This window comes from Bradyrhizobium sp. WSM4874 (assembly GCF_055811835.1).
The window spans coordinates 1-55,171 of the sequence record NZ_JBVVPR010000047.1; the positions used below are offsets into that span (position 1 = coordinate 1).

The window sequence follows — 55,171 nt, forward strand, 5'->3', positions numbered from 1 at the left end:
GTGCCTCTTCCTGATCCAGCTATCGCATACGCTTGCCTGTCCGCTCCCGCTCAATTCGGCTTCTTAACGGACGACTAAGTAGTTGGCGCGCCAACCCGCGACGTTAAGCGACTTTTTAGGAATCGGGCGCATCATCTGCACCGTGACGAACCCGCCAAAGGCTTGATTGCCTGCGGCGGGATTTTTTGCGTTCAACGAATGGAGGTCTCACCCCATGCTGACAGTCGAAGAGTTCTGCCGGCGGTATCGTATCCACCGGGCCACGTTTTACCGGCGATGCGCGGAAGGCAAAGGGCCGCGCGTCGTGAAGATCGGGAAGTGTACCCGCATCAGCGAAGCCGCCGCAGCAGATTGGCTGGCGGCACATGAGTCTATTCCGGCATGAGCAACAACGAGGTCAACCAAGCTTGCGAGCACGCTTACACGTTGCTCCGGGAGCACGTCGAGCGGTACCGGACGGAAATCGTGGTGGAGCCGACGGCGTGGCGAACGCGCTGCAAGGAACTGGTCGAAAATCTGGATTGGCTCGAATTCTGCCGCAGCCATCCGTTGCCTTGGTCGGCAAAGACGTTGCCGCCCAAATATCCCCCGCCGCCGCCAATCGTGCGCTGACAAAACGAAAAGAGCCCAACGCGGTGGCACGCGCCGGGCTCTGCATTCACATGACCGCGCCGTTGGAGGGCGCAATCGATGCACAACACATACAGCACTACCGTCAATTTCGCAACGTTCTTCGATTACGCCCAGCAACACCGGCTGGCGTTGTTTCCACTTCGGGCCGACACAAAAACGCCGGCGTGCGAGAACGGCTTCTACGACGCGACCACGAGCGCGGCAGACTGGCACACCTGGCGAGCGCAGGGACATCAGCTCGGGATTAGCGCCTGCTTGTCCGGTCTCGTCCTGATTGACGTCGACGCCCACGGCGATCGCGATCAGGCATGGGCGCAGTTCGCCGCGTGGTGCGCGGAGATCGGCATAGAACTTCCCGTGCCCTACGGCCACTCGCCAAATGGCGGCTGGCATTTTGCTTTCCAGTGCCCGACCGATTTCGATCCGCACAAACACCGCGGCCACGAATCCATTAAGGTTTCTCACTTCCGCACGCTGAGGTCCGGGGAGGAAGATCGGGAGCGCATTTCAATCCGCAATCGCGCTTACAACGTCGCGCCCGGCTCGCAATTCGGTGGTCGTCCGTATCTACTTGCGGCCGATGCGCCCCCGCCCAACGCCTACAGCGAAAAGACAGCGCCGCTGTTCGCCGTTCTGAAAAGATCCGAAGCCGGCTTAGTCACCGGGCCGGTGCCCAATGCAGTCGGGGGCGTGTCGCACGACGGCATTCGTTACGACCAGCTCTGCTGGTGGATCGGCAAAAAGGTCGAGCGCTGGACGAGCGGCGCGGAGACGCTCGGCAACGACGAATGGATCTCGATCGGCAAGCGGATCAAGTTGAGCTTCCCCGGTGAAGACGGTCTAAAGGCCTTCCTGGCGATGTCTTGGGAAGAACAGCACGACACGGTCACCCGTCGGTGGTGGAATCCTGCCGACTTCAAGACCGAAGGCGAGAACCTTGAGACGTTGCCCGCTCTGTTGAAGCGCGACACGACGTGGATGTTCGGGAGTGCGTTCGGATGCCCGCAGCCGCCGAGCTGTCCTGTTTCGTTTCCCATTCCCGCGGAAATTATCGAACGGCACAAACGGGAACGCGAGCAATACCAAGCATCACTTCTCGGGCCGCTCCCCAATCATCCGGAGCTGCCGATTGATCAGGCGAACGCCCTAAATGATTATTGGGCGCATCTGCCGTCGGGCAGAATGATTTATGAGCGCACCGGCGAGCTATTCAACTCCGCAAGCGTCGACAAGCACATCGGCCGCGTCAAGGACGCCATGAAAACCGAAGGGCCGGGAGCACTCGCGAGCACATGGCTTTCGCAGCATCGGTTTGTGAAGTCGATGGGTTGGGCGCCGGGAGAACCAAAGATCATCGAGGACCGGGTTCTAACGAATGACGGGTGGATCTGCAGCCGCGGTGACCGGACGTTCAATCGTTACGTCCCGCCGCACGTCGAGCACATCGAGGGCGACGTTTCGAAATGGCTGCACCATATCGAGGCAATCTATCCGGGGGAAGCGGATCACATTGTCATGTGGCTGGCTCACCGCGTGCAGCGGCCTGGCGAGAAGGTGAATCATGCCCTCGTTTTCATCGGTTCGCAGGGCATCGGCAAAGACACCATCCTAAAGCCGGCCATCACCGCGATTGGTCCGCAGAACTTCAAGCAGATCACCGCAAAGACGTTCTTCAATTCGGAATGGAACGACTATTTGCAGTCGGTCATCCTCCGGATCAACGAAGCGCACGACCTCGGCGGCGAGTCCCGATACGGGTTCTATGACGCCACCAAGGACGTGATTACCAACCCTCCGGAAGCCCACCGGATCAACACCAAGCATGTCCCGCAGTATGCGGCTGCGAACGTCTGCGGCGTGGTCATGACGTCGAATCATCTCGACGCGCTGTACCTGGCGCCGGACGACCGCCGGCATTTCGTTTGCGTCTCGACCCGAACTCAGGAGGATTTTACGCCGGCCTATTGGGACGACATCAATGCTTGGTTCGAGAATGGCGGGAACGAGGCCGTTGCGCACTACCTAGCCAATCTGGACCTTGCCGCGTTCAATGCGAAGGCGCCCCCGCCGAAAACGGCAGCATGGCACATGGTCGTCGCGGCCGGCGTAGCCCCCGAGAGCGGCGACCTGACCGACGTGATCGAAAGCATGGGCAAGCCCGAAGCGCTGACGCTTCAGATGGTCAAGGCGCGCACACCCGGTGACAGTCAACTGCGGTTGCTGTTCGAAGACGCTAAGCTTCGCCGGGCGATCCCGAAGCGGCTGGCGGAATGCGGCTATGTGGCCGTCACGAACCCCGAGGCGCGCGATAGTGGCGGCCGCTGGCGCATGCCTGGTTGCAAAACAACGATCTATGCCCGGCAGGAGCTGACGGAGGCCGGCCGCTTGGCTGCTGCTCGGTTGCTGAGTGCGACTGCAGAAGTCCCGCCGCCGATACCGCTGAGACAATAAGGCTGGGCGGGTTGGGCGCGGTGGGCACGGTTTTTTATGTTGTCAGAATCTGAGTTCACTAATGTGTAGACAGGGAAGAAACATACAAAATAGAGCACAAGAGAAACCGCGCCCACCGCGCCCAACTGCCCGGGGTACGGCGTCAGTGGAGAATGCTTGTCCGAACCAGGCTGTGGCTTGCTGAAAACTATTCCTTGACCCAATAGACGCGCACAGTTTTCGGCTTTGGGTCAGGGGCATTCGTGCCGAAATACCAGTCCCAGTTCTTGCCACCATCGTATGAGAGGATCGGCTTGCCCGTGTTGGTATCACGCCCATACTTTGGGGCGCCCTCGCCCGCGACTAACTCACCGTCGGTGTTGTAAACTTTCACGTGCGCCTTCCAAGTGCAGTCCTTGTTGCCCAGCGGGGAATGCATGAAGTCGCAATCGGTAGGTTTGTCGTCGGTTTTGACCTTGTCAAATCCCACGCCGTATTGAGTGGCGTACCAAAGTGAATTGCTCCAGCTATTATTGGAGAACAGAAAGAATGACACTGCCCCTATAGCCAACAGGGATATCGTCCCCCAACCATCATCAGACTCGGCCATGCTAAATCCCCCCGCCCAAAGTAGCACAGTGTCGAAGCTCCCTTCAACGCAACGACGTTGTTGAATCCGCGCGCTCTTTCGCACCGAATCGCAGCGCCCTCGCTCGCTGAAATTGTGGCGCTCTAGTTCTACTGACTAGTGCTCCGTTACGTTGTGTTACGCGAATTGCAGCACTTTAGGTGATTCACGGATTCTTTGGTATACTGGGGTAAACATCGGGGTATCGAAACGCGAATCCGCGCGGCCAAATCGCAGGTGAGTTGAGTAATGGGCAAGACCGGCCCGAAGTGTAGCGTCTGCAATTCCAAGCACCGCCACCAAATCGAAATTGGGCTTGCGCACGGCATCGCGCATAACGCCCTCGCCCGCCGCTTCAACCTCAGCGCCGATGCGGTCGGCCGGCACGCTGCCAACCACGTTAGCCCCGCAATGCGCGCCGCAATCCTAACCGCGCAGAAACCCACCGACATCGACCTAGACGCGCTACAGGCGAGCGAGCAGGAAAGCTTGCTGTCCCAGCTCGTGCACCAGCGCGCCCGCCTGCAACAGCATGTGTCCACTGCGATCGACTTTGGCGACATCAAAGCGGCCATCAGTGCCGAAGGCGCCATCACCGCAAACCTGGCCCTGGTCGGCAAGCTCTTGGGCATGATCGTGCAGCGCCACGACGTGCGGTCGACGTCGCTTCTGATCAGCGCCGACTACCTGGCCGTGCGCCAGGCGATCGTGAACGCAGTACGTCCCTTCCCCGCCGCAGCACAGGCCATTGGAGCCGCCCTGCACAGGTTGGAGACCGATGCGGCCGCCTCGATCACGCAGCGCGCCGGCAAGCCGCCACTGCTCATCGAGGCCAAGCCTGTCGTACCGCCCTGCCCGGTGCCGCCCCCATGCTGATGGCCGCCGACATGGCGCGCGCGCTGGATCCCGCGTTGCTTGCACAGGACGCGGACATTGATCTCGACCCGTGGCAGGCCGACTTCGTCCGCTCCAATGCGCCCCAGGTCGCTATGCTCATTCCCCGGCAGCACGGGAAAACGGAGGCGGCCGTGATGAAGGCGCTGTCCGTTGCCACCGCCGAGCCCGACAGCCTGGTGCTGATTGTGTCGCCGGCGCAGCGGCTGTCCGACGAGTTCGTGCGCCGGGCGCGCTCCGCCTACGGCCGTGTCGAGAATGCCCCAGCGCTGATCGGCGACGCAGCACGCCGCATCGAGCTTGAGAACAAAAGCCGCATCCTGGCGCTCCCCGGTGACAATGACGGCGACACGCTCCGCGGCCTGGCCAACGTGCGCCTGGCGATTATCGACGAAACGTCCCGGTGCTCTGACGCGCTGATTACCGCGGTCCGGCCCATGCTCGCGACCAACACCCGCGGCCAGCTCGTCTATTTGTCGACCCCCAAAGGCAAGCGTGGCGTCTTTTACGAGACGTGGACCAGCAACGATCCAGACTGGCACCGCATCCACGTCGAACTCGGATCCTGCGATCGCATCACGCCCGAATTCCTCGCGCGCGAGCGCAAGAACCTTGGAGAGACGAAGTTCCGTGAAGAGTACCTTTGCGAATTCCTCGACTCCGACATCGCTGCGTTCAATTCGAGCTTGGTGGAAATGATGTTTGACCCGCAAGTGAGGCCGTTATGGAAATGACTACGATGGTCGACCCGTCCGGCTGGCGCCGCACCGACGTGCGCGCGCGCGACGAATGGATCGTGGGTCTCGACGTTGGCCAGTCCATCGACCCGAGCGCCATCTGTGCGCTCAATTACAAGGTCATCCCTGGCGACCACGTGCGCGACGATAAGAACCGTGTGCTGCGCCAGACCAAGGGTGAACGGTTTTTAGTTCGGCATTTAGAGCGGTTGCCACTCGGGATGCCGTATCCGCAGCAAATTGAGCACGTGGCGAATCTGTTGGGGCGTGAACCCCTGGTCGGCGCAACGTTCGCGCTGGACTTCACCGGTTGCGGCCGCCCCGTCGCGGATCAGTTCGAACGGGCCGGTTTGCGGCCGCAAAAAGTTCTGATCACCGCCGGCAACGAAGTGACCATGAACGGCGGCAACACGCACCATGTGCCGAAAGGATTTCTCGTCTCTGGCCTGGAATCGCGCATGCACAGTGGCGAACTCAAGATCGCCGCTGATCTCATGGAGTCGGCGGCGCTTAAGGACGAACTGCGAGACTTCGGCCGCAAGGTGTCGGAAAGCGGCCGTGTCACCTACAATGCGCGATCGGGCGCGCATGACGACCTGATCCTGGCGATCTGCATCGCGCTGTTCATTGCTACGAACAGGCCGACGACTAGCCGGCAGCCGTTTCTGATCTAGAGACAGTACACGGTGCAAACAGGCTCATTTGCGCGGCTCCAAATGAACCCATGAGCAAGCGTCTATGAGCGAATTGGCCGTACCACGAGTCTTTTTCCCGTGAACTTCGGTATGAGAATTGTTGTTTTCGAGGGGCTTGTGGAGAACCGGGAGACCGAGTTGCCTAGCGCTTCCCGCCTCAAATCGTGCGAGCGAATAGCCCGCGTATCCCTTAAGTGAAAACTGCCAGTCGAACCCGCTTTGAGCAAGGATGTGCTCGCAGTCGGCTGACAACTCCGGATCCTTGAATGCGGCCGTTGACGGCCTACGCAAGCCCAGGTTTTCGTCGTCGACGACCTGATCCGGTCGAACACGGCGAAGCAGACCGTGCTCATTCGCGATCGATCCGTCGTCAACGTCGGCCATTTTCGGTTGGTTCTGCTACCGTTTGGTCAGTAGATCGAACGGCTTTCGCAGCGCTTCGTAATCGTCCGGAGCAGTCAATTCCAACTCCATGGGATTTTCATCGGGCGCGCGATGATCCCTGAACCATAGCTCGCACTGATAGGGTCCGGTGATATGAAGCTCGAGGTCGACGCCTTTTTGATGCCACTCCAATTGCACCCCGCCCGCCGTTGAAGGCACAACCTGCGGAATCGGAGTACGAGGGCGCATGAAGTCGTTCAGTACGGAGAGCGCGAACAATCCAGCATCCCATCCGATAGGAGGAGCATTGTAAGTGTCCCAGCCGCGCTGAAGCTTGGCATAGCTCAATAATTGCTTCTGCACTTCGGTTTGCCACTTGCGTTCTGGCTGCGCGTCAAACGCCTGCGCAAACTTCGGGAAGTTGGATGCACGATGAGACGTGGCGCCAATGTCGTCGTCGTGGAGAATAGCGCGAGCGCTAGAGCTAGCCATCGATTCTTCCCCAAAATTGGTGCATCTCACGAGTGGTTATAGATGCAAATGTATTCACTACTTCTGCTCTTGCTATGTCCAAAAAATCGAAAGCATCGGAAATACCCTCGCCCATCGGTTTCCCGCGCACCGTGATCTCAAGCCTGACGATCGGCTCCAACGTGTTCTGAGTGAATGCAGGTTGGAAAGTTGTGTACGTACGACCCGCTGCCTTTCCTTCGTGCCCAAAAATGCTCACGAGTTGCACATTCGAATGTTCCAGTCTTTGCGTGGCAGGCAACGTGAGATCTTCCGACCAAATGTTCGAAATCTTGTTCAACTGGTTGTGGGGGTTGGACCCGTCCGGCAACCTGATGATGTTGATATAGGTCACTTCGCACTGATTCGGGATAACCTCTCCCAATTCTTTAGAATGAAGCCAGCCCCGAAACTCTTCCATATCCACCCTGAAGGCATCCCGGACTGCTTCGTACCTTGGGTAAACGCGGCTGCCATCTGGCGCCTGCCGCCAATTTCGAAGCAGCCGATCCTGTTGCACCTGCAAGAGATCTGCTTCTCCGTTCTCGAACCAGTATCTCGGCATGGGCGGCGTCATGAACGCCTCCAGCTGAAAGCCGATGGCCGGCGCCGTTCGAGCGCCACCAAACGTCTCGAAGACCGGCTGCAGGGCGGGCTGCTCAGAGACGATGGAAAACCTGGGTTGAACCCTTTCCCAGAACATCCCGACGTGAGCGCTTTTCATCCGCTGCAGAGAAGCGAATTGAATCGAGAGGACCACCTCGTCGATCGGCGGTTTTTGGAAACTTGGCAGCTTGCGCATGTGCCCTAGCGGAAAAGCGATATCGTGACCCGATACTAGGCCACCGGAAAGCAAAAGAAACGGTGAACGACCGCTTAGTCGAAAGTTACCCCATCCGTTACCCTGAAGGAAAACCGGATGCCCTAAAATCCGGCTAAGTATTGGTCGGAGCGAGAGGATTTGAACCTCCGACCCCTAGTCTCCCAGACTAGTGCGCTAACCGGGCTGCGCCACGCTCCGAACGTCGTTCCATTAGCTAGGATCGCCGGTTTGCGCAAGGCGAGCTCACACCATTTTGGTGCCTCTACCGAAAGGCCCGGAACTGGCCCCAAGCCGAGGAGATCCGGCGTCAGGCGTCCTTCAGCGCCTGATCCAGCATCTCGCGGCAGGCGATGAGCTCGGCGAGCACCCGTCCGAGGCGCTCCCGGTCGATGGCGCTGGGGCCGGCGGGCGCTGAGGGGGTGCCGCCCTTGCGGAAGGTGGTGAGGATTTCCTCGTCGTCGGTCTCGGAGAAGCGGAAGTCGATGCCCTCCTCCTCCTCACCCTGGTAGTCGTCATCGTCGCTGTCGCGGGCGCCGCGGACACCGGTCTCCTCCTCGGGCTCCATCAGGCTGGCGCCGACGGCGTCCTCGATGGCGCCGAACGAGACCGCGGCCGCGCTGTCGGCGAGGCCCTGCACCGATTTGACGCCGTGTTCTTTCAGGATCCGCTGCACCCCGCGGATGGTGTAGCCCTCCCCGTAGAGCAGCCGGCGGATGCCCTTGAGCAGGTCGACGTCGTCGGGGCGGTAATAGCGGCGGCCGCCGCTGCGCTTCATCGGCTTGATCTGGGAGAATCGGGTCTCCCAGAACCGCAGCACGTGCTGCGGAATGTCGAGTTCCTGCGCTACTTCGCTGATGGTTCGGAACGCATCCGGCGCCTTGTCCAAATGCCAAATCCTTATCCGGAGGGCGGATTACGCCTCGGGTTGCGCCTTGCTGGCGTCGCCATTGGTGCGGTGCTGGGCGTTGATCCGCTGCTTCAGGATCGCGGACGGCTTGAACACCATGACCCGGCGCGGCGAGATCGGCACCTCGGTGCCCGTCTTGGGGTTGCGACCGATGCGCTGACCCTTCTTGCGGACCATGAAGGAGCCGAACGAGGACAGTTTCACCGTCTCGCCTTTCTCAAGGCAATCGGTGATCTCCTTCAGCACGAGTTCCACGAAGGCAGACGATTCCGTGCGCGACAGCCCCACCTTCTGGTAGACGGCTTCGCACAGATCGACACGCGTTACGGTTTTACTTTGATCGGTCATCGCCCTGCCCCACATCACGGCGAACAATTGTTGTCTGAAATTATGAGCTTACGATACGGCGGTCAACAGCGCTCATCAATGCAGGCGCATCGATAATCCGATCTGATTCGGGCAAAATTTTATCGACTGTGGCTTACCAGCGCACCAGCGCGGAGCCCCAGGTGAAGCCGCCGCCCATGGCTTCGAGCAGAACCAGGTCGCCACGCTTGATGCGGCCGTCCTTGCGCGCCACCGACAGCGCCAGCGGGATCGAGGCCGCCGAGGTGTTGCCGTGAAGGTCCACCGTCAGCACCACCTTCTCCGGCGCGATATGGAGCTTGTGCGCGGACGCGTCGATGATTCGCTTGTTGGCCTGGTGCGGCACGAACCAGTCGATGCTATCGGCATTGAGCCCGGTCGCCTTGAAGGCGTCGACGATCACGTCGGTGATCATGCCGACCGCGTGCTTGAAGACCTCGCGGCCCTCCATGCGCAGATGGCCGACAGTCTGGGTCGAGGACGGGCCGCCGTCGACGAACAGCTTCGCCTTGTGGCGGCCGTCGGAGCGCAGATGCGTGGTCACGATCCCGCGGTCGGTCGCGGCATTGCCCGGCTGCTCCTGCGCCTCCAGCACCACCGCGCCGGCGCCGTCGCCGAACAGCACGCAGGTGCCGCGATCGGTCCAGTCGAGGATGCGCGAGAAGGTTTCCGCCCCGATCACCAGCGCGCGCTTGAAGGCGCCCGTGCGCAGGAAATTATCGGCGGTGGCGAGCCCGAACACGAAGCCCGAGCACACCGCCTGAAGGTCGAAGGCGGCGCCATGGTTGATGCCGAGTCCGTGCTGCACGGCGACCGCGCTCGCGGGGAAGGTGTTGTCAGGCGTCGAGGTCGCGAGCACGATCAGGTCGATCGACTGCGCGTCCACGCCGGCATCGGCGAGCGCAGCCTGCGCGGCCTTGAGCGCCAGATGCGAGGTGAACTCGCCCTCGGCTGCGATATGCCGCTCGCGAATGCCGGTGCGCTGCACGATCCACTCGTCGGACGTGTCAATGCGCGCCGCCAATTGGGCGTTGGTCACCACCTGCTCCGGCAAATAAGAGCCGCAGCCCAGCACGACCGAACGAATTTGAGTCACGAAACAGCCTCCTGCGCGGCCTGCACGGAATTGAGTGCACCACCTTCGCGGTTGAGCATCTGATTGATCTTGTTGAGGAGATCGAATTTGACCATCTCATAGCCAACATCGATCGCATAGGCAAAGCCTTCGGAGCTGATTCCGCCATGGCTCTTGACCACGATCCCGTTCAACCCCAGCAACACGCCGCCGTTGGATTTGTTCGGATCCATCTTGTTGCGCAGGGCCTGAAAGGCGTTGCGCGCAAAGAGATAGCCGAGCTTTGACAGCCAGCCCCGCTTCATCTCGTTGCGGAGCAATTCCGCCATCTGCCGCGCGGTTCCCTCCGCGGCCTTCAAAGCGATGTTGCCGGCGTAGCCTTCGGTCACGATGACGTCCGCGACCCCCTTGCCGATGCCGTCGCCCTCGACGAAGCCGACATAGTCGAGCTCGGGCAGGTTCCTGGCGCGCAGGATTTCGCCGGCCTCGCGAATCTCCTCGTGCCCCTTGATCTCCTCGACCCCGATATTGAGCAGGCCGACCGTGGGACGCGTCTTGTTGAACAACACGCTGGCCATCGCTGCGCCCATGATGGCGAGCGACACCAGATGGTGCGTATCGCCGCCGATGCTGGCGCCGAGGTCGAGAACGACGGAATCGCCGCGCCTGGTCGGCCACATGCCGGCGATGGCGGGACGGTCGATGCCCGGCAGCGTGCGCAGGTGGAAGCGCGACATCGCCATCAGCGCGCCGGTATTCCCGGCGGACACCGCAACATCCGCCTCGCCCTTTTTCACCGCATCGATGGCAAGCCACATCGAGGAGGTCCTGCGGCCGCGTCGCAGCGCCTGGCTCGGCTTGTCCTCCCCGCTGACCGCGACATCGGTATGGATGATCTTCGACGCGGCCTTCAGCGCGGGGTGGCGGTCGAGCTCGGGCTCGATCTTGGCGCGGTCCCCGATCAGCAGGAATTCGATCTCGCGATGCCTCTGGAGCGAGATGGCGGCGCCTGGAATGACCACGGCGGCGCCGGCGTCGCCCCCCATGGCGTCAAGCGCGATGCGAACCTTGCTTGGCATAAAAGTCCTGGAAACCTGGTCTGGTGCGGTCTTGAACGAGCGGGGCCGCAAATGGGTTCGCCACGAACATGGCGGTCGGTCAAGCGCCACGCCGCACCCGGACCGGGGCGCGACAATAGCGTTTTGTTACCCCGAAACAACCTCTTGCCCCCAGCCTTTTGCATTCTGGAACATCGGGCTGCGGACGGACTAATTCACAAGAAATACATGAAACTCAAATAGATAATTTGACCCTTCAAACCATCATCGCAAACACCTCACGCCCCGTAGCAAAGCGGTCCTCCGGGGAAGACGGCGCCTATTTGTCCTTCTTTCTGTCCTGGAGTGCCTTCAGGACCGCAAAGGGATGGTCCTCCGGATCGGGGGCGATGACCTCGGGCTCAAACACTACCCCCGGCTTCCGCGGATAGGGATCGACCGCCAGGAACAGAGCGTCGGTGGCGAGCCGGCCGAGGTCGATGATCCCATTGACGATCGCCTCCGGCGGGTCGGCGACCTGCTCCTGATCGTCCTTGCCCTCCTCCATCAGGTCGGCCAGGCGGCGGACCTCGGCCTCGGGGGCAAATATCAGGTCCACCTCCTCGTCGATCTCGCTCTCCATGGGGTCAAGCGTGACCACACAGGTCTGGCCGATCCTGGCGCGGACGTGCCCCGTGACCTGGATCCGGTCGCCGCTTTTCGGCACGATATCGAAATCGGCCTGGACCGAGACAACCTCGCGCAAACCTGCCGTCTCGGCCATGGCTTGCCGCTCGGCGGCCGAGGCCTCGAGCTTGCGATGCAGGCCGGTGTCCGGGATCTGTGCAACGATGACGGGCACCCGCCAGGGATCGGGCCCGGATGCTGGTATCGGTCGGCTCATGGCGTGACATCCTCAGGGAGCGCTGGGGGAAACTTGAAGGACGCACCCAGCAGTGCGGCCTCGCCGGTGCGGCCGAGGTCGGCCTCGGCAGCCCTGGCATAGGCCGCGAGCCGCTGCGCCTGGTCCATGCCGGCCCCATTCAAGATATTCTTGCAGATTGCCGATGCCAGCGCCTCGCCGCCGCTTTCCATGGCCTGATCGTAAGCCTGGACCCGGCCGTAAAACGCCTCGCCGAAGGCCCGCATCCGCTTCGGCACGGTCTGGTCGCCTATCCCCATCTCGCGCAGATTGTCGTCCATGTCCTCGCAGAAGCGGTCGAACAGCGCCTGCGACAGCTCGGTGGCGCTCTGGACCGTGCGCAGGCGGCGCAGCAACAGCCAGAGGTGCAGCAGCAACAGATCGAAACGCCCGTTAACGGTATCCGGCACGCCCAAGTCGCGGTAAAATATGGGTTCTCGCGCCTGCGTCACGATCATGCCATAGATGGCTTCAATGGTGCCCGGCGAGGCTAGGCGGGGTTTCCTGAAGTGATTGAACGGCCAAAGCATTGTGGTTTCCGCAAGCGGGCGCGCGCGTGTTGCATTCAGAGCCTCCGCCCGGTACTTCAGCGCCTCGCGCGACGCAAGGGGACGGAATCAGTTCCGCTATGACGATAACGAACCAGACCAGCCTGCGTGCAAACAAGCGGCGCGGCCTTCAAGCACGTTGGCGCGGCTTGCGCCTGTTCGCGGCTGCGGCCCTGGTTGGTGCTGCGCTTGCGGGCTGCACCGGCGAGCAGTTCCAGAAGGGCTATATCCTGCCGCCCAACGCGCTCGAGCAGATCCCGATCGGTGCGAGCCAGGACCAGGTGCTGATCGTGATGGGCACCCCCTCCACGGTCGCAACCCTCGACGGCGAGGTGTTCTATTACATCTCGCAGCGCTCCGAGCGCATGGTCGCCTTCATGAACCAGAGGGTGGTCGACCAGCGCGTCATCGCGGTCTATTTCGACAAGAACCGACGCGTGCGCCGGCTTGCGAATTACGGCCTCCAGGACGGCAAGATCTTCGACTTCATCAGCCGGACCACTCCGACGTCGGGCCAGGAGATGAGCTACCTCACGCCGATCTTCAAGCTACTCAGCTTTAACTGAGCCTGCGGCTTCGTGCGGCTTGCCGTTGCGCATCCGCTTCCATACGCTCCTGCAAAACAAGATGCAGGGAGTGGATTCGTGCCCAATAAATTGCTGTCCCGCCGTCGCGTGCTCACCGGCGCTGCCGCCATCTCGGCCGCAGCGATCCTGCCGCGATCGAGCCTGGCGGACTGGAAGCCCACCGAAAACGTCCGCCTCGTCGTGCCGGCAGCCGCCGGCGGTTCGACCGACGTGATGGGTCGGCTTCTGGCCGCGCATCTGCAGACCGCCTGGGGCCAATCGGCCGTGGTGGAAAACCGCTCCGGCGGCGGCGGCACGATCGGCACCGCCGAGGTGGTCCGCGCCAAGCCGGACGGTCATACCATCCTGATCGGCAATCCCGGCCCGAACGCGATCGCCTACAGCATCTTCAAGAACCTCACCTACAAGCCGGACCAGCTCCAGCCGGTCTCCAACATGATCCGGATCCCGAACATCGTCTCGGCGCATCCCAAGACCGGCATCAAGTCGATCGCCGAGCTGGTCGCGTATCTCAAGGCCAATCCGGACAAGCTCAGCTACGCCTCCTCCGGCGTCGGCCAGAGCCCTCACCTCACCGGCGCCTGGTTCCTGCAGCTCACCGGGCTGAAGATGACGCATATCCCGTTCCGCGGCGCCGGTCCCGCGCTCCAGGCGGCGCTCGCAGGCGACATCCAGATCCTGTTCGACAATCTCTATCCGAGCCTGCCGCAGGTGCAGAACGGCACCCTCACCGGCCTTTGCGTCACCACGACGGAGCGCAGCGACCTCGCACCGAACCTGCCGACCATGCGCGAGAGCGCGCCGGAGCTTGCGGCTTTCGACGTCTCGTCGTGGTTCTCGGTGTTCCTGCCGAAGGGTGTGCAGCCCGCCGTTCTCGAAGCGCTCAACCTTCAAGTGAAGGCGATGCTCGAGCGCGACGACATCAAGAAGAACATCATGGCCATGGGCGCCCGTGCCGACTACGGTACGCCCGACCAGTTTGCCGCCTTCGTGGACGCCGAGACGAAGAAGTTCGCCGGCATCATCCAGAAGGAAGGGCTGCAGATGGACGTGCAGTAGGCGCTACTTCCGTCATTGCGAGCGACTTGTCCGCCATAGCTCGAAGAGCGACGGCGGAAGCGAAGCAATCCAGAATTCCTTAGTGGAACGACCCTGGATTGCGTCGTCGCGAGAGCTCCTCGCAATGACGTGGTGAGGGCGTCCAACCCACCAAACAAAAACCCCGCGGCTTTCGCCGCGGGGTTTTGTGTTTCGGGCCGACGCTCCTCAGTGCGCGAGCACCGCGAGCAGCAGCAGCGCCACGATGTTCGTAATCTTGATCATCGGGTTCACCGCGGGACCTGCCGTGTCCTTGTAGGGATCGCCGACCGTGTCGCCGGTCACGGCCGCCTTGTGGGCGTCACTGCCCTTGCCGCCGAAATGACCGTCCTCGATGTACTTCTTGGCGTTGTCCCAAGCGCCGCCGCCCGAGGTCATGGAGATCGCGACGAACAGGCCCGTCACGATCACGCCGAGCAGCATCGCGCCCACGGCCGAGAACGCCGCCGACTTGCCGGCCGCCCCGCCCCCCGCGATCGCATAGATCACGAAGTAGACGAAGATCGGTGACAGCACCGGAAGCAGCGAGGGGATGATCATTTCCTTGATCGCCGCCTTGGTCAAAAGGTCGACCGCCTTGCCGTAATCCGGCTTGTCGGTGCCTTGCATGATGCCCGGCTTCTCGCGGAATTGGCGGCGGACCTCCTCGACGATCGCGCTCGCCGCGCGGCCCACGGCGGTCATGCCCATCGCGCCGAACAGATACGGCAAGAGACCGCCGAACAACAGGCCCACCACGACGTAGGGGTTGTTGAGCGAGAAGTCCGGTTTGACGCCGGCGAAGTAGGCGTGGTGCGCGGAGTCCGCAATGAAGAACTTGAGATCCTCATTGTAGGCCGCGAACAGCACCAGGGCGCCGAGACCGGCGGAGCCGATCGCGTAGCCCTTGGTCACCGCCTTGGTGGTGTTGCCGACCGCATCGAGCGCGTCGGTCGACTTGCGAACCTCCTTCGGCAGGCCCGCCATCTCGGCAATGCCGCCCGCGTTGTCGGTCACTGGGCCGAACGCGTCGAGCGCGACGACCATGCCGGCGAGCGCAAGCATCGTGGCGGTCGCGATCGCGATGCCGAACAGGCCGGCGAGGCTGTGGGTGACCAGGATGCCGGCGATGATGACGATCGCGGGAAGCGCGGTCGATTCCATCGAGATGGCGAGGCCCTGGATCACGTTGGTGCCGTGGCCGGTCACCGAGGCCTGGGCGATCGACTTCACCGGACGATAGTCGGTGCCGGTGTAGTATTCGGTGATCCAGATGATCAGCGCGGTGACGGCGAGGCCGACCACGCCGCACTCGAACAGCGCCATGCCGGTATAATCGACGCCGGCGAGCTTGCCGAAGCCGATCAGGTAATAGATCACGCCGGCGATGCCGACCAGCGACAGGACGCCGGTTGCGATCAGACCCTTGTACAGCGCGCCCATGATCGACTGGCTCGGTCCCAGCTTCACGAAGAAGGTGCCGATGATCGAGGTGATGATGCAGATGCCGCCGATGGCGAGCGGCAACGTCATCATGTCGGCGAGGATCGGCGTCTTGGCGAAGAAGATCGCCGCCAGGACCATGGTGGCGACCGCGGTCACCGCATAGGTTTCGAACAGGTCGGCGGCCATGCCGGCGCAGTCGCCGACATTGTCGCCCACGTTGTCGGCGATGGTGGCCGGGTTGCGCGGATCGTCCTCGGGAATGCCGGCCTCGACCTTGCCGACGAGGTCGCCGCCGACGTCCGCACCCTTGGTGAAGATGCCGCCGCCGAGACGGGCGAAGATCGAGATCAGCGAGGCGCCGAAGCCGAGCGCCACCATGGCGTCGATGACGACCCGGCTGTCAGGCGCAAGCTTCAGCGAATGGACCAGGAAGCCGAAATAGAGGGTCACGCCGAGCAGCGCGAGACCCGCAACCAGCATGCCGGTGATCGCACCCGCCTTGAAGGCAAGCTCGAGACCACCTGCGAGCGACGTCGTCGCCGCCTGGGCGGTGCGCACATTGGCGCGGACCGAGACGTTCATGCCGATGAAGCCGGCCGCCCCCGACAGGATCGCGCCGATGGCAAAACCGATCGCGACATAGAGCCCAAGGAAATAGGCAAGCAGCACGAAGATGACGATGCCGACCATCCCGATCGTGGTGTACTGACGCCGCAGGTAGGCCTGTGCGCCTTCGCGCACCGCTGCCGCGATTTCCTGCATGCGCGGAGACCCCGCATCCGCGCTCAACACCGAAGACGTCGCCCAGATCGCGTAGACGACGGAAAGCACTCCGCAGAGCACAATCAACCATAATGCTGTCATGTGATTTTTTGCCTCAGATCCTTGATGAACGTACCCCCGGCGCCTTTTGTTTTTCCGTCGTGCGGTGCGGCGCCTTGATTTGAAAAAGGCCGCCCCTTGCCCGAAGGCGCGGCCCTAGTCGGTCACGACCTTGCCAAAATCAAATTGAGGGTGCAACGCCAGATGAGGCCGAAAAGGCCGATCTCGGCAGGTATTTAGGCTGGTCTGGGAGTCCCGACGCCGGTTTGGAGCATTTCCTAGAAGTGGCTGTAGGAGAGCCGCTTCAAGACCAGCTCCTGGCCCTGCCCGTCCAGGAAGCGCGGCCGCTCATGGCCCGCGACGATCGTGCCGATGGCCGTGACGGCAAGGCCTGCCGCCCGCCCCAAGGCAATCAGCGCGTCGCTTTGCGCCGGCGGAACGGTGCACAGCACCTCGTAATCGTCACCCCCGGCAAACAACGTTTCAAGGGAAACGACGTTGCCCGCGATCAGGCCGGCCGCAGCGGCCGAGAGCGGCACGCTCATCACGTCGATCGTGGCCGAGACGCCTGATGCCGCACAGAGCTTGGTCAGATCTCCGGCAAGGCCGTCGGAGACATCCATCGCAGCCGTCGCATGGTCACGCACGGCCTGCGCGAGAACATTGCGCGGCTGCGGCACGCGATAGCGCGAGATCAGCGTCTCGCGCGCGTGCGGATCGGAGGCCAGCGCATTCGCCACCGCGCCGCCCGTGAGCACATCGAGGCCAAGCGCGGCGTCGCCAATCGTCCCGGTGACCAGGATACGGTCGCCCGGCTTGGCGCCGGTGCGGCCGACCATCCGCCCCTGCGGTACGCGGCCAAAGGCGGTGATCGAGATCATCTGCGGCCCCGGCGTCGACACCGTATCGCCGCCGAGCAGCGGACAGGCGAAGGTTTTCGCATCCTCGCCGAGCGCGTTCGCGAACGGCCTGAGCCAGGCGTCTTCCTGGCTGCGCAGCGCCAGTGTCAGCACGAACCCGGCCGGCATGGCCCCCTTGGCAGCGAGATCGGACAGGTTCACCCGCAGCGCCTTGCGCGCGATGGTATCGGGCGGATCGCTGGCAAGATAATGCACGCCCTCCACCACCGCGTCGGTGGTGACGACGATGTCGCCGCCGAGTGCCTGCAGGATGGCGGCATCGTCCACCAGCCCCAGCGCGCCGGGATCAGTCGCCAGCGGCTTGAAATAGCGCGCGATGAGCGAGTCTTCGGGGGAGGGATTGTGCGGGCTGGTCATTAGCTCGATCCGTAATCTCCCCGCCGTCATTGCGAGCGAAGCGAAGCAATCCAGACTGCCTCCGGAGATACAGTCTGGATTGCTTCGTCGCTACGCTCCTCGCAATGACGATCCCATAACTACCCCCGCCCGAACTCGTCACCGCGAAACTGCCGGCCGATCTGGTCGAGCACCGCGTTGACCATGCCGGTCTCCTCGCGGTCGACGAAGGCATTGGCGACGTCGACATATTCGGAAACGACGACGCGGCCCGGCACGTCCTTGCGGTGTTCCAATTCGTAGGCCCCTGCCCGCAGCACCGCGCGCAGGATCGCTTCGATGCGCTTCAACGGCCAGCCCTTCGACAGCGCCTCGTCGATCAGCGGATCGAGCTTCTTCTGGTCGCGCACGACACCGGAGACGACATCGCGGAAGAACGCCGCTTCCGCCGGGAGATATGTGTCGCCCTCGACCTCGTTGCCGAGCCAGTGGCTCTCGAACTCCGCAAAAATGTCGTTGATGCCTGCTCCGCCGATATCCATCTGATACAGCGCCTGCACGGCTGCGAGCCGCGCCGCACCGCGCCGGTTCGCTTTCTTCTCCGTGCCGGCCGGCGGCTTCTTGTTGTTATCGGCCATGATCAAGCCCGCGCCAGCCGGCGCTTTATGCGCAGCATCGCAATCGCGGCCCGCGCGGCATCGCCGCCCTTGTTCAGCTCGCTGGCGCGCGCCCGCGCCCAGGCCTGCGCCTCGGTGTTGACGGTGAGGATGCCGTTGCCGAGCGGCAGCTTTCGCGCCACCGACAGATCCATCAGCGCGCGCGAAGATTCCTGCGAGACGATCTCGAAATGGATGGTGTCGCCACGGATCACGCAGCCGAGCGCGATCGCGGCGTCATAGGGCCTGCCATTGGCGGCCGCGGCATCAACCGCGATGGCGATCGCCGCAGGAATCTCCAGTGCGCCGGGAACCGTGATGACGTCGTGGGTCAGACCGGCCGCCTTCAGCTCGGCCACCGCGCCTTCGAGCATGGCGTCCTGGAGATCGTCATAAAACCGTGCCTCGACAATCAGCGCGCGTGCGCCGGAGATGTCGGTCTGGTCCTTCAGGGGTGCGCGCCGCGCGTCTGCCATCATAAGCCTACTGTGTCATTGCCGGACTTGACCCGGCAATCCCTGGGTCAGGACCTCTTAAGAGCATGGATGCGCGGGTCAAGCCCGCGCATGACGAAGTTTCATCACCGTCACTTCATTTCCGTCAGCCGCGCCGCGTAGCGGGCCATCAGATCGACCTCGATATTGACCTCGTTCCCCGCCTTCCAGCCGCCGATCGTCGTGACCGTCAGGGTGTGCGGAATGATCAGCACCGAAAAGGTCACGTCCTTCACCGTATTAACCGTCAGCGAGACGCCGTCGAGCGTGATCGAGCCCTTGGTCGCGATGAACCGCGCCAGCTCCCGGGTCGTGGAGAGCTCGAACCGCGCCATGTCGGGCAGGTCCTCGCGGCTGACGAGGGTCGCGATGCCGTCGGCATGGCCGGCGACGATATGCCCGCCAAGCTCGTCGCCGATCTTGAGCGCACGCTCGAGATTGAGCCTGGTGCCGACCCTCCAGTGCTTGGCCGTCGTCAGCGCCAGCGTCTCGGCCGCGGCATCGACGTCGAACCAGGTCCTTTGAGCAGAGTCTTTGCCGGCTTCGACGCCGGAAGCAACCACGGTCAGGCAGACGCCGTTGCAGGCGATCGAGGCGCCGTCCGCAATGGTGGTCTGGTCGTAGCGGCAGGCGATGCGCAGCCGGTGCAACTGGCCCTGCGCCGTCGGCGTGAAGCCGACGATCTCGCCGATATCGGTGACAATGCCGGTGAACATTACGCGCGCTCGTAGATGGTGAGAGTATCCTTGTCGAAGGTTTCGCTAGCATGAACCTTGTAGGCCTGCGACTGCGTGATTTTCGACAGGGGCAATGCAGCGAGCGCATCCACCCCGTCGGTGCCCACCGCCTCCGCGCCGCGGAACAGCCAGATCTCGTCAACGAGGTCGGCGGCGATAAAGGACGCCGCAACGCGGCTGCCGCCCTCGACCATCAGCCGCGTGATGCCCTTGGCGGCCAATGCATGCAGCACGGCCGCAAGATCGAGTCCCGAGGCGTTGCCGGGCGGCACGCGGATCACCTGCGCGCCGGCAGCACCGAGCCGCGTGGCGGCCGCGGCCTCCGCGAGCTCAGAACCCATGACCCACAGCGGAATCTCGCGCGCGGAGCCCACGAGCCTGCTCGCGCCGGGAATGCGCAGGCTCTGATCGAGCACCACGCGCACCGGCGAGCGCGCCGCCATGCCCGGCAGGCGGCAGTCGAGCTGCGGATCGTCCGCCAGCACCGTGCCGATGCCGACCAGGATGGCGTCGCTTTGCGCCCGCAGGAGATGCACTCGGTCGCGCGCTGCCTCGCCAGTGATCGCGACCGGCTTGCCTCCGGCCGCGCCGATCTTGCCGTCGGGCGAGACCGCGAGCTTCAGGATCACATGCGGGCGGTGATCCCTGATGCGGCGGAAATGCCCGGCGTGGTCGAAGGCGGCTTCGCGCGCGCACAGACCCACATCCACCATGATGCCGGCGGCGCGCAGGCGCGCATGGCCCTGACCGGCGACTTCCGGATTGGGATCCTCGATCGCGGCCACCACGCGCTTGATGCCGGCAGCGATCACTGCGTCGGCGCACGGTGGCGACTTGCCGAAATGCGAGCACGGCTCCAGCGTGACGTAGAGCGTGGCGCCGCGTGCGGCCTCGCCTGCGCGCCGCAGCGCTTCAGGCTCGCCATGCGGCCGTCCGCCCGGTTGGGTCCAGCCGCGGCCGACGATCATGCCGTCCTTGACGATGACGGCGCCGACGGCGGGATTGGGCCAGGTGCGTCCCTGCCCGCGCCTGCCGAGCGCCAGCGCAAGCTCCATGAAGCGCCGGTCGGCATCCCTGGACTCGCGCGCCTTTTGCGCGAATTGATCTTCCAGGATGCGGAAGATCATTTGCGGATCGCGGCGAGCCGCGCTTCCTCCTCACCGGAGAGCTCACCGAGCACGTCGGCGAAATCCTTGGCCTCGCGGAAATTGCGGTAGACCGAGGCGAAGCGGACATAGGCGACGTCGTCGAGCGTGCGCAGATGCTCCATCACGGTCTCGCCGATCACCTCCGAGGAGATTTCGGCCTCGCCCCCGGTCTCGAGCTCGCGCACGATGGTGGAGACCATCTTCTCCACCCGTTCCGGCTCGACCTGCCGCTTGCGCAAGCTGATCGAGACCGAGCGCATCAGCTTGTCGCGGTCGAACGGCACGCGCCGGCCGTTGCGCTTGATCACCGTGAGCTCGCGCAGCTGCACCCGCTCGAAGGTGGTGAAGCGGAAATTGCAGGCGACGCACACGCGCCGCCTGCGGATCACGGAAGAGTCCTCGGTCGGACGCGAGTCCTTCACCTGCGTATCGAGACTGTTGCAGTTCGGGCAGCGCATCCGTGGACCTTGATCGGTTTTCTTGAGCCTTACTGATAGATCGGGAAACGGTCGGTGAGCGCCTTGACCCGTTCCTTGATCGCGGCTTCCACCAGCGGCGCCTTGCCGTCGTCGGACTGCGCGATCGCGTTCAGCACCTCGGCGATCATGCCGCCGACCTGCTGGAATTCAGCGACACCAAAGCCGCGCGTGGTCGCAGCCGGGGTGCCGAGCCGGATCCCGGAGGTGACGAACGGCGACTCGGGATCGAAAGGAATGCCGTTCTTGTTGCAGGTGATGGCGGCGCGGACCAGCGCCTTCTCCGAAGCATTGCCCTTCAGGCCCTTCGGCCGGAGGTCAACGAGCATCAGATGGTTATCGGTGCCGCCGGAGACGATATCGAAGCCGTGGCTCTTCATCGTCTCGGCCAACGCCTTGGCGTTCTCGACGACGTTCTTCGCATAGACCTTGAAGTCCGGCCGCAGCGCCTCGGCGAAGGCGACCGCCTTCGCCGCGATCACATGCATCAGGGGGCCGCCCTGCAGGCCCGGGAAGATCGCCGAGTTAAATTTCTTGGTCAGCGCCTCGTCATTCCACAGCATCAGGCCGCCACGCGGACCGCGCAGCGATTTGTGGGTCGTGGTGGTGGTGATGTGGGCATACGGTACCGGCGAGGCATGCACGCCGCCGGCGACGAGACCGGCGAAATGCGCCATGTCGACCAGGAGGTACGCACCGACGCTGTCCGCGATCTCGCGGAAGCGCTTGAAGTCCCAGGCGCGCGAATAAGCCGAGCCGCCGGCCACGATCAGCTTCGGCTTGACCTCCGCGGCCTGCTTGGCGACGGCGTCCATGTCGATGATCTGGTCCTCGCGGCGCACGGTGTAGTGCGCGGCCTTGAACCATTTGCCGCTCATGTTGACGGGGGAGCCGTGGGTGAGATGGCCGCCGGCCGCAAGATCGAGGCCCATGAAGGTGTCGCCCGGCTGAAGCAGCGCCAGAAACACCGCCTGGTTCATCTGGCTGCCGGAGTTCGGCTGCACGTTGGCGAAGTTGGCGCCGAACAGCTTCTTGGCGCGATCGATCGCGAGGTTCTCCGCAACGTCGACCCACTCACAACCGCCGTAGTAGCGCGCGCCGGGATAGCCTTCGGCATATTTGTTGGTCATCACCGAACCCTGCGCTTCCAGCACGGCACGGCTGACGATGTTCTCGGAAGCGATCAGCTCGACCTCATGACGCTGGCGGCCGAGCTCGCCCTTGATGGCGGCTGCGATTTCCGGGTCAGCCTGCTCGAGCGAGGCGGTGAAAAACGAATCGGGCGCGGAGGCGGTTTTGGCGAAGGTCATCTTGCGAATATCTCCACCGCCGCAGCCTTTTGGCGGGCTACGGGCGGGTCTGGTGTGGCGATCGGAAGCGGCGAGCGCGATCTACCACATCGCCCGCAACAGGCCAAGGGTTTGCGGGTCGGGCCTGAGATTTATGCAAGATATGGTGGGGATCGAAGATTTTCGACACCGGGGCGGTTCTATGGAATCGCCCCCGTATTCGACCCTCAGGAATAAGGCCGCTTTGGGCCTCAAACTTCCGGCTGGACCCGCTGGCCGAGGCCAGCGGCCCCTCACAGGCCGGTATACCCCGCCTTCACGGGATCCACGCTGCCGTCGAGCTGCCGCAGATATGTCAGGCCGCAGACGGTCAACCTGTGGGTGTCCTTCTCGCCGGCTTCCATCAACGTATTGAGATAGTTGGTGACCTTTTCCCGCGCCTCCGCGCTCGCCGCAGACGTGCGGTTGGCGAGCAAATCGTAGGTATGCATGATCCGGTCGATGGCAGCTTCCATGGCACCCTCTGGTTCTTGCCGCGTTTGGGAGTTGAGATCAGGCAACTGCTTTGGCCTCGGACTGCGCCTCGAACCTGACGATGGCCTTGTTGGCCAGCCTGATCTTGTTGAATTCGCCGCGCTGGAGCAGCTTGATGACGATCTCGAGCAGACGTTCGTCGGTGACGAGGGTGTCCCGGATCGCGCCGGAGCGGCGAAGATAGTTCGCGGCGATGGCATAGGCCTCGCTCACGAGTTCCACGTTCATCACCCCCACGCCACGCTCGACCAGCATCGTCCGCCCTCCGATCGAAGGGGATAAGCACCGAACCGGGAACTCGTTCCCTGCGCCTGGGGATTTTTTTCGCAACCGCGAAATGGAAAAAACGCACCGGTCCGGACACAGCCGGGCCGGCGCGCTTGGGGAAGCTCAGGCACGTTCGGGAGGCTTGCCGGTCTTGTTGTGGGCCGGCTTGGCCAAATCCCGTCGAAAGAGCTCAGAGACGATACAGGATCTGGTCGGTCCAGAACCGCTCGAGGCGGTGCAGCGACTTGTTGAGGGTCGAGAACTCCTCGCCCGAGATGCCGCCGACCTGCTCGACCGTCTTGACGTGCTTCTGGTAGAGCGAGTCGACGATGCGACGAACTTCCTGGCCCTGCGGCGTCAGGCGGATGCGCACCGAGCGGCGATCGACGCGCGAGCGCTGATGATCGAGGAAGCCGAGCTCGACGAGCTTCTTCAGATTGTAGGAGACGTTGGAGCCGAGGTAATAACCGCGCGTGCGCAGTTCGCCCGCGGTCAGCTCCTTGTCGCCGATGTTGTAGAGCAGCAGCGCCTGCACCGAGTTGATGTCCGCACGGCCGCGGCGATCGAACTCGTCCTTGATGACGTCGAGCAGCCGGCGATGCAGCCGCTCCACCAGAGTCAAAGCTTCCAGATAGAGCGTCTGCACCGAACCCTGCTGGCCGGAGACGCGCTCTGCGGTATCTGCCGCAGTTGCGACGGCTTTCATCATGACACTTCCCCTGTTGTCGTTTTTATCGACACTCATTCGACGAAACTTGTGTCCCGTCTGATAGGTGCAACTTAAGGGGCTCGTTTGAAGATCGGCTTAAATAAGAGAATAAAGAGATCATGAATTTAAGACAGTGAATTGCGGATTAAGCCTGTGCCACAAGCACTTTTCGCAATAGTCTGTTGACTCTCGCAAGGTCCTGTTCACCCTCCGTCCGCCGCGATTGTCGCATTCCAGAACAACCCCGCCCCGTTTCGAAACGGCCGCGTAAGAGCTGTGGCGGAACACGCTGGTTAGCGAAAACTTACGTCGAATTTTACGCAACCAACCGTCAACCAAGCACGACATTCTCGTGTCCCGGACCAGCACAGCGAAGCGGAGCGCAGAGCCGGGACCCAGAAGGCCAGAGACGAGATCGCGGAGAAATGGGCCCCGGCTCTGCAACGCATCACGCCGCGCGTGCGGCGCGCTGCATTGCGTCCGGGGCACGAGAGTTTGCTATGGCGGCCGTTCGCGTGCGGCCATCCAGGCGAGCGCGAGATAGGCGGCCAGCATGAAGGCTTCGACGCCGACCACAATCAGGCTGCCGCCGTAGATGCCTGGGAACATCAGCTCGATCACCGCCATCGACACCACGGTCGTCAGCCACACCACGGCGCCCCAGGGCGTCGCCAGCCACAGCCCAACCGCGGCAACGAGTTCGATCACGGCGAAGTAGATGGTCGAGGCCTGCCAGGCCATCGACTGGTTCTCGAAGGCTTCGTCCTCGCCGCCGACGAAGCCCGTCACCTGCGCCCAATGATAAAGGCCCTTGAGGATCGAGAGCAGCGCCATCACCCGCAGGAACAGCACGAGCCGGCGCGTCCAGACATTGTCGTCGGACTCAGCCCGCTCCGACGAGATCGCCGCCACCGACATTGCACTGTCTCTGGCATTGTCTCGGATGGCGTCCCTGGCACTGTCGCGGGCCGCATCGCGGGTGGATATCTCGGACATGCCCCCTTCTGGCTGCTTTGCCCCGTAAAATCAATCGGCTGCGCCCAATCAGTTCATTGCCTTGCGGCAGCTCAAGCCGCGGTGACGGGAACCATGCGAGCTGGTATAAGAATAATTCCAGCCGGAGGAAGAGTGATGGCGATCAAATACGGACGTCCGATCGAATTGCGCGAGGTCTCGCGCCGGGATGGCACTGCGGCCTCCCCTGCCCTCGATCTGACCGTCCGCCCGCGCCGCAACCGCAAGGCCGAATGGGCCCGGCGCATGGTACGCGAGAACGTGCTCACGACGGACGATCTGATCTGGCCGCTGTTTCTGATCGACGGCAACAACAAGCGCGAGCAGATCGCCTCGATGCCGGGCGTCGAGCGTCTCAGCGTCGACCAGGCCGTGCGCGACGCCGAACGCGCGATGAAGCTCACCATCCCCTGCCTCGCGCTGTTTCCCTACACCGATCCGTCCCTGCGCGACGAGGAGGGCTCGGAAGCCACCAACCCGAACAATCTGGTCTGCCAGGCGGTGCGCGCGATCAAGAAGGAGTTTCCGGAGATCGGCATTCTCTGCGACGTCGCGCTCGATCCTTTCACCAGCCACGGCCATGACGGCCTGATCTCCGACGGCAAGATCCTGAATGACGAGACGGTCGCTGTGCTGGTGCGTCAGGCCCTGGTGCAGGCCGAAGCCGGCTGCGACATCATCGCGCCCTCCGACATGATGGACGGCCGCGTCGCCGCGATCCGCGAGGGCCTGGATCGTACCGGCCTGCTCGACGTGCAGATCATGGCCTATGCCGCAAAATACGCTTCCGCCTTCTACGGCCCGTTCCGCGATGCCATTGGCTCGGCCAAGACGCTCACCGGCGACAAGCGCACCTACCAGATGGACAGCGCCAACACCGACGAGGCGCTGCGCGAGGTCGAGCTCGACATCGCCGAGGGCGCCGACATGGTGATGGTCAAGCCCGGCATGCCCTATCTCGACGTCGTCCGCCGCGTGAAGGACACGTTCGCGATGCCGACCTTCGCCTACCAGGTGTCCGGCGAATACGCGATGATCGCCGCAGCCGCCAACAACGGCTGGCTCGACGGCGAGCGCGCCATGATGGAGAGCCTGCTCGCGTTCAAGCGCGCCGGCGCCGACGGTGTGCTGAGCTACTTTGCACCGAAGGCCGCGGAGAAGCTGCGGACGCAGGTGTAGGCCCCAATGTCGTCCCGGCGAAGGCCGGGACCCATACCGCGTGATCCAACGAGAGCGCGCAGTATTGGTACCGGGGAAGCGATCAACCCCTAAGTCTTCGCCAAACTGCTCTGCGTGGTTATGGGTCCCGGCCTTCGCCGGGACGACACTGTTGCTGTGGCGTCAGCTCCCTCTCCTCGCGGCTACCGCCGCCCCCGAATCGCCGGAATATTTCGGCTTGTTAATCCCGGCACCCTTGGCACGCGGACGGCCTATTCCCATGTGCTGCCACGGGAGTTTCCCCTCGGGAGGACGGTCATGTCGTATTCAGACTCGGGCAATGCCTGGCGCAGTGATGGTGCGGCTCACGCCTACGATCCCTATCTGCACCCGGAACTGTTCCGCGGCGTTGCGACGCGACGGGTGTTCGCCTTCCTGATCGACATGGTCGTGATCTCGGTGCCGGTGATCCTCGGCTACCTCTTCATTGCGGTGTTCGGCGTGGTCACGCTCGGCATCGGCTGGGCGCTGTTCTGGCTGGCCTGGCCTGCCTCCGTGATCTGGGCCATCGTCTATTACGGCGCCTGCATCGGCGGTCCGTCGTCCGCGACCATCGGAATGCGCGTGATGGATCTGGAGCTCCGCACCTGGTACGGCGCGCCCGGGTATTTCGTGCTGGGCGCCACCCACGCGGTGCTGTTCTGGGTGACGTTCTCGTTCCTGTCGCCCTTCGTGGTCCTGGTCGGCCTGTTCAACGGCCGCAGGCGCTTGCTGCACGATTTCGTGCTGGGAACGGTCGTGATCAACAATTCCGTTCGTGCGCCGGTGCCTCAAGGCGCCAGGACCTACTGATCAAAGGACCTACTGATCAACCAACCTGGATCAAGAACCTATCAACCTGGACCCGCTATGCTGTCCGACCTGACCTGCCGAGTAGACCGATTGACCGGGGGCTTTCGTAGCGCGATGCTGATGCACATTTTGGAGGCCCACGACGTCCCTTGACCCAGCACTCGCGCGATACCCCACAATTTTACCTCACGGCGCCCTCCCCCTGCCCCTATCTGCCGGGCCGGCACGAGCGCAAGGTGTTTACGCACCTCGTAGGTGAGCGCGCCGGTGATCTCAACGACCTCCTGACCCATGGCGGCTTCCGTCGTAGCCAATCGATCGCCTACCGTCCCGCCTGCGACCAGTGTCGCGCCTGCGTCTCGGTCCGGGTGATCGCCAACGAGTTCCGCCCCTCCCGCAACTTCCGCAAGGTGATCGCGCGCAACGCCGACATCATCGGCGAGCAGCGCAGCGCAGTGCCGACCTCCGAGCAATATTCGGTGTTCCGCGCCTATCTCGATTCCCGTCACCGCCACGGCGGCATGGCCGATATGACCGTGCTCGACTACGCCATGATGGTCGAGGACAGCCACGTCGAAACCCGCATCATCGAGTACCGCAAGCGCGGCCCCGACAGCGGCATCACCGGCCGGGGCGAAGAGCTGATCGCGGTCGCGCTGACCGACGTGCTCAGCGACGGCCTGTCGATGGTCTATTCGTTCTTCGAGCCCGGCGAAGTCAGCCGCTCGATGGGCACCTTCATGATCCTCGACCACATCGCCCGCGCCCGCCGGCAAGGGTTGCCTTACGTCTATCTCGGCTACTGGATCGAGGGCTCCAAGAAGATGGACTACAAGGCCCGCTTCCTGCCGCAGCAGCGCCTCGCGCCGTCAGGTTGGCTGCGCATCGACGCGCAAGGCGATGCGGCGTCCGAGCCGCAGGATTGATCGGCGCGCCGATCTAATAAGCCGGCAGTTCGTACTGCGAGATGGGACCAGCGCCGGAGGTTTTGCTTGTCGAGTATCTATGATCTGATCGCGCGGGGCATGGTCGAGCGCCAGCAGGTGCTCTGTTTCTATCAAGGGCACCCGCGTTCAGTTTGCCCCGCAATACTGGGCCATACCGATGGCGAGGAACGAACGCTCGCCTTCCAGTTTGGCGGCAGTTCCAGCAAAGGCTTGGCGCCCGGAGGGGCCTGGAAGTGCTTTAAGCTGGCGGAGATGACGAAGGTCGCGCTTCAGAGGGGGAAATGGCACGCGGGCTCGAGACATCGCAAGCGCCAACAATGCGTCAAGGTTGTCGATCTCGACGTCAATCCCCTCAGTCCTTACCGGCCGCGACGCCCGCTTGGCCAGAAGCCAAGTGCGTGATTGCGGCCTCAGCACTTGATGGGCAGGGGCGCGCAACAATCACGATCCGAACAGCGTATCCGCGAGCAGCTTCAGGTTCAAAACCACGATGATGCCGGCAACGATCCAAGCGATCGCCGCGACCCACGCCGGGATTACGAACTTGCCCATCTTGCGGCGGTCCGAGACGAACCGCACCAGCGGGATCACGGCGAAAGGCAGCTGCATCGACAGCACCACCTGGCTGAATACCAGGAGATCCGCCGTGCCGCGCTCGCCGTAGATCGCGGTGACGACGATCACGGGAACGATCGCGATGCCGCGCGTCAGCAACCGGCGCGCCCAGCTCGGCAGGCGTAAATCGAGAAAGCCTTCCATCACGATCTGGCCGGCGAGTGTCGCCGTCACCGTTGAATTCAGGCCCGAGGCGAGCAGCGCCACCGCGAACAGCGTCGAGGCGATGCCAAGACCGAGCAGCGGTGACAGCAGCTCGAAGGCCTGGCCGATCTCGGCGACGTCGGCATGGCCGCTCTTGTGGAAGGTTGCCGCCGCCACCACGAGGATCGCGGCATTGATGAACAGCGCCAGCATCAGGGCGATGGTCGAGTCCGTTGTCGCCCATTTGATCGCCTCGCGCCGGCCGGTGTCGTTGCGCTCATAGGCGCGCGTCTGCACGATCGAGGAATGCAGATAGAGATTATGCGGCATCACGGTTGCGCCGATGATGCCGATCGCGATATAGAGCATTTCGGGGTTGGTGAAGATCTCGGTCTTCGGCACAAATCCCCTCAGCATCTCGGCCACCGGCGGTGCGGCCGCGGCAAGCTGAACCGTGAAGCAGACAGCGATCACGACGAGCAGTGCGATGACGAAAGCTTCGAGGAAACGGAAGCCACGGTTCATCAGGATGAGCAGCAAAAAGGCATCCAGCGCAGCGATCAGCGCGCCGCCGATCAGGGGAATGCCGAACAAGAGTTTGAGCGCAATCGCCGTGCCGATGACCTCGGCGAGATCGCAGGCGATGATCGCCGCCTCGCAGGCGAGCCACAGCATGAAGTTCACCGCCGGCGAATAGGTCGCGCGGCAGGCCTGCGCGAGGTCACGGTCGGTGACGATGCCGAGCCGCGCCGCCAGCGATTGCAGCAGGATCGCCATCAAATTCGAGAGCAGGATGACGGAGAGCAGCGTGTAGCCGAACTTGGACCCACCGGCGAGGTCGGTCGCCCAATTGCCGGGGTCCATGTAGCCGACCGAGACCAGATAGCCCGGGCCGACGAAGGCGAGCAGGCGCCGCCACCACACCCCCGCGATCGGGATCGCCACCGTGGCATTCACCTCGGCCAGGCTCTTGGTGGCAGGCGCGTCGGAGCGCCAGCCGGCGGCGTCTTGGGTCAGATCGGGAGAGCGAGCATCCATGGGGCGAGAATACCGAAGTCGAGCCTTATTGCAACTCATTTGCAACTGCATCTAGCCGCATCGTTGCCTCGGCGGTCGATATGTGTCGCCCCTGTCGGGAAGCGGGTGGGTTTGGCGCCCTCGGGAGGCGGATACTGGCGCCAACCCGACTTTGCAGGAAATGAGCCATGTCAAATCCGCCGCGCCTCCCCGAGACATTCAACCGCCTCGCCTGGTCCAATTTGGCTGCACAGTCGGCCGAACAGATCGCGCTGGCTGCGGCCCCCATCGTCGCGGTGCTGACGCTCGGCGTCGCCGAGGGCCAGACCGGCCTGCTCCAGACCGCGCTGACCCTGCCCTTCGTCCTCTTCGCCATTCCGGCCGGCCTGCTGGCCGACCGCATCTCCCGCCGCTCGCTGATGGCGGGCGCCGAGGCGCTGCGGGCCGCGGCCCTTGCAGCGATCGTGCTGCTGCTCGCGCTCGGCGCGCTCAATCTGTCGCTGCTGGCGCTGCTCGGCTTTGCCGCCGTGTGCGGCACCGTCGTCTACAGCGTGGCCGCGCCGGCGCTGGTGCCCTCGTTGGTGAGTTCGGACCTGTTGCCGGCAGCCAATGCGCGGATCGAGCTCGCACGCACCATCGCCTTCGCCAGCGGCCCTGCACTCGGCGGCGCGCTGGTGGGGTGGTGGGGCGCGAGCCCGGCCTTCGGCTTTGCGGCCGCGCTGTCCGCGATCGCCGTCGTGCTGCTCTCCGGCATTTACGAGCCCGCCCGCACGCCGGCTCCACGGCGGCATCCGTTTCAGGACATCCGCGAGGGCGCGGCCTTCGTGTTTCACCATCCGCTGCTGCGGCCGGTCTTCATCACCCAGTTCATCTTCAACACCGGATGGTTCCTGCAGATCGCGGTGTTCGTGCCCTACGCCGTGCGTCACCTCGGCCTGACCGCCGCCGGCATCGGCGTCGTGCTGACGATGTACGGTGTCGGCATGGTGATCGGCGCGCTGTTCGCCACGCGCGTGATGAAGCGCATCGCGTTCGGCACGGTTGTCGGCCTCGGCCCCGTGACCGGCTTCGTTGCCGCAATGGTGATGGCGCTGACGGTGCTGGTCCCCTCGCCCTGGCTTGCGGCCTTGAGCTTCTTCCTGCTCGGCGTCGGACCGATCCTGTGGGTGATCTCGACCACGACGTTGCGCCAGTCGGTGACGCCGCCGCGCCTCCTGGGCCGCGTCTCCGCCATCAACATCATGAGCTATGGCGCCCGCCCGGTCGGCTCGGCACTGGGAGCGATCGTCGGCGGCCTCTGGAGCGCGGAAGCGTGCCTTTATCTCGCCGCCGCCGTGTTCGGCGTGCAGGCCCTGGTGATCTGGCTCTCGCCCGCGGTAGCGCTGGACCGGCAGCCGGACATGGTGGGCGATGAGGCGGTGGCGCGGTGTTAGCGTCTTCCGTCATTGCGAGCGAACCGAAGCAATCCAGAATCTCTCCGCGGGAACAGTCTGGATTGCTTCGTCGCAAGCGCTCCTCGCAATGACGGAGTTTGTTGGAGCAGCTAGCCTAGTTCGCCAAATACCGCTCGTAGCTCCCCGTCACCGGCTCGCTCGCGTCCACCTCCGGATCAAGCGTGTAGAGATCCTGCGCGCGGCCGATGCCGCGCAGCGCGTAGCGGCCGGTGGAGACGAGGTAGCGGCGGCCGGCGGCGTCGAGGCCCTTGTAGAACTCCGCCGAGGCCAGCAGCTCGCGATCGACCGAACGGCTCATCGAGGCGATGCGGCTGACCTCGTTCACGGTCGGACCGACCACAGTGAAGTCGAGCCGGTCCTCGCTGCCGATATTGCCGTAGAAGACCTCGCCGACATGCAGGCCGATATAGGCGGACGTGGTGGGCCGGCCCTCGGCGCCCCGCCGCAGGTTCAGCGCTGCCACGTTCTTGCGGAACAGATGCTCCGCCCGCAGCGCCGCGCGCCGAGCGTGCGCCATGTCCTCGCCGGTAAACATCGCGAGCACGCCGTCGCCGATCAGCTTCAAGACGTCGCCGCCGGCTTCGTGGATCGCATCGATCACGGCCTGCGCATAGTCGTTGAGGAACGGGATGATCTCGTCGGGGCCGATGCTCTCGCTGATTCCCGTCGAGCCGCGCAGATCCGAATACCAGAGCACGGCGTTGATGCGCTCGGTGACGCCGCGCGAGATGCGTCCGCTCAAGACCTGCTCTGACGCATCGCGTCCGAGATAGACGCGGCCGAGCGTGCGCGCGATGTCGACCTGCTGCGCCGACTTGATCGCGAGCCCCAGCACCGGCACGAGATCGCGCAAGGCCGCGAGCTCGCCTTCGGCGAAGCCGCTGTCGCGTCGGGTTGTCCAGGAGGAGTAGAGGCAATCCATCTGCCCGAGCGCTCCGGTCTCCCCGAAGCGGTGCACAAAGGCCAGGAAATGGCGGTGACCCGTTTCGGCGAGCTCGCCGATCTGCGAAAAATCGAGCGAGGGCGCGTCGGCGAGGTCGATCACCATCTCGTCGTGACCATGCTCGAGCAAATGATAGAACACCGACCGGCGCCAATTGTTGGCCGCGTCGCCCTCGGCCGTCGAGCCGTATTCGACGACGTCGCTCTCGTTGGTCGGCGTATCGCTCCAGCGGAAGGCGCGACCCTCATAGATCGGGTGCAGCGTATCAATGACGACAAGCCCACGCGAGAGCTCCAGCCCTTCGGCGCGGCAGCGCTCGCAGAAGCCGCGCAGCAGTTCGGGTTCGGGCAGTCCGGTGAGCCCCTGGCCGGCCAACCAGTTCATCAGCGCAAGGCGCGAGGTCAATTGCATGCGCCATTATGCCGTGCATTCGTGACGAGCGAAAGGCGGCGCGCGGACCTTGCGTCGCCAAAGCTCCGCTCACGGCCAAGGCTCCCGCCCGCGGCAGGTCGCATATGTCGCGGACGCTGTTGACGCGCTCTCGCCTCGGGCTGCAAATGCGAATGATGACACCGCCGATCAGAAATACGGGGATATGAGCCAGCGCCAGCTTCCGATCATCCTGGCACTCGGTACCACGCAGACCCTGGCCTGGGCCTCGAGCTACTATCTGCCGGCGCTGCTTGCCGATCCCATGGCGCGCGATCTCGGCATCTCCTCCAACTGGGTCTTTGGCGCGTTCTCGGCCTCGCTGGTGATCTCGGCGCTGCTCGGGCCACGCATCGGGCGACAGATCGATCTCGTCGGCGGCCGGCAGGTGCTCTCGGTGTCGAACCTGACGATCGCCGCCGGCCTCATTCTGCTCGGCCTCTCGCAATCGGTGGCGGTGATGGCGATGGCCTGGCTCGTGCTCGGCATCGGCATGGCAATGGGCCTCTACGACGCCGCCTTCGCCGCGCTCGGCCGCATCTACGGCACCGAGGCGCGCAGGCCGATCACCGGCATCACCCTGATGGCCGGCTTTGCATCGACCGTCGGCTGGCCGCTCACCGCCTGGGGCCTGTCGCATTTCGGCTGGCGCGAGACGTGCTTTGCCTGGGCCGCTGCCAATATCCTGATCGGCCTGCCCCTGAATTTCTTCATGCTGCCGACGATCAAGGGCGCGAGGCAGGCCGCGGCCACCGCAGAGAAGCCGCATCTGCCGCTCGACCGCACCATGATCCTGCTCGCCTTCGTTTTCGCCGCGGTCTGGACCGTCACCGGCGCGATGGCTGCGCATTTCCCGCGCATCCTGGAGACCACAGGCGCGACGCCGGTCGAGGCGATCGCGGCCGGTGCGCTGATCGGCCCCGCGCAAGTGGCCGCACGGGTTCTGGAAGCAGGCTTTCTCAGCCGCTTTCATCCGCTGTGGTCGACGAGGCTCGCCTGCCTCACCCACCCGATCGGCGCGGTGGTCGTGGCGATCTTCGGCGGCGCCGCAGCCAGTGCGTTTGCACTGTTCCACGGCTCCGGCAACGGCATTCTGACCATCGCGCGCGGCACGCTGCCGCTGTCGATCTTCGGCCCCAAGGATTTCGGCTATCGCCTCGGCATCATCGGCGCGCCGGCACGGATGGCGCAGGCTGTGGCGCCGCTGGCCTTTGGCCTGCTCATCGACGTCATGGGGGCCAAGGTGCTGATCGTCTCGTCCGCGCTCAGCCTCTCGGCGTTGGCCGCGCTATTCATGATCCGCGCGCAAGCGCGGCCGGATTGACCGGGCGGAAGCTTTCGCGCACAAGCGGAGCATGACCGAAGACACGCGCCCGCCCCGCACATTCAAAGGCCTCCTGCGCTGGGCGACCACGCCGCCGCAGGCCTGGGGTGTCTATCTCCTCGCCATCATCCTGGTCTGGCTGATCTCCTTCTACGCCGGCTCGCTGAAGCCGAAGAAGATGCCTGAAGCGAGCCCGCCCGCCGTGACTGCACCGAAAGGCTAGCTGCCTCAGTCGTAAAACTCAGGCGACATCTTCTGGCTGTCGCGCTGGGACTTGTCGTGGTTGATCCAGAGCTGCGCCTTCTCCTTGCCGAGCGTGTCGGCGATCTTCTGCATCGAGGCCGCGCTCTGGTCCTTGTTGGCGTTCATGCTGGGCACACGGCGGTTGTCCCAATTATCCTTGAAATGCACGGCGTCGCCCGACAGCACGACGGCGCCGGTCTTCGGCAGCTTCACCAGCAGCGATTGATGTCCCGGCGTATGGCCGGGCGTCGACAGGATGGTCACGCTGCCGTCGCCGAACACGTCCTTGTCGCCCGCAAGCAGCTCGACCGGATGCGACGGCTTGAATCGCGGCTCGTTGTTGGCGCCGGGCCAATCATACTCGGCCTTCTGCACGTAGAGCGTGGCCTGCGGGAACAGCTCGACATTGCCGGTGTGGTCGGGATGGGTGTGCGAGACCGCCATCATCTTGACGTCGTCCGGCTTGAGGCCGAGCTGTTCGAGCTGGGCGGCAAGCGTCTTCGGCCGGCGCCAGGTCACCGCCTTGGGATCGGCGGGCGCGAGTCCGTTCGGCATCGCGGCGACTGCGTCAGCGATGCCGGTGTCCCACAGGAACCAGCTCTTGGCGTGCTTGACGAGATAGCAGCTGTCGACGAAGTCCATGGTCTTGCCCTCGTTGAGGCCGGGCGTCCAGCGCGAGATGTCGCCGGCGGTGCCCTCCCCGCAATTGAGGACGTAGAGCTTTTCGACACCGGTCTTTTCGGATTGCGCAAGCGCCGCATGACCGGACAGAACGAGTGCAGCGACGGCGAGAGCGAGCGTGATCTTTGGCGTCATTCGTTCCTCCCTTGCAGCCATTGTCGGCTGTGACCGAGGGTCAACCCCGGTCAGTTCGCAGAATTCCCGCAGGCAGCTCAATGCGGGCAGGTCTCGACCTCGACCGTGATGTGGCTCAGCCCCTTGAGCCCGGCGAGCCGCCTCTTGTAGACGGCCGGCTGCTTCGGCTGGTCCGAGACCACCGAGAGCAGCACGGCGCAATGGCCGGGGCCGACCTGCCACAGATGCAGATCGGTGACGCGGTCGTCGCCGATCTCCATGCGCGCCCGGATCACACGCTCCAGCTTCTCGTCCGCGCGCACGTCGAGCAGCACCGCGCCTGACGTCTTGATCAGGCCGAACGCCCAGCTTGCGATTACGGCACTGCCGATCAGGCCGACGGCCGGATCGGCCCAGGCCCATCCCGAATACATGGCGACCACGAGCGCGGCGATCGCCAGCACCGAGGTCGCCGCATCGGCCATGACGTGGACATAGGCGGCGCGGAGATTGTTGTCGTGGTGGTGGTGGTGGTGATGATGATCGTGGTCATGATCATCATGATCATCATGCGCCTGACCGTGATGGTGGTGATCGTGGCTGCCGCGGAGCAGCCAGGCACTGGCGAGATTGACGCAGAGGCCGAGGGCAGCGACCGCGATCGCCTCGCCATAGACGATCGGCACCGGCGTGATCAGCCGCAGCACGCTCTCATAGGCGATCTCGACCGCGATCAGTCCGAGGATGATCGCGCTGGCGAAGGCGGCGAGATCGCCGAATTTGCCTGTGCCGAAGCTGAAATGCGAGCTCCCCAGATGCCGCCGCGCAAAACGATACGCGAATGCGGCAATCCCCAGCGCCGCCGCATGCGTGCCCATGTGCCAGCCGTCGGCGAGCAGCGCCATCGAGCCGAACAGCGAGCCGGCGACGATCTCGCCGACCATCATGACCAGCGTCAGGACGACGACGAGCCAGGTGCGCCGCTCGTTCTCGTCGTGCTTTTCGCCCAAAAAGGCGTGGTCATGGGTCCATTGTTCGATGGAATGGGAATGCATCACAAAGTCTCCGAAAGGTCCGGCCCGTTGACCCGCAATATAGACCTGCGGGGGTCCCGGACAAAATCCGGCGAAACGAGCCGATTGACAGATAGGTGCCGTTTCGATGTAATGAAGTGCATGGGGATTTGAGCGATCTCCCCACGAGGCGACATGCCCAAGTATCGCGTCCCGTTGTTTTTCACGAGGGCGCATCATGTCTTCCTACACCACGATATCATCTGACAAACTGGCACGGTTGATCGGCACGGCGAATGCCCCTGCCCTGATCGACGTGCGCACCGACGAGGATTTTGCCGCCGACCGGCGGTTGATCCCGGGTTCGATCAAGCTCAGCCACGACAATGTTCCGGAATGGGGTGCCGAATTCGCCGGCCGCACCGCGATCGTCTCCTGCCTGCGCGGCGCAAAGCTGGCGCAGGGCACGGCGGCCTGGCTCAGGCAGCTCGGGGTCCAGGCCGAGACGCTGGAAGGCGGCTTCGAGGGATGGAAGGACGCAAAGCTGCCGCTGCTGGATACCCGCAAGCTGCCGCCGCGCGACGCCAAGGGCCGAACCGTCTGGGTGACGCGGGCGCGGCCCAAGGTCGACCGCATCGCCTGCCCCTGGCTGATCCGACGCTTCGTCGATCCAAACGCGGTGTTCCTGTTCGTGGCTCCGTCCGAAGTGGTTGCCGTCGGCGAACGCTTCAAGGCAGCCCCGTTCGACATCGAGAACGTGTTCTGGAGCCACCGTGGCGAGCTCTGCACCTTCGACGTGATGATCGAGGAGTTCGGGATTGCCGCGCCGGCGCTGCTCCGGCTCGCAACGCTGGTGCGCGGCGCCGACACCGCGCGGCCCGACCTTGCGCCGGAGGCCCCCGGCCTGCTCGCAGCTTCGCTCGGGCTGTCGCGGATGTATGATGACGACCTCGAACAACTCGAGGCCGGCATGCTGCTCTACGACGCCTTCTATCGCTGGTGCCGCGACGCCACGTCTGAGACCCACAACTGGCCGACCAACAAGGCAAAGGCTTGATGGATACCCGTACGACCGAAACAGGAGCTGATGCCGGTCACGGCGTCAGCTTCAGTGAAGCCTTTCGCGTCTGGCTCCGTGTCGCCTGCCTGAGTTTTGGCGGGCCCGCGGGCCAGATCGCGGTCATGCATCGCATCCTGGTCGAGGAGAAGAACTGGATTTCGGAAGCCCGTTTCCTCCACGCGCTCAATTACTGCATGCTGCTGCCGGGGCCGGAGGCACAGCAGCTCGCGACCTATGTCGGCTGGCTGATGCATCGCACCGCCGGCGGGCTGATGGCGGGCGGGCTATTCATCCTGCCCGGCATCATCGCCATCATGGGACTGAGCTACGTCTATGCCGCCTACGGCAATGTCAGCTTCGTCGAGGCGCTGTTCTTCGGCTTGAAAGCCGCCGTGCTCGCCATCGTCGTCGAGGCGGTGGTCCGCGTCGGCAAGCGCGCGCTGAAGAACCGCATCATGATCGCGCTCGCCGCGATTGCCTTCGTCGCGATTTTCTTCTTCGCGATCCCCTTCCCGGTCATCATCATCGCCGCAGGCATCATCGGATATATCGGCGCCAAACAGGGCCGTCCGGAATTCGCGCCGGCCGGTCACGGCCCTGGCGGCAGCAGCGCCGTGATCGACAGCATGCTCGGCGACGCTGTGCCCGAGCATGTACGCCCCAACACCGCGCGCGCGATCCGGGTCGGCGCGTTGTGGCTGGCGCTCTGGCTGGTGCCGGTGATCGCGCTGGTGCTCACTGTCGGACAAGACAACGTCTTCAGCCACATTGCGCTGTTCTTCTCGAAGATGGCGCTGGTCACCTTCGGTGGCGCCTACGCAGTGCTGGCCTATGTCGCCCAGCAGGCGGTCGAGCACTATCACTGGCTGAAGCCGCACGAGATGCTCGACGGTCTTGGCATGGCCGAGACCACGCCGGGCCCGCTGATCATGGTGCTCCAGTTCGTGGGCTTCATGGCCGCCTACCGCGACGCCAGCGGCCTGTCGCCGATGCTTGCGGCCACGCTCGGCGGATTGCTCGCGACCTGGGTCACCTTCACGCCCTGCTTCCTCTGGATTTTCGTAGGCGCCCCCTACGTCGAACGGCTGCGCGGCAACAAGGGCCTCGGCGGTGCGCTCAGTGCGATCACAGCCGCCGTCGTCGGCGTGATCCTCAACCTCTCGATCTGGTTCGCGCTGCACACGCTGTTCCGCGAGACTGTGCCGGTGCACAGCTTCCCGTTTGCCTTCGACATGCCGGTGCTGACCAGCGTCGATGTGCCGGCGCTGCTGCTGTCGATCGCGGCCGCAACCGCGATCTTCCGGTTCAAGCTGGGGATGTTGACGGTGCTGGCGGGCAGCTGCGTCGCCGGCGTGGCGCTGCGGTTGGCGGGGGTGATCTAGGACGCGAACTAATTGGTTCGTTGCGTCCAGCTTCTATCGAAAGGAACGTTGAATCCGACTGGGCAGCATGGTGGCCTTGGGCCAGTCGCGGAGTTGAATGAGGTCGAACCTTGTTAGGCGGTCGCGCACTTATTCAACACGTCATGTAAAACAATACAAAAAGCACCGCTACTAACAACACTAGGTCGATGCTGGATAAGACTCTATCCACGCTCGCATAGGTCTTTGGGAAACGCCGTCTGGCCCCTTGCCCAAGGCAAAATGCTGCCACAGCGAGTCCGACGAAAATGAATGAGCCGGTTAAGAACGTCCCTATGATCCGGATGGATACAGGCAAAGTTATCGAACGGAAAGTCCGCATGGGGTCATGAACCGTGGATGAGCAAGCTCGGCATCACGTCCCGTCGGGCAAAACAGACGCGACCACTTCCGGCACCCCGCTTGTCAAGCCCCACTTCACACAATATTCCACTTTACCGAAATTCGGTTTTGACGTACAAGTGACGCACCCTGGCCCGAGACAAGGGGCGGATCGCGATCGTCACGAACCGCGGGCTGGGGTGCGATGGACGCGACGGCGTCGAGTACGATCGGCATTGCAGGGCGGCTTCGGCTGTGAGCAATGGCTTTCGCGCCTACGACACGGCGCCGACAGCGTCTTCGCATGGTTTCGGGTGTGAGCACACGCCAGCACTCGAAGTCTCAGCGAAGACGTGCGCGGACGAACAAGTCGTGTGGTCCTGACGCCCGGGGTCTGTGCGTCAAGTCCTGCGGTGATGTGGCGGTCCAACCGGGCGCGCGCATCAGTCATCTGCATGGCGACGGGGGCAATAGTGCATCGCTCCCCGGGGAGAGCACGAAGGACACGTTAAAACCATCGCGCAGGGAAGGCCGGGCGATCCGGCGAACCTGTGGTCCACCCCGTGTGCATTTCTATCGCGCACGGACCTGCGGGTGCCAGCCGGCGCCCGGCCTTCCCTGCGCCCTTGTCTCACTAAGGGCGATGCGACGAAGCAAAACTCGGGCGGAACGCGCCGCGAGATCGCGAACGCTCGTCCGCTGTTTGAAACGTGGAACGGAGCGGTGGCTGGGCGAACCTCACCCTCGGTGTCGTCGCCCGGCTTGACCGGGCGACCCAGTACTCCGAGACGATCATGATCGAGAAGAGAAGCCGCGGCGTACTGGATGCCCCGGTCGACCCGGGGCATGACAGCCTTTTCCTAGCGCCATCGCATCAGTTCCAAGCTGGAAGATTGGAACGGGGAGAATTCGCCCTGGTTAGCTCCCACTGCCGAAGAAATCCTCTTTTTGGATGAGCCATGACCGATCTATCCATCGATGCACGGCTGCTTGCCCCTGACAATGACCGCCACGGCGCCAATCTCACGGTCGTCGCTGTCGCGGCGGCAATTCTTCTGGCGGGCGCGGCAGCCTTGTCAGGCACGATCTCCTGGCAACAGGGATTGTTGTTTCTTCTCGGAGGCGCACTTGGCCTGACGCTGTATCATGCGCTGTTCGGGTTCACCTCGGCCTGGCGCGTCTTCATTGTCGCGCGAAGAGGTGCCGGCCTCCGTGCGCAAATGGTCATGCTTGCGCTGGCGACGGCCCTGTTCTTTCCGGCCCTGGCGCAAGGCACGCTGTTCGGCGTTGCCGTGCATGGCGAACTCGGCGCGGTGGGCGTGGGCATGCTGACCGGGGCCTTCCTGTTCGGCCTTGGAATGCAGCTTGGCGGCGGCTGCGCGTCGGGAACGCTTTATACCGCCGGCGGCGGCAACACCCGCATGCTGGTGACCCTGGCGGCCTTCATCGCCGGATCGACGCTCGGTGCATTGCATCTGCCGTGGTGGAGCGGGCTGCCGAACATCGGCGCCGTCTCGTTGATCGAACGGCTCGGATGGTTGCCGGCGCTCGGGCTCTGCTGGGCCGTCATGGCTGCGACCTATCTCATCACCATCAGGGCCGAGATCGGCCGGCACGGCGAACTCGAGCCGGGAGCGCGGACGAAGCTGCGCGGCGCCCGCCGCTTCATGCAGGGGCCGTGGCCGCTCCTATGGGGCGCGATCCTGCTCGCGATCGGAAATTTCGCCACTTTGTATCTTGCAGGACGGCCCTGGGGCATCACCTCCGCTTTCGCGCTCTGGGGATCGAAGATACTGATGAGCCTCGGTGTCGACGTCGCGTCATGGCCCTATTGGCAGGGCGCTCGTGCCGCATCGCTGCACCAAAGCGTCTTCGCCGACATCACCTCCGTGATGGATTTCGGCATCATCCTGGGAGCGTTGCTGGCCGCAGGTCTCGCCGGAAAATTCCATCCGACATGGCGCATCTCCGCATCCTCGCTCCTCGCTGCCATTATCGGCGGCCTGCTGCTCGGCTATGGCGCCCGGCTCGCCTATGGCTGCAATATCGGCGCTTATTTCAGCGGGATCGCATCGGGCAGCCTGCATGGCTGGTGCTGGCTGGTCGCGGCTTTCGTCGGCAACATTCTGGGAACACACCTCCGACCGCTGTTCGGCCTGGCCGTCGAGCGATAGGTCTTCGTCTGCGCGCCGGCGATGCTGCCGTCTAGCGCATCATCATTCGCGCGATCGCCTCGCCAATCACCACCGTCGTGAAGTGGGTGTTGGCCCGGCAATCCGATGGCATGATCGAGGCGTCGGCGACGCGTAAGCCCGCGATGCCCTTCACCGTACCATCAGGATTGACCACGCCCTCGGCGTTCTCAAAGCCGGTCATGCGGCAGCTTCCGGCGGCATGCTGGATGTCGCCGGTCTCACGGCGCAGCAGCGCGTCGAGCTTGTGATCCGGCAAGGCCGCAGCTTGCGGCAGCGTCAGATCGGTGTCGGCGAGCCGGATCCAGTCGGCGATGCCTGATAGCTCCGGCTGGGAGGTGATCACGGCGAGCCGCCTCACCGCGTCCATCATGCGCAGCATGTCGCGGGGATCGGCCAGCATGTTCTCCTCGACGACAGGATCGATCGCAGGGGCGGTCGAGGCCAGCTTGAGCGTGCCACGCGAATAGGCGTTGAACAGCCCGGCGCCGATCGCCCCTGGCACACCGATGCCGCGGTGGTTGAAGGCGATCAGGATCATGTCGCGCTTGCCTCCGTCGGCGAGGCCCGAGGAATAGGTCACGCAGCAATTGGTGTGGCGGGTGTCCGGATCGGTCGGCCGCAGGTTTTCATGGAGCTGGATCGTGGCGCGAAACAGCGGATGGTCGAAGAAGTGCTTGCCGACCGGCAGGTCGCGCTCGACCGCGATCCCCATCGCCTTCAGCTCATCGGCGGGGCCGATGCCCGAGCGCAGCAGGATCGCCGGACTGTGGATGGCGCCGGCGCACAGCACGATCTGGCGCGCGCTGATCTCACTGGTGCCCTGCCCCTCGATGTGAACACGGAGGCCGGTCGCCCGGCCGTCGCTGATCAGCACGCGATCGACCAACGCACGCCCGCGAATGTCCAGATTGGCGCGGCCGCGCGCGGGCTCCAGGTAGCCCTCATTGGTGGTGATGCGGCGGCTGTCGCGGCTGTTGATGGGATAGCAGGCGACGCCCTCGCCGTCAGCACCGTTGACGTCGGCGCACCAGGGATAGCCGCTCGCCAGCGCTGCATCGCGCAAGCCGCGATCGATCGGCCCCCATTTTTCCGGCGGCGCGCGATAGACCGGCAGCGGTCCGCCGCGTCCGTGGCCGGCGGCGTCGCCGAATTCCAGATCATCCTCGATCACCGAGAACAACGGCATCACGTCCTTCGCCGACCAGCCGGTGCAGCCATTGGCCGCCCATTCGTCGAACGCATCGGCGACGCCGCGGATGGCGATCTGGCCGTTCATCATCGACGAGCCGCCGAGCCCCTTGCCGCGCCAGTAGAAGCGCGGCTCCTGGCCGGCCACACGGCGCGTCAGCAGATCAGGCCATTGCCATTTCTCCTGGTACTCGCGCTTGTGGATGATCGGGATGGGATTTGGCGTCCTCACCTCCCAGGGCGCCTCGTCGGCGCGCCAGTCCAGACCGGCCTCCAGCAGCAGGACGCGGCGTGCGGGATCTTCCGAGAGCCGTGCCGCAACGGCGGCGCCGGCGGAGCCGCCGCCGACAACAATGACATCGTACATCGGGCTACTTCTCAACGTTCCAGAACACCGGGATGGCGGACGGTATCAGACCGCGCAAACTGGCGCGAGAGGCGGCAGGCTGTGCGAACTGGCCCCACGGTATAGCGGGTGCCTGATCGTACATGACGGCCTGGATCTCGCCTGCTATCTTCTTGCGATCCTCCTCGGCGGGCGCCTTGGCAAAGGCCTCCATCAGCGGCGTGATGCGCGCGTCGCACTGCCAGCCGGTGAAGTCGGCGCAATTGAAGGCGACCATGACGTTGGTCAAGGGCGAACCGAGATCGAAACCGCCGGCATGGACGCCATAGACGCTCCAGCCCTCCTTCTTGGCGCGGCGCGCCAGCACGCTCGCCCAGTCCATCACCTGGAGATCGACGGTGAAGCCGGCCTGCTTCAGCCGCTCCGCCAGCACCTGCGCCGAGACGCGCGGAGCTTCAAGATCGTTGGCCTCCATCACCACGACAGGCTCACCGGCGTATTTCGTCGCCTTCAGCGCGGCCCTTGCCGCCTCGATCGATGGACTGACCGCGGCGTCAGTCCCGGCCTTGCTGTCATAGGTGGTGCCGCAGGTGAAGTACGTCGCGCAAGGTGCCGCGTATTTGGCGTCCAGGCCGAGTGCGTCCAGCACTTCGCGCTGATCGACCAGCTTCCACAACACGCGTCTGATCGCGGGATCGTCGAACGGCTTTGATGCGGCATTGAGGCGATAAGCTCCGGCGAACATGTTGCCGCCGGTGAAATTGACCAGCTTCACCCGTGAGTTCTTCTCCATGGTCGGCAGCAGATCGAACGGCGCGTATTGCATGAAATCGACTTCGCCGGCCTGCAGCGCGGAGGCTGCAGTCGCGCCATCTGGAATGACGCGGATCTCGAGCGTATCGAGGTTGACGCGCTTGCCGCCGGCGAGGAAGTCGGCAGGCTCGGGACGCGGCACATAGTCGGCGAACTTCTTCAGGACCATGCGATCGCCGGTGCGGTGACCGGCCTTGCTGTAGACGAACGGGCCGGAGCCGACGATCTCGGTGATGCGCTGGTCGCCGGGCGTTTTGGCAATGCGCTCAGGCATCATGAAGGCGACCGGGCTGACGGGATTGCCGAGTGCGTCGATGACGAGACCAGACGGCTCCTTCAGCGTCAGCACGAAGGTTTTTGCGTCGGTCGGTTCGAGCGAGGCCGTGATCGCGAAGATGCGGCGGCCGAGCGCACTGCGGGTGCCCCAGCGCCGCAGCGAAGCGACGCAATCGGCGGCGGTGACCGGCTGGACGTCATGCCATTTCAGGCCATCGCGCAGCGTGAAACTGTAGGTCAAACCGTCGGCGGAGACCTTCCAGTCCTGCACCATCTGCGGCTTGATCTCGCCTTTGGAATCCTTCGCAAACAGCGTGTCGAACACCATGTAGCCGAACGTGCGCGAAATATAGGCCGTGGAGAAATGCGGATCGAGCGTGACGATCTCCGCCTCGAGCACCGCGACGAGATTGCCTGCCGCATGCGCCTGCGCCGCGGTCAGCGCCAAGGCGAGCAGCGCTGGAATGAAAGCCTTCAGTTTGGACATTGGTGCCTTTGCCGTTTTGACTGAAACGTTTGCAGTCGCCAGGAAAAAGCAATGTTCGTGCCCGTTCGATGAAAGCACTCATGCGCACACGGCTATCTGCCGCGCGTTTGCGCGCCACACCCTCACTGTCATCGCCCGGCTTGACCGGGCGATCCAGTATTCCAGAAAAAGCTATGATTGAGCCGAGAAGTCGCGGCGTACTGGATGCCCCGCCTACGCGGGGCATGACACTATCGATATGGCAACGGCCCGCGGACTACCCGATCACCCTGCCGAACTTGTTCGACTTCGGGAATCCCTTCGGCGGCAGACGGCCGGCGTCGGCGCGGGAGCCTTTCCACTCGGCGAGCTCCTTCATGGTCGCAGAGAATTCGCGTCCTGCGGAGTCTTTCCAGGTCAGGCCCGTTTTTGCGTCGAACACGGCAATGTCGGAGAGGCCGCCGTCCTTGTACTTCTGCAAGCGAACGCCGCGGCCGCGGGCCATCTCCGGTACCTGGTCGAGCGGGAACACAAGCATCTTGCGGTTCTCGCCGATGACCGCGACGGTATCGCCGAGCACTTCGGTGACCGTGCGCGCCTCGTTCGGCATGTCGACGTTGAGGACCTGCTTGCCCTTCTTGGTGGTACCGACGCAATCGTCCTCGTTGACCACAAAGCCCTGGCCCTCGTGGCTGGCGACCAGGAATTTGCGTCCGCCCTTGTTGACGAACAGCGTGACCGGCGCGGCCTCCGGCTCGAGATCGATGAACTGGCGGATCGGCTCGCCATGACCGCGGCCGCCCGGAAGTTTTGCGACATCGAGCGAGTAGAACTTTCCGTTGGTGGCGAACAGCAGCAGCTTCGAGGTCGTTTCCGCGAAGAACGCGAACCCGAGCTTGTCGTCCTGCTTGAAAGCCAGCCCCGAGAGATCCTCGACGTGGCCCTTGAGGGTGCGGATCCAGCCCTTGTCGGAGACCACGACCGTCACCGGCTCGCGCTCGACCAGGGCCTCCTCGATCGCGGCGAGATCGTGTTCGGGCGCGTCGGCAAAGGTGGTGCGGCGCTTGCCGAGCGGGGTCTTCGGTCCGAACATGTCGCGGACCTTGCCGACCTGCTCGCCGACCTTCTTCCACTGCTCGGGCTCGGACGCCAGCAGTCCCTCGATGCCCTTCAGCTCCTTGCGAAGATCCTTGTCCTCGCTGCGGATCTCCATCTCCTCGAGCTTGCGCAGGCTTCGCAGCCGCATGTTGAGGATGGCTTCGGCCTGCACCTCGGTGAGCTTGAACGCCTTGATCAGCGCCGGCTTCGGCTCGTCCTCATTGCGGATGATCCTGATCACCTCGTCGATGTTCAGATAGGCAATCAGCAAGCCGCCGAGAATCTCCAGACGGCGCTCGATTTCGGCCTTGCGATGATTGGTGCGACGGATCAGCACGTCGCGCAGATGGTCGAGCCATTCGCGCAAGCATTCCGCGAGCCCCACGACCTTGGGAATGCGGCCCTTGATCAGCACGTTGAGGTTCAGCGGAATCTTGTTTTCGAGCTCGGTCAGCCGGAACAGCGATTCCATCATCAGCGCGGGATCGACGTTCTTCGACTTCGGCTCGATCACGATACGGACGTCTTCGGCCGACTCGTCCCTGATATCGCCGACCAGCGGCAGCTTCTTCTGGTCCAGCAGCTCGGCAATCTTCTCGATCAACCGCGACTTCTGCACCAGAAAGGGTATCTCCGTGACGACGACGACCCAGGTGCCGCGCGCGCCCTCTTCTTGCTCCCATCGGGAGCGGACGCGGAACGAGCCGCGGCCGGTGGTGTAGGCTTCAGCGATCGCCTGCTTGGAATCGACGCAGATCCCGCCGGTCGGGAAATCCGGACCTTTGACCCATTTCAGCAGCGCCTTGGATTTTGCGTCGGGCTTCTCGATCAGATGCAGCGCGGCGTCGCAGAGCTCGGCGGCGTTGTGCGGCGGGATCGATGTCGCCATGCCGACTGCGATACCTTGCGCACCATTGGCGAGCAGGTTCGGGAAGCCACCGGGCAGGACGATCGGCTCTTTCGACTGGCCATCGTAATTGGGGCGGAATTCGACCCCGTCCTCATCGATGCCGTCGAGCAGAAGCCGCGCGACGTCGGTCATGCGCGCTTCGGTGTAGCGGTAGGCGGCGGGATTATCGCCGTCGATATTGCCGAAATTGCCCTGGCCGTCGACCAGCGGGTATCGCGAGGAGAAATCCTGCGCCAGGCGCACCATGGCGTCGTAGATCGCCTGGTCGCCGTGCGGATGGAACGAGCCCATCACGTCGCCGACGATTTTGGCGGATTTCTTGAACGCCGTGCCTGGATCGAGCCGGAGCAGGCGCATGCCGTAGAGGATGCGCCGGTGCACCGGCTTCAGGCCGTCGCGCGCATCGGGCAGCGCGCGGTGCATGATGGTGGAGAGCGCGTACGCAAGATAGCGCTCTTCCAGCGCCTCACGCAGCGGCACCTCGTGAATTTCGGCCGGTTCCTCCGGCGGAATCAATCGTTTTCCCATGCCGCCCGGTTAAACCGTGGAAGCGAATCGGGCAAGGATCGATTGGTTCCCTGTAGGCGGCCTACTGGCCGGCCCAGCCTGCGGTGAAGGTCTGGGTGGGTGGCGCGGCTTTAGCCTGCGTGGTGGCCGGGGCATTGGTCAGGCACCGCCGGGCCGTTTCGATCTCGGCCTCCGTCGCGCCCTTGGACCTCGCCCATGCCTCTGCGGCTGCAGCGGAATATTTGGCCACATAGAATCTGACGACGGTACAGGAGGCACGGCGAAAGACGCCCGGCTGCTCACCCGCGAGGGCGTCCGGCGCCAGCGCGATCAGCGCTGCCGATATCACAAGTCCCTTGATCAGCATCAGGATATCCCCGGTTGGAACCCGGGGGGCAAGTCAGGGAAACCCGGTTTCGTTCCACGGCGGACCGACATATTGCGACAATGCAGAGCGGCGTCAGGCTCATGGCGCGGGCATTGTGGCCTTTGCCTGCTGTCGAATCAGCGCGTTGATGAAGCCTGCCCGCGCGTCGGAATGGCCCTGCCCGCGCGGCTCCAGCACGTGGCGCAGCAGGAAAAGGCCGGTCAGTCGAAAGCCGTCCTGGAGATCCTCGTCGGTGAGGTCGCCGTGCACCTCGCCCTGGCGCAGGAATGGCGGCAGCCGCAACAGGCGGTCGCGCCACGGTTCGCCCGCCCCGCGCGACACCGCTCCGCCGGATTTGGGCGAGACGTAGATCAGGTCGTTGGTTTCTCCGGTCACGGCGCAGTTTTCCAGCGCCAGCCCGAAGCCGAGCTCGGTAAGCATCGCCAGCTCGAAATGGATCACGTGTACGGCGGCGCTGCCGATGTCGTCGAAATCGTCCAGCGAATGTTCGAGCAGCGCCAGGAGGTTTTCGTGCGGATCGCGCTCCGGCAGCAACCGCGCAATCGAGGCGAGATGGGTGATGCCGTAGACGCCGTGGGATGATCCCAGCAGCGTCGCCGCCCGCAGCTTGAGGCCCTCGATGGCATAGGTGCCGAGATGTTCGTCGAGCCGCGCCCGCCACACCACGCTGAGGCTGTTGCCGGGCTGCAGCAGCGGCCGCATCCGCGAGCCGGCGCCGCCGCGGACAAGACCGAGATGGCGGCCGTGCGCGCGGGTCAGCAGCTCGACGATAGCGCTGCTCTCGCCATGCCGCCGCACCCCCAGCACGATGCCTTCGTCGGTCCATTCCATGGGTGAAGTCTAGCGGATTCCGGTCGTCAATCGTAGGGCGGATTGGCCGAAGGCGTCATTCGCCAATCGCGCGTGCACTCCTGGATGGCGGATTACGCGCCGCCAATCGACCCAACGCGGCCTTACGCATTGAACCAACCCTGCGCGTCGCCGCGAAACGAGAAATACAGCCCCATCGCCGTCAGCACGCAGGAGACGATCTCGATGGCGCTGTCGAGTTCCATGCCCTTCTGGCCGATGATCTGGCCGAGCGAGATCACCGACAGCACGAGCGCTGCCGCCAGCACCCAGCGCGGCCAGTTCTTGCGCCCGTGCGCGGCCAGCCTGACGAAATAGACCAGCAGCAGGATCATGCCGCCGGCAAACAGCATCGACGTCATGATCATCTGCTCGGTCATCTCGGCAGTGGGCGTGCGGTCCTGCACCGCCACCGACAGGGCATCAAGCATCAACGATGCATAGAGCAACGCTTCGAAGCGCCGTACGTTGCTGGGTACGCTCATCGCTGACCGATCTTTTCTTGGTTATTCTTTGGGAAATTCCAGGCCCATCTCGCGGTAGCGATCAGGATCGTCGCTCCAGTTCTCGCGCACCTTGACGAACAGGAACAGGTGCACCGGCACGCCCAGGATCTCGCCGATCTCCTTGCGCGAGTCCGCGCCGATCGACTTGATGGTGGCGCCGCCCGCGCCGAGCACGATCTTGCGCTGGCTTTCGCGCTCGACGAAAATCGTCTGCTCGATGCGCACTGACTTGTCCTTGCGCTCCTCCCACTTATCGGTCTCGACGGTGGACTGGTAGGGCAATTCCTGGTGCAGCTTGCGAAAGATCTTCTCGCGGGTGATCTCGGCCGCAAGCTGCCGCATCGGCGCGTCCGACATCTGGTCTTCGGGATAGAGGAACGGACCCGGCGGCACGATCTCGGCCAGTGTATGCCTGAGGTCGTCGACGCCGTCGCCGGAGATCGCCGCGATCATAAAGGTCTTTGCGAACGCCATGCGCTCGTTGGCGGCCTGCGCCAGCGCCAGCAGCTTCTCGCGCTGCACCAGGTCGACCTTGTTGATGACCAAAATCTTCTCGTGCTTGACGCTGGCGACCTTGGTGAGGATCGCCTCGGCTTCCTCGTCGATGCCGGCCTTGGCATCCAGCAGCACGCAGACGAGATCGGCATCATGCGCGCCGCTCCAGGCGGTCGAGACCATGGCGCGGTCGAGCCGGCGCTTGGGCAGGAAGATGCCGGGCGTATCGACCAGGATGATCTGCGCGTTGTTCTCGATCACGATGCCGCGGATCAGCGCGCGCGTGGTCTGCACCTTGCGCGACACGATCGTGACCTTGGCCCCGACCAGCGCGTTGACCAGCGTGGATTTGCCGACGTTGGGCGCGCCGATCAGCGCGACGAAGCCGCAGCGCGTCGCAGTGGGCGCCTCGCCGCTTGCTTCAACCGTCATTGCCGCCGCCAACGCCTTCACGTTCGATCATCACTGAAGCTGCCACCTTCTCTGCCGCGCGCTTGCTGCCGCCAATGCCTTCCGCCGGAGCGAGTCCCGGCAGGTCGACCGCGACGCGGAATTGCGGATCGTGATGCGGGCCGGTGCGCTCGACCTCGCGGTAAACCGGCGTCGGCAATCCCTTGCCCTGCGCCCATTCCTGGAGAACGGTCTTGGGATCGCGCAACGGACGCCGCGGCTTGTGCATGCGCTCGGTCCAGTTGCGCTTGACGAAGTCGGCCGCCGCCGCGTAGCCGCCGTCGAGGAAGACGGCGCCGATGACAGCCTCGCAGATGTCGCCGAGCACGCTCTTGCGCAGGCGCGCGTCGGCGCTGGAGCCGACCGAGCCGAGCTTGATGTCGTCGAGCAGACCGAGCGACTTGGCGACATCGGCGCAGCTCTCTTTGCGCACCAGTTCGGCAAGTCGCTTGGACAGCTCGCCTTCGTCGGCGTTCGGGAAGGTGTGATAGAGCATGTCGGAGACGACGAGCCCGAGCACGTGGTCGCCGAGGAATTCCAGCCGCTGATAGCTGTCGCCGCGCTTGCGCCCGGACTTCAGCGCGGAGACATGCGTGATGCCTTGCATCAAGAGGTTCGGATCGGCAAAGCTGTAGCCGATGCGTGCCTCGAGCCCCGCATTCGCATCCGAGCCCCTGGCCTTGCTGCTCCGCACCCGCTTCTTCTTTGCAGGCGCCTTGTTTTCAGGAGTCTTGATCTCAAGGGTCTTGTTCTCAAGACTCTTGGTCGCAGCTTCGCCGTCGGGGCCCGCTTGCGCCTCGGTCGGCAGGGTCGCGATGTCCTTGGCTTCGTCTTTCATCGGACGATTTTGAAGAAGCGATTCCAGCGCACCGCCCAGGGCCAGCGCCAGAACATCCAGGCATGCTCGCCTTCGGCGATCGAGAAGAAGATCATCTGGGCGCGCCCGATCAAATTCTCCTGGGGCACGTAGCCGACCTGACCGAGGAAGCGGCTGTCGGTGGAGTTGTCGCGGTTGTCGCCCATCATGAAGAAGTGGCCGGTCGGCACGGTGTAGACGTTGGTGTTGTCGACGTAGCCGTTATCGGCGCAGTCCAGCGTCTCGTAGGACACGCCGTTAGGGAGCGTTTCCTTCCAGCGCTTCACCCGAGAGACGCCGCTGCCTTCAGCGCCGCAGGGGTCCTCGCCGACAAATTCGCTCATGCGCTGCCGCTCGACCGGCGCGTCGTTGATGTAGAGCAGACCGTCCCGCATCTGGATGCGGTCGCCGGGAAGGCCGATCACGCGCTTGATGTAGTCGGTGGAATCGTCCTTCGGCAGGCGGAATACGACGATGTCGCCGCGGTTCGGGTCCGAGCCCCAGATTCGCCCCGAGAACAGCGGCGGCGAGAACGGGATCGAGTAGTGGCTGTAGCCGTAGGAATATTTCGAGACGAACAGATAGTCGCCGACCAGCAGTGTCGCCTTCATCGAGCCGGATGGGATGTTGAACGGCTGAAACAGGAAGGTGCGGATCACCAGCGCGATCAGGAGAGCGTGGATGACGACCCGGATCGTTTCGCCGACGCCGCTCTCAGTTTTCGTTCCTGAAGTCACGCTCATTGCTCTCTCAATTCCGGCGGGCGGTCACAGCGCGCCCTCCTCCCGCGAACAGCCCATCGCTCGCGGCCCAAGGAGATTGTCCTGATTCTGATAATGAGGGCCAATTCCGGCGTAAAGCCGAATTCGCCCAGCCTGATTTGCGTCCGCGGACTTTTAGACGGTTGTCGGAGGCCACGCAATCAAGGATCGCATCAAAACTGCATAAGCGATTGATTTTGAATGCGAATTATAAAATGATCGGTGCGCCTTCAGGGTTTGGCCAGCGGCACGGCGGAAATGATGACGAAGGCCTGTGCCAACGGCCAGTCATCGGTGATCGACAGGTCGATCTGCGCCGCGAACCCCTCGGGCGTCAGGGCCTGGAGCCGGGCCAGCGCCCCGCCCGTCAATTGCATGGTTGGCCGCCCTCCCGGCAGGTTGACCACCCCCATGTCGCGCCACCACACGCCGCGCCTTATGCCGGTGCCGAGTGCCTTGGAGCAGGCCTCCTTGGCGGCGAAGCGTTTGGCGTAGGTTGCCACCACCATCTTCTCGTTCTTGGCGCGCCGCTCCGCCTTGGCCCGCTCGGCCGCCGTGAAGATGCGGTCGAGGAAGCGCTCGCCATGGCGGTCGATCACCTTGCCGACCCGAGTGATGTCGATCAGATCGGAGCCGATGCCGATGATCATGCCCGGCTCCGGCCGCGGTCCATCGCCGCGCGCATGCTGCGCACCGTCTCGGCGAGACCGACGAACAGGGCTTCGCCGATCATGTAGTACCCGATGTTGAGCTCCATGATCTCAGACAAGGCTGCGATCGTCTCCGCCGTCGCGTAGTCCAGCCCGTGTCCGGCGTGAACCTCCAGCCCCGCTTCCTTCGCCAGCTTCGCCCCCGCCACGATCCGCCGCCATTCGGCCTCGGCCTTGTCGGCGGGGCCGTCGACGACAGCGTCGCACCAGGCGCCGGTGTGGATCTCGATCACGGGCGCGCGCAGCCGCGCCGCCATTTCGATCTGGGCGGGATCGGCAGCAATGAACAGCGACACCCGGATGCCGGCATCGTTCAGCCGCGCGATATAGGGCGCCAGCGCATTGTGCTGGCCGACGGCGTCGAGCCCGCCTTCGGTCGTCACCTCCTGGCGGCGCTCCGGCACGAGGCACACCGCGTGCGGTCTAGTGGCGAGCGAAATGCGCATCATGTCGTCGGTCGCCGCCATCTCGAAATTGAGCGGCTTGGAGATCTCGGCTTTCAGCCGCGCCATGTCCTCGTCGCCGATGTGCCGGCGATCCTCACGCAAATGAGCGGTGATGCCGTCGGCACCGGCCTCGATCGCCAGCAGCGCCGCGCGCACCGGATCGGGGTTGCGGCCGCCGCGCGCGTTACGCAGGGTCGCGACATGGTCGACATTGACGCCGAGGCGGAGCGGAGGTGCAGGCATTTCAGGACTCACGGAATCATAGGAATAGACCAAGACGGGAGGCGTCTATCCATTAACACGTTCGGCGCGGGCGACGACCGCCTTCGCGCGCAGCTGGGCCAGGATCGCGCTCAAATGCTTGAGATCGTAGACTTCGAGATCGATCGTCGTCTCCGTGAAATCCGGTGAGCGGCGCTGCATGCTGATGTTGTCGATGTTGCCGTCGTGCTCGGCGATCACGGTCGCGATCTGCGCCAGCGCGCCGGGCTCGTTGACGTTCTCGACCTTGATACGGGCCGGAAAGCGCTGCGGCGCGGAGTCCTCGATGTCCCAGCGCACGTCGAGCCAGCGCTCCGGCTCCTCCTCGAAATCCTTCAGGGCCGGCGCCTGGATCGGGTAGATGGTGATGCCCTCGCCCGGCGTGACGATGCCGACGATGCGGTCACCGGGCACCGCGCCGCCGTTCGGCGCGAACTTCACCGGCAGGTCGGAATTGATGCCGCGGATCGGGATCGCGACCGGGCTGCGCGGCGGTTCGGACGACTTCTCCTTGAGCTTGGCGGCAAGCCCCTTCTTGACGCCGTAGCGCGCGATGCGCTCCTCCTTGTAGTCGGGATACATCGCACGCGCGACGTGAGAGGCCTTGATCTCGCCGCGCCCCACAGCCGCCATCACGTCCTCGATCGAGGTCCGCGCGAGCCGCGGCAGCGCGCCCTTGAGCTTGTCGTCGGCATATTCGATCTTGGCGCGCTCGAACAGGCGCTCGACGATCCGTCGGCCGAGACCGACATATTGATCGCGCACCGCGGTCCTGGTGGCGCGGCGGATCGCGGCGCGCGCCTTTCCGGTGACCGCGAGTGTTTCCCATGCGGACGGCGGCGCCGCTTGCGCTTCCGAGGTCAGCACCTCGACTTCGTCGCCGTTCTGGAGCTCCGATGACAGCGGCGCAAACTGGCCGTTGATCTTGCAGCCGACCGCGCTGTTGCCGACGTCGGTGTGTACGGCATAGGCGAAGTCGATCACGTTGGCGTGGCGCGGCAGCGCGATCAGCTTGCCCTTCGGGGTAAAGCAGAACACCTGGTCGTGAAACAGCTCGAGCTTGGTGTGCTCGAGGAATTCCTCGGGGTTGGCGCTCTCCGAGAGGATGCCGATGGTGTGGCGCAACCAGGCGAACGCATTGGACTCGCGCTTGAGGAATTCGGTCGGCGAGCCCACGCCTTCCTTGTAGAACACGTGCGCGGCGATGCCGCGCTCGGCGATCTGGTCCATCGCCTCGGTGCGGATCTGCAACTCGACGCGCTGGTTGCCGGGGCCGATCACGGTGGTGTGGATCGAGCGATAATCGTTCTGCTTCGGCGTCGAGATGTAGTCCTTGAACCGCCCGGGCACGACCGGCCAGTTGGTGTGGACGATGCCGAGCGCGCGATAGCAGGCTTCGATATCGTTGACGACGACGCGGAAGCCGAAGATGTCGGACAATTGCTCGAAGCCGACCGACTTGCGCTCCATCTTGGTCCAGATCGAAAATGGCTTCTTGCGGCGGCCATAGACCCGCGCCCCAAGACCCCGGTGGCGCAGATTGTTGGAGAGCTGGTCCTCGATTTCGCCGATCAGATTGCGGTTGCGCTCCGCCAGCGCATCGAGCCGCTGCATCACCACCGAATAGGCTTCCGGGTCGAGGGTCCGGAACGACAGGTCCTCCAGCTCCTCGCGCATCTCCTGCATGCCCATGCGCCCTGCCAGCGGCGCATAGATGTCCAGCGTCTCCTCGGCAATGCGCCGTCGCGATTCCGTCGGCACGAAGTCCAGCGTGCGCATGTTGTGCAGGCGATCGGCGAGCTTCACCAGGAGCACGCGAACGTCGTCGGCAATCGCCAGCAACAATTTGCGCAGATTTTCGGCCTGCTTGGCCTCCCGCGACACCAGCTCCAGCCGCTTCAGCTTGGTCAGGCCCTCGACCAGCGCGCCGATCTCGGGCCCGAAGATCTGGTCGATCTCGGCCCGCGTCGCTTCGGTGTCCTCGATCGTGTCGTGGAGCAGCGCAGCCACGATGGTGGCGTCGTCGAGCTTCAGGTCGGTCAGAATCGCCGCCACTTCGAGCGGATGGGAGAAGTACGGGTCGCCCGAGGCGCGGGTCTGCGAGCCATGCGCTTTCATGGCGTAGACATAGGCGCGGTTCAGCAAATCTTCGTCGGTGTTGGGATTGTAGGACCTGACGCGCTCGACGAGGTCATATTGACGCATCATGCGGGCGCGAGGCTTCGCCGGGCGTGCCACCGGCGCAGTCGGGGCCACGGCAACCGATTCGGTTGCGGCCTGCATCTGCGCTGGTGTGCGGCGTCGATATACCATGCCGTCCTGCCTTCAAACGGGCCACGACACAGCCCGTTGTATACATCTTAGCTCCGATCGCGCGCGTGTCCGATCAATTCAGTGACAGGGACAGGCGCGAACCGACGACGCTATGGTAACCACGAAAACGCCAACAAAAGCAAAGGCCCGAACGACGGTTCGGGCCTTATCAGATCACAAAGAAGTCGATGAGCGCGACGGGACGATTTACTCGTCTTCCTCGGGCTGCTCCTCGGGCGGCGCGAGGCCTTCGAGACCCTTCAGGAGCTCTTCTTCCGTCATGCGCTCCACGGCGACTTCGGTATCGTCTGCATCCACGCTTGCACCGGCGGAACCGATCAGCGGCACAGTGTCCGGCTCGGGCTCGTCGACCTCGACGAACTTCTGCAGCGAATGCACCAGCTCCTCGCGGAGGTCCTCCGGCGAAATGGTGGTCTCTGCAATTTCGCGCAAAGACACAACAGGGTTCTTGTCGTTATCGCGGTCAACCGTTAGTTGTG

General features: G+C 64.0%; 58 protein-coding genes and 1 tRNA gene (1 of these 59 cut by a window edge). 19 read left to right on the forward strand and 40 right to left on the reverse strand.

Annotated elements, in window-relative coordinates:
* Positions 1 to 214 precede the first annotated feature (214 nt).
* From AC0L3P_RS32700 to AC0L3P_RS32710, 3 genes are all read left to right on the forward strand, one after another.
* The gene (locus AC0L3P_RS32700) at positions 215 to 385 is read left to right on the forward strand and encodes a helix-turn-helix transcriptional regulator (protein WP_354095286.1); all 171 of its coding nucleotides are present in this window, start codon (positions 215 to 217) and stop codon (positions 383 to 385) included.
* The gene (locus AC0L3P_RS32705; protein WP_473308375.1) at positions 382 to 612 is read left to right on the forward strand and encodes a hypothetical protein; all 231 of its coding nucleotides are present in this window, start codon (positions 382 to 384) and stop codon (positions 610 to 612) included. The genes AC0L3P_RS32700 and AC0L3P_RS32705 overlap by 4 nt, the downstream gene beginning before the upstream one ends.
* Positions 613 to 690: 78 nt before the next feature.
* On the forward strand, positions 691 to 3,084 hold the full coding sequence (locus tag AC0L3P_RS32710) for a bifunctional DNA primase/polymerase (RefSeq protein WP_473308378.1): 2,394 nt from the start codon (positions 691 to 693) through the stop codon (positions 3,082 to 3,084).
* A gap of 187 nt (positions 3,085 to 3,271) precedes the next feature.
* Here the strand turns inward: AC0L3P_RS32710 and AC0L3P_RS32715 are convergent, their stop codons facing one another.
* Positions 3,272 to 3,673 carry a hypothetical protein gene (locus AC0L3P_RS32715; protein WP_473308382.1) on the reverse strand — a complete coding sequence of 134 codons (402 nt, stop codon included), beginning with the start codon at positions 3,671 to 3,673 and terminating at the stop codon, positions 3,272 to 3,274.
* A gap of 267 nt (positions 3,674 to 3,940) precedes the next feature.
* On the opposite strand from AC0L3P_RS32715, the gene AC0L3P_RS32720 reads away from it, so the two are divergent.
* The 3 genes from AC0L3P_RS32720 to AC0L3P_RS32730 are packed head-to-tail and all read left to right on the forward strand — an operon-like array spanning position 3,941 to position 5,996.
* Positions 3,941 to 4,567, forward strand: a complete 627-nt coding sequence (locus tag AC0L3P_RS32720; RefSeq protein WP_473308385.1) for a hypothetical protein — start codon at positions 3,941 to 3,943, stop codon at positions 4,565 to 4,567.
* Positions 4,561 to 5,319 (forward strand): terminase large subunit domain-containing protein, encoded by a 759-nt coding sequence (locus tag AC0L3P_RS32725; RefSeq protein ID WP_473308387.1) that lies wholly within the window; start codon positions 4,561 to 4,563, stop codon positions 5,317 to 5,319. The genes AC0L3P_RS32720 and AC0L3P_RS32725 overlap by 7 nt, the downstream gene beginning before the upstream one ends.
* Positions 5,320 to 5,324: 5 nt before the next feature.
* Positions 5,325 to 5,996 carry a hypothetical protein gene (locus AC0L3P_RS32730; RefSeq protein WP_473308390.1) on the forward strand — a complete coding sequence of 224 codons (672 nt, stop codon included), beginning with the start codon at positions 5,325 to 5,327 and terminating at the stop codon, positions 5,994 to 5,996.
* A gap of 24 nt (positions 5,997 to 6,020) precedes the next feature.
* Here AC0L3P_RS32730 and AC0L3P_RS32735 read toward each other — a convergent pair whose 3' ends face one another.
* The 10 genes from AC0L3P_RS32735 to AC0L3P_RS32780 form a co-directional block, all read right to left on the reverse strand.
* Complete coding sequence (locus tag AC0L3P_RS32735; protein ID WP_473308394.1) at positions 6,021 to 6,401, reverse strand: hypothetical protein; 381 nt, start codon at positions 6,399 to 6,401, stop codon at positions 6,021 to 6,023.
* 15 nt (positions 6,402 to 6,416) lie between these two features.
* The gene (locus AC0L3P_RS32740) at positions 6,417 to 6,893 is read right to left on the reverse strand and encodes a hypothetical protein (protein WP_473308398.1); all 477 of its coding nucleotides are present in this window, start codon (positions 6,891 to 6,893) and stop codon (positions 6,417 to 6,419) included.
* Positions 6,886 to 7,713: a TIGR04255 family protein gene (locus tag AC0L3P_RS32745; RefSeq protein ID WP_473308401.1), complete on the reverse strand. Its 828-nt coding sequence runs from the start codon at positions 7,711 to 7,713 to the stop codon at positions 6,886 to 6,888. The genes AC0L3P_RS32740 and AC0L3P_RS32745 overlap by 8 nt, the downstream gene beginning before the upstream one ends.
* Before the next feature lie 141 nt (positions 7,714 to 7,854).
* Positions 7,855 to 7,932: transfer RNA gene (locus AC0L3P_RS32750), tRNA-Pro, on the reverse strand.
* A 109-nt stretch (positions 7,933 to 8,041) separates the two neighbouring features.
* Positions 8,042 to 8,620 (reverse strand): MerR family transcriptional regulator, encoded by a 579-nt coding sequence (locus AC0L3P_RS32755; protein WP_275167850.1) that lies wholly within the window; start codon positions 8,618 to 8,620, stop codon positions 8,042 to 8,044.
* Between the two features lie 27 nt (positions 8,621 to 8,647).
* Positions 8,648 to 8,989 (reverse strand): integration host factor subunit alpha, encoded by a 342-nt coding sequence (locus AC0L3P_RS32760; RefSeq protein ID WP_018456841.1) that lies wholly within the window; start codon positions 8,987 to 8,989, stop codon positions 8,648 to 8,650.
* 133 nt (positions 8,990 to 9,122) lie between these two features.
* A complete protein-coding gene (locus tag AC0L3P_RS32765; RefSeq protein ID WP_026233249.1) occupies positions 9,123 to 10,103 on the reverse strand; it encodes a beta-ketoacyl-ACP synthase III in 981 nt (326 codons plus the stop codon).
* A complete protein-coding gene (gene plsX / locus AC0L3P_RS32770) occupies positions 10,100 to 11,161 on the reverse strand; it encodes a phosphate acyltransferase PlsX (protein ID WP_275167851.1) in 1,062 nt (353 codons plus the stop codon). Before plsX ends, AC0L3P_RS32765 begins: the two co-directional genes overlap by 4 nt.
* 298 nt (positions 11,162 to 11,459) lie before the next feature.
* Positions 11,460 to 12,023: a YceD family protein gene (locus AC0L3P_RS32775; protein ID WP_473308404.1), complete on the reverse strand. Its 564-nt coding sequence runs from the start codon at positions 12,021 to 12,023 to the stop codon at positions 11,460 to 11,462.
* On the reverse strand, positions 12,020 to 12,571 hold the full coding sequence (locus AC0L3P_RS32780; protein ID WP_275167853.1) for a ubiquinol-cytochrome C chaperone family protein: 552 nt from the start codon (positions 12,569 to 12,571) through the stop codon (positions 12,020 to 12,022). Before AC0L3P_RS32780 ends, AC0L3P_RS32775 begins: the two co-directional genes overlap by 4 nt.
* Before the next feature lie 98 nt (positions 12,572 to 12,669).
* Here AC0L3P_RS32780 and AC0L3P_RS32785 point away from each other — a divergent pair, with 98 nt between their 5' ends.
* On the forward strand, positions 12,670 to 13,155 hold the full coding sequence (locus tag AC0L3P_RS32785) for an outer membrane protein assembly factor BamE (protein ID WP_275167854.1): 486 nt from the start codon (positions 12,670 to 12,672) through the stop codon (positions 13,153 to 13,155).
* 78 nt (positions 13,156 to 13,233) lie between these two features.
* On the forward strand, positions 13,234 to 14,235 hold the full coding sequence (locus tag AC0L3P_RS32790; RefSeq protein WP_275167855.1) for a Bug family tripartite tricarboxylate transporter substrate binding protein: 1,002 nt from the start codon (positions 13,234 to 13,236) through the stop codon (positions 14,233 to 14,235).
* Positions 14,236 to 14,442: 207 nt separating this feature from the next.
* Here AC0L3P_RS32790 and AC0L3P_RS32795 read toward each other — a convergent pair whose 3' ends face one another.
* The 12 genes from AC0L3P_RS32795 to AC0L3P_RS32850 form a co-directional block, all read right to left on the reverse strand.
* On the reverse strand, positions 14,443 to 16,563 hold the full coding sequence (locus AC0L3P_RS32795) for a sodium-translocating pyrophosphatase (RefSeq protein ID WP_275167856.1): 2,121 nt from the start codon (positions 16,561 to 16,563) through the stop codon (positions 14,443 to 14,445).
* 236 nt (positions 16,564 to 16,799) lie between these two features.
* Positions 16,800 to 17,798: a thiamine-phosphate kinase gene (thiL, locus tag AC0L3P_RS32800; protein WP_275167857.1), complete on the reverse strand. Its 999-nt coding sequence runs from the start codon at positions 17,796 to 17,798 to the stop codon at positions 16,800 to 16,802.
* A gap of 119 nt (positions 17,799 to 17,917) precedes the next feature.
* A complete protein-coding gene (nusB, locus tag AC0L3P_RS32805) occupies positions 17,918 to 18,415 on the reverse strand; it encodes a transcription antitermination factor NusB (RefSeq protein ID WP_007611091.1) in 498 nt (165 codons plus the stop codon).
* A 2-nt stretch (positions 18,416 to 18,417) separates the two neighbouring features.
* Complete coding sequence (gene ribH, locus AC0L3P_RS32810) at positions 18,418 to 18,909, reverse strand: 6,7-dimethyl-8-ribityllumazine synthase (RefSeq protein ID WP_275168397.1); 492 nt, start codon at positions 18,907 to 18,909, stop codon at positions 18,418 to 18,420.
* Positions 18,910 to 19,019: 110 nt separating this feature from the next.
* A complete protein-coding gene (locus tag AC0L3P_RS32815) occupies positions 19,020 to 19,643 on the reverse strand; it encodes a riboflavin synthase (RefSeq protein WP_275167858.1) in 624 nt (207 codons plus the stop codon).
* Positions 19,643 to 20,791, reverse strand: coding sequence for a bifunctional diaminohydroxyphosphoribosylaminopyrimidine deaminase/5-amino-6-(5-phosphoribosylamino)uracil reductase RibD (gene ribD, locus AC0L3P_RS32820; RefSeq protein WP_275167859.1), 1,149 nt, complete (start codon positions 20,789 to 20,791; stop codon positions 19,643 to 19,645). Before ribD ends, AC0L3P_RS32815 begins: the two co-directional genes overlap by 1 nt.
* Positions 20,788 to 21,270, reverse strand: a complete 483-nt coding sequence (gene nrdR / locus AC0L3P_RS32825) for a transcriptional regulator NrdR (protein WP_007603426.1) — start codon at positions 21,268 to 21,270, stop codon at positions 20,788 to 20,790. The genes ribD and nrdR overlap by 4 nt, the downstream gene beginning before the upstream one ends.
* A gap of 29 nt (positions 21,271 to 21,299) precedes the next feature.
* Positions 21,300 to 22,598, reverse strand: a complete 1,299-nt coding sequence (gene glyA / locus AC0L3P_RS32830; RefSeq protein ID WP_275167860.1) for a serine hydroxymethyltransferase — start codon at positions 22,596 to 22,598, stop codon at positions 21,300 to 21,302.
* A gap of 272 nt (positions 22,599 to 22,870) precedes the next feature.
* Complete coding sequence (locus tag AC0L3P_RS32835) at positions 22,871 to 23,092, reverse strand: hypothetical protein (RefSeq protein ID WP_007603423.1); 222 nt, start codon at positions 23,090 to 23,092, stop codon at positions 22,871 to 22,873.
* A 37-nt stretch (positions 23,093 to 23,129) separates the two neighbouring features.
* A complete protein-coding gene (locus AC0L3P_RS32840) occupies positions 23,130 to 23,366 on the reverse strand; it encodes a hypothetical protein (RefSeq protein ID WP_275167861.1) in 237 nt (78 codons plus the stop codon).
* 202 nt (positions 23,367 to 23,568) lie between these two features.
* On the reverse strand, positions 23,569 to 24,087 hold the full coding sequence (gene ldtR / locus AC0L3P_RS32845; RefSeq protein ID WP_007603420.1) for a transcriptional regulator LdtR: 519 nt from the start codon (positions 24,085 to 24,087) through the stop codon (positions 23,569 to 23,571).
* A gap of 498 nt (positions 24,088 to 24,585) precedes the next feature.
* Positions 24,586 to 25,083, reverse strand: coding sequence for a DUF6163 family protein (locus AC0L3P_RS32850; protein ID WP_275167862.1), 498 nt, complete (start codon positions 25,081 to 25,083; stop codon positions 24,586 to 24,588).
* 135 nt (positions 25,084 to 25,218) lie between these two features.
* Here AC0L3P_RS32850 and hemB point away from each other — a divergent pair, with 135 nt between their 5' ends.
* The 4 genes from hemB to AC0L3P_RS32870 all read left to right on the forward strand — a co-directional run bounded on the left by hemB (position 25,219) and on the right by AC0L3P_RS32870 (position 28,460).
* The gene (hemB, locus tag AC0L3P_RS32855) at positions 25,219 to 26,280 is read left to right on the forward strand and encodes a porphobilinogen synthase (RefSeq protein WP_275167863.1); all 1,062 of its coding nucleotides are present in this window, start codon (positions 25,219 to 25,221) and stop codon (positions 26,278 to 26,280) included.
* 297 nt (positions 26,281 to 26,577) lie between these two features.
* Entirely contained in the window at positions 26,578 to 27,111 is a 534-nt protein-coding gene (locus tag AC0L3P_RS32860; RefSeq protein ID WP_275167864.1) for an RDD family protein, read from the forward strand.
* 149 nt (positions 27,112 to 27,260) lie between these two features.
* On the forward strand, positions 27,261 to 28,037 hold the full coding sequence (locus AC0L3P_RS32865; RefSeq protein WP_007603416.1) for an arginyltransferase: 777 nt from the start codon (positions 27,261 to 27,263) through the stop codon (positions 28,035 to 28,037).
* A 66-nt stretch (positions 28,038 to 28,103) separates the two neighbouring features.
* Positions 28,104 to 28,460 (forward strand): hypothetical protein, encoded by a 357-nt coding sequence (locus AC0L3P_RS32870; RefSeq protein ID WP_275167865.1) that lies wholly within the window; start codon positions 28,104 to 28,106, stop codon positions 28,458 to 28,460.
* 39 nt (positions 28,461 to 28,499) lie between these two features.
* On the opposite strand, the gene AC0L3P_RS32875 is transcribed toward AC0L3P_RS32870, so the two are convergent.
* A complete protein-coding gene (locus tag AC0L3P_RS32875; protein ID WP_275167866.1) occupies positions 28,500 to 29,855 on the reverse strand; it encodes an Nramp family divalent metal transporter in 1,356 nt (451 codons plus the stop codon).
* 167 nt (positions 29,856 to 30,022) lie between these two features.
* Between AC0L3P_RS32875 and AC0L3P_RS32880 the strand changes: the two genes are divergently transcribed.
* Positions 30,023 to 31,267 carry an MFS transporter gene (locus AC0L3P_RS32880; protein WP_275167867.1) on the forward strand — a complete coding sequence of 415 codons (1,245 nt, stop codon included), beginning with the start codon at positions 30,023 to 30,025 and terminating at the stop codon, positions 31,265 to 31,267.
* 115 nt (positions 31,268 to 31,382) lie between these two features.
* On the opposite strand, the gene AC0L3P_RS32885 is transcribed toward AC0L3P_RS32880, so the two are convergent.
* Complete coding sequence (locus AC0L3P_RS32885; protein WP_275167868.1) at positions 31,383 to 32,642, reverse strand: adenylate/guanylate cyclase domain-containing protein; 1,260 nt, start codon at positions 32,640 to 32,642, stop codon at positions 31,383 to 31,385.
* Positions 32,643 to 32,826: 184 nt separating this feature from the next.
* Between AC0L3P_RS32885 and AC0L3P_RS32890 the strand changes: the two genes are divergently transcribed.
* The gene (locus AC0L3P_RS32890) at positions 32,827 to 33,984 is read left to right on the forward strand and encodes an MFS transporter (protein WP_275167869.1); all 1,158 of its coding nucleotides are present in this window, start codon (positions 32,827 to 32,829) and stop codon (positions 33,982 to 33,984) included.
* Positions 33,985 to 34,015: 31 nt separating this feature from the next.
* On the forward strand, positions 34,016 to 34,207 hold the full coding sequence (locus tag AC0L3P_RS32895) for a hypothetical protein (protein ID WP_275167870.1): 192 nt from the start codon (positions 34,016 to 34,018) through the stop codon (positions 34,205 to 34,207).
* Between the two features lie 5 nt (positions 34,208 to 34,212).
* Here the strand turns inward: AC0L3P_RS32895 and AC0L3P_RS32900 are convergent, their stop codons facing one another.
* A complete protein-coding gene (locus tag AC0L3P_RS32900; RefSeq protein WP_275167871.1) occupies positions 34,213 to 35,043 on the reverse strand; it encodes an N-acyl homoserine lactonase family protein in 831 nt (276 codons plus the stop codon).
* Positions 35,044 to 35,120: 77 nt separating this feature from the next.
* On the reverse strand, positions 35,121 to 36,077 hold the full coding sequence (dmeF, locus tag AC0L3P_RS32905; protein ID WP_275167872.1) for a CDF family Co(II)/Ni(II) efflux transporter DmeF: 957 nt from the start codon (positions 36,075 to 36,077) through the stop codon (positions 35,121 to 35,123).
* 196 nt (positions 36,078 to 36,273) lie between these two features.
* On the opposite strand from dmeF, the gene AC0L3P_RS32910 reads away from it, so the two are divergent.
* The 3 genes from AC0L3P_RS32910 (at position 36,274) to AC0L3P_RS32920 (ending at position 41,011) form a co-directional block, all read left to right on the forward strand.
* Positions 36,274 to 37,092 carry a chromate resistance protein ChrB domain-containing protein gene (locus AC0L3P_RS32910; RefSeq protein ID WP_247298211.1) on the forward strand — a complete coding sequence of 273 codons (819 nt, stop codon included), beginning with the start codon at positions 36,274 to 36,276 and terminating at the stop codon, positions 37,090 to 37,092.
* Positions 37,092 to 38,477, forward strand: a complete 1,386-nt coding sequence (gene chrA / locus AC0L3P_RS32915; protein WP_275167873.1) for a chromate efflux transporter — start codon at positions 37,092 to 37,094, stop codon at positions 38,475 to 38,477. The genes AC0L3P_RS32910 and chrA overlap by 1 nt, the downstream gene beginning before the upstream one ends.
* A 1,319-nt stretch (positions 38,478 to 39,796) precedes the next feature.
* A complete protein-coding gene (locus AC0L3P_RS32920) occupies positions 39,797 to 41,011 on the forward strand; it encodes a YeeE/YedE family protein (RefSeq protein WP_275167874.1) in 1,215 nt (404 codons plus the stop codon).
* A 31-nt stretch (positions 41,012 to 41,042) separates the two neighbouring features.
* Here AC0L3P_RS32920 and AC0L3P_RS32925 read toward each other — a convergent pair whose 3' ends face one another.
* A complete protein-coding gene (locus tag AC0L3P_RS32925; RefSeq protein WP_275167875.1) occupies positions 41,043 to 42,587 on the reverse strand; it encodes a GMC family oxidoreductase in 1,545 nt (514 codons plus the stop codon).
* A 4-nt stretch (positions 42,588 to 42,591) separates the two neighbouring features.
* Positions 42,592 to 44,142, reverse strand: a complete 1,551-nt coding sequence (locus AC0L3P_RS32930) for an ABC transporter substrate-binding protein (protein WP_275167876.1) — start codon at positions 44,140 to 44,142, stop codon at positions 42,592 to 42,594.
* Here AC0L3P_RS32930 and AC0L3P_RS32935 point away from each other — a divergent pair.
* Positions 44,120 to 44,323, forward strand: coding sequence for a hypothetical protein (locus AC0L3P_RS32935; RefSeq protein WP_275167877.1), 204 nt, complete (start codon positions 44,120 to 44,122; stop codon positions 44,321 to 44,323). The two genes, AC0L3P_RS32930 and AC0L3P_RS32935, sit on opposite strands and share 23 nt — an antisense overlap.
* A gap of 75 nt (positions 44,324 to 44,398) precedes the next feature.
* Here the strand turns inward: AC0L3P_RS32935 and parC are convergent, their stop codons facing one another.
* The 11 genes from parC to rpoZ all read right to left on the reverse strand — a co-directional run.
* The gene (gene parC / locus AC0L3P_RS32940) at positions 44,399 to 46,657 is read right to left on the reverse strand and encodes a DNA topoisomerase IV subunit A (protein ID WP_275167878.1); all 2,259 of its coding nucleotides are present in this window, start codon (positions 46,655 to 46,657) and stop codon (positions 44,399 to 44,401) included.
* A 61-nt stretch (positions 46,658 to 46,718) separates the two neighbouring features.
* Entirely contained in the window at positions 46,719 to 47,003 is a 285-nt protein-coding gene (locus tag AC0L3P_RS32945; protein WP_275167879.1) for a hypothetical protein, read from the reverse strand.
* 99 nt (positions 47,004 to 47,102) lie between these two features.
* Positions 47,103 to 47,855 (reverse strand): DNA repair protein RecO, encoded by a 753-nt coding sequence (gene recO / locus AC0L3P_RS32950; RefSeq protein ID WP_275167880.1) that lies wholly within the window; start codon positions 47,853 to 47,855, stop codon positions 47,103 to 47,105.
* A gap of 122 nt (positions 47,856 to 47,977) precedes the next feature.
* Positions 47,978 to 48,358: a hypothetical protein gene (locus AC0L3P_RS32955; protein WP_275167881.1), complete on the reverse strand. Its 381-nt coding sequence runs from the start codon at positions 48,356 to 48,358 to the stop codon at positions 47,978 to 47,980.
* 21 nt (positions 48,359 to 48,379) lie between these two features.
* Positions 48,380 to 49,306: a GTPase Era gene (gene era / locus AC0L3P_RS32960; RefSeq protein ID WP_007611165.1), complete on the reverse strand. Its 927-nt coding sequence runs from the start codon at positions 49,304 to 49,306 to the stop codon at positions 48,380 to 48,382.
* A complete protein-coding gene (gene rnc / locus AC0L3P_RS32965) occupies positions 49,296 to 50,162 on the reverse strand; it encodes a ribonuclease III (protein ID WP_275167882.1) in 867 nt (288 codons plus the stop codon). Before rnc ends, era begins: the two co-directional genes overlap by 11 nt.
* Positions 50,159 to 50,923 (reverse strand): signal peptidase I, encoded by a 765-nt coding sequence (lepB, locus tag AC0L3P_RS32970; protein WP_275167883.1) that lies wholly within the window; start codon positions 50,921 to 50,923, stop codon positions 50,159 to 50,161. Before lepB ends, rnc begins: the two co-directional genes overlap by 4 nt.
* A gap of 248 nt (positions 50,924 to 51,171) precedes the next feature.
* The gene (acpS, locus tag AC0L3P_RS32975; RefSeq protein ID WP_007611179.1) at positions 51,172 to 51,591 is read right to left on the reverse strand and encodes a holo-ACP synthase; all 420 of its coding nucleotides are present in this window, start codon (positions 51,589 to 51,591) and stop codon (positions 51,172 to 51,174) included.
* Positions 51,588 to 52,340, reverse strand: coding sequence for a pyridoxine 5'-phosphate synthase (locus AC0L3P_RS32980; protein ID WP_275167884.1), 753 nt, complete (start codon positions 52,338 to 52,340; stop codon positions 51,588 to 51,590). The genes acpS and AC0L3P_RS32980 overlap by 4 nt, the downstream gene beginning before the upstream one ends.
* Positions 52,341 to 52,385: 45 nt before the next feature.
* A complete protein-coding gene (locus AC0L3P_RS32985; RefSeq protein WP_275167885.1) occupies positions 52,386 to 54,671 on the reverse strand; it encodes a RelA/SpoT family protein in 2,286 nt (761 codons plus the stop codon).
* Between the two features lie 207 nt (positions 54,672 to 54,878).
* Positions 54,879 to 55,171, reverse strand: the 3' portion of a protein-coding gene (gene rpoZ / locus AC0L3P_RS32990) for a DNA-directed RNA polymerase subunit omega (RefSeq protein ID WP_007603391.1). 100 nt of this gene lie beyond the right edge of the window; the window shows 293 of its 393 coding nt (coding positions 101-393); its start codon lies beyond the right edge, outside the window — the gene reads right to left on this strand; the stop codon is at positions 54,879 to 54,881.

Coding starts and splice junctions, on each gene's coding strand:
- AC0L3P_RS32730 (WP_473308390.1), top strand. CDS start 5,325: ATGGTCGACCCGTCCGGCTGGCGCCGCACCGACGTGCGCGCGCGCGAC.
- AC0L3P_RS32955 (WP_275167881.1), bottom strand. CDS start 48,358: ATGAGCGTACCCAGCAACGTACGGCGCTTCGAAGCGTTGCTCTATGCA.
- AC0L3P_RS32980 (WP_275167884.1), bottom strand. CDS start 52,340: ATGCCTGCACCTCCGCTCCGCCTCGGCGTCAATGTCGACCATGTCGCG.
- AC0L3P_RS32930 (WP_275167876.1), bottom strand. CDS start 44,142: ATGTCCAAACTGAAGGCTTTCATTCCAGCGCTGCTCGCCTTGGCGCTG.
- AC0L3P_RS32725 (WP_473308387.1), top strand. CDS start 4,561: ATGCTGATGGCCGCCGACATGGCGCGCGCGCTGGATCCCGCGTTGCTT.
- era (WP_007611165.1), bottom strand. CDS start 49,306: ATGACGGTTGAAGCAAGCGGCGAGGCGCCCACTGCGACGCGCTGCGGC.
- nusB (WP_007611091.1), bottom strand. CDS start 18,415: ATGGCCGATAACAACAAGAAGCCGCCGGCCGGCACGGAGAAGAAAGCG.
- AC0L3P_RS32935 (WP_275167877.1), top strand. CDS start 44,120: ATGAAAGCCTTCAGTTTGGACATTGGTGCCTTTGCCGTTTTGACTGAA.
- nrdR (WP_007603426.1), bottom strand. CDS start 21,270: ATGCGCTGCCCGAACTGCAACAGTCTCGATACGCAGGTGAAGGACTCG.
- AC0L3P_RS32900 (WP_275167871.1), bottom strand. CDS start 35,043: ATGACGCCAAAGATCACGCTCGCTCTCGCCGTCGCTGCACTCGTTCTG.
- thiL (WP_275167857.1), bottom strand. CDS start 17,798: ATGACCAGCCCGCACAATCCCTCCCCCGAAGACTCGCTCATCGCGCGC.
- parC (WP_275167878.1), bottom strand. CDS start 46,657: ATGGGAAAACGATTGATTCCGCCGGAGGAACCGGCCGAAATTCACGAG.
- AC0L3P_RS32895 (WP_275167870.1), top strand. CDS start 34,016: ATGACCGAAGACACGCGCCCGCCCCGCACATTCAAAGGCCTCCTGCGC.
- AC0L3P_RS32775 (WP_473308404.1), bottom strand. CDS start 12,023: ATGAGCCGACCGATACCAGCATCCGGGCCCGATCCCTGGCGGGTGCCC.
- AC0L3P_RS32740 (WP_473308398.1), bottom strand. CDS start 6,893: ATGGCTAGCTCTAGCGCTCGCGCTATTCTCCACGACGACGACATTGGC.
- recO (WP_275167880.1), bottom strand. CDS start 47,855: ATGGAATGGACCGACGAAGGCATCGTGCTGGGGGTGCGGCGGCATGGC.
- AC0L3P_RS32850 (WP_275167862.1), bottom strand. CDS start 25,083: ATGTCCGAGATATCCACCCGCGATGCGGCCCGCGACAGTGCCAGGGAC.
- AC0L3P_RS32920 (WP_275167874.1), top strand. CDS start 39,797: ATGACCGATCTATCCATCGATGCACGGCTGCTTGCCCCTGACAATGAC.
- plsX (WP_275167851.1), bottom strand. CDS start 11,161: ATGCCAAGCAAGGTTCGCATCGCGCTTGACGCCATGGGGGGCGACGCC.
- AC0L3P_RS32735 (WP_473308394.1), bottom strand. CDS start 6,401: ATGGCCGACGTTGACGACGGATCGATCGCGAATGAGCACGGTCTGCTT.
- AC0L3P_RS32795 (WP_275167856.1), bottom strand. CDS start 16,563: ATGACAGCATTATGGTTGATTGTGCTCTGCGGAGTGCTTTCCGTCGTC.
- AC0L3P_RS32860 (WP_275167864.1), top strand. CDS start 26,578: ATGTCGTATTCAGACTCGGGCAATGCCTGGCGCAGTGATGGTGCGGCT.
- glyA (WP_275167860.1), bottom strand. CDS start 22,598: ATGACCTTCGCCAAAACCGCCTCCGCGCCCGATTCGTTTTTCACCGCC.
- AC0L3P_RS32760 (WP_018456841.1), bottom strand. CDS start 8,989: ATGACCGATCAAAGTAAAACCGTAACGCGTGTCGATCTGTGCGAAGCC.
- AC0L3P_RS32745 (WP_473308401.1), bottom strand. CDS start 7,713: ATGCGCAAGCTGCCAAGTTTCCAAAAACCGCCGATCGACGAGGTGGTC.
- AC0L3P_RS32875 (WP_275167866.1), bottom strand. CDS start 29,855: ATGGATGCTCGCTCTCCCGATCTGACCCAAGACGCCGCCGGCTGGCGC.
- AC0L3P_RS32985 (WP_275167885.1), bottom strand. CDS start 54,671: ATGGTATATCGACGCCGCACACCAGCGCAGATGCAGGCCGCAACCGAA.
- AC0L3P_RS32880 (WP_275167867.1), top strand. CDS start 30,023: ATGTCAAATCCGCCGCGCCTCCCCGAGACATTCAACCGCCTCGCCTGG.
- ldtR (WP_007603420.1), bottom strand. CDS start 24,087: ATGATGAAAGCCGTCGCAACTGCGGCAGATACCGCAGAGCGCGTCTCC.
- AC0L3P_RS32890 (WP_275167869.1), top strand. CDS start 32,827: ATGAGCCAGCGCCAGCTTCCGATCATCCTGGCACTCGGTACCACGCAG.
- AC0L3P_RS32835 (WP_007603423.1), bottom strand. CDS start 23,092: ATGGAAGCTGCCATCGACCGGATCATGCATACCTACGATTTGCTCGCC.
- AC0L3P_RS32885 (WP_275167868.1), bottom strand. CDS start 32,642: ATGCAATTGACCTCGCGCCTTGCGCTGATGAACTGGTTGGCCGGCCAG.
- chrA (WP_275167873.1), top strand. CDS start 37,092: ATGGATACCCGTACGACCGAAACAGGAGCTGATGCCGGTCACGGCGTC.
- AC0L3P_RS32780 (WP_275167853.1), bottom strand. CDS start 12,571: ATGCTTTGGCCGTTCAATCACTTCAGGAAACCCCGCCTAGCCTCGCCG.
- lepB (WP_275167883.1), bottom strand. CDS start 50,923: ATGAGCGTGACTTCAGGAACGAAAACTGAGAGCGGCGTCGGCGAAACG.
- acpS (WP_007611179.1), bottom strand. CDS start 51,591: ATGATCATCGGCATCGGCTCCGATCTGATCGACATCACTCGGGTCGGC.
- AC0L3P_RS32710 (WP_473308378.1), top strand. CDS start 691: ATGCACAACACATACAGCACTACCGTCAATTTCGCAACGTTCTTCGAT.
- AC0L3P_RS32910 (WP_247298211.1), top strand. CDS start 36,274: ATGTCTTCCTACACCACGATATCATCTGACAAACTGGCACGGTTGATC.
- AC0L3P_RS32785 (WP_275167854.1), top strand. CDS start 12,670: ATGACGATAACGAACCAGACCAGCCTGCGTGCAAACAAGCGGCGCGGC.
- AC0L3P_RS32925 (WP_275167875.1), bottom strand. CDS start 42,587: ATGTACGATGTCATTGTTGTCGGCGGCGGCTCCGCCGGCGCCGCCGTT.
- AC0L3P_RS32705 (WP_473308375.1), top strand. CDS start 382: ATGAGCAACAACGAGGTCAACCAAGCTTGCGAGCACGCTTACACGTTG.
- rnc (WP_275167882.1), bottom strand. CDS start 50,162: ATGAAAGACGAAGCCAAGGACATCGCGACCCTGCCGACCGAGGCGCAA.
- AC0L3P_RS32945 (WP_275167879.1), bottom strand. CDS start 47,003: ATGCTGATCAAGGGACTTGTGATATCGGCAGCGCTGATCGCGCTGGCG.
- AC0L3P_RS32715 (WP_473308382.1), bottom strand. CDS start 3,673: ATGGCCGAGTCTGATGATGGTTGGGGGACGATATCCCTGTTGGCTATA.
- dmeF (WP_275167872.1), bottom strand. CDS start 36,077: ATGCATTCCCATTCCATCGAACAATGGACCCATGACCACGCCTTTTTG.
- AC0L3P_RS32720 (WP_473308385.1), top strand. CDS start 3,941: ATGGGCAAGACCGGCCCGAAGTGTAGCGTCTGCAATTCCAAGCACCGC.
- ribH (WP_275168397.1), bottom strand. CDS start 18,909: ATGGCAGACGCGCGGCGCGCACCCCTGAAGGACCAGACCGACATCTCC.
- AC0L3P_RS32700 (WP_354095286.1), top strand. CDS start 215: ATGCTGACAGTCGAAGAGTTCTGCCGGCGGTATCGTATCCACCGGGCC.
- hemB (WP_275167863.1), top strand. CDS start 25,219: ATGGCGATCAAATACGGACGTCCGATCGAATTGCGCGAGGTCTCGCGC.
- ribD (WP_275167859.1), bottom strand. CDS start 20,791: ATGATCTTCCGCATCCTGGAAGATCAATTCGCGCAAAAGGCGCGCGAG.
- AC0L3P_RS32815 (WP_275167858.1), bottom strand. CDS start 19,643: ATGTTCACCGGCATTGTCACCGATATCGGCGAGATCGTCGGCTTCACG.
- AC0L3P_RS32840 (WP_275167861.1), bottom strand. CDS start 23,366: ATGCTGGTCGAGCGTGGCGTGGGGGTGATGAACGTGGAACTCGTGAGC.